Consider the following 57,671-nt stretch of genomic DNA (forward strand, 5'->3'; position numbering starts at 1 on the left):
CATCCGTAGCTCAGCTGGATAGAGTACTCGGCTACGAACCGAGCGGTCGGAGGTTCGAATCCTCCCGGATGCACCATATTCTCCGTACTTTCAGCAATGCAGATAAGATAGTGGTAATCACCGCTGGCATCAGAAGGATAACGTTGCGTCAGCAACGGCCCATAAGGCGAATAATCCTCCCGGATACGTCACTGCCCTGCAATCGCTTTTCCCCTTATCCTGAACACACCTCTTCATCTCTATTAGCGACAAAATCAACCAATTGCGATAAAGTACTGTCTGGTTATTTGGTTTGCGAGAACACGATGTACGCACGTTATGCTGGTTTGATTTTTGATATGGACGGTACTCTCCTGGATACCGAACCCACGCATCGCAAAGCGTGGCGTGAGGTTTTGGGGCGCTATGGTCTTCGTTTTGATGAACAGGCAATGGTCGCGCTTAACGGTTCGCCAACCTGGCTTATCGCCCAGTCAATCATTGAGCTTAACCATGCCGATCTTGATCCCCTGTCACTGGCGCGTGAGAAAACCGACGCGGTAAAAAGCATCCTGCTGGACTGCGTAGAACCGCTGCCGCTGGTTGAGGTGGTCAAAGCGTGGCATGGGCGGCGTCCCATGTCGGTCGGTACCGGTAGCGAAAGCGCTATCGCGGAAGCCTTGTTAGCGCATCTGGGGCTGCGTCGTTATTTTGATGCGGTTGTGGCGGCAGATCACGTACAGCATCACAAACCTGCGCCTGACACCTTCCTACTGTGCGCCCAGCGGATGGGCGTCATGCCGACGCAGTGCGTGGTATTTGAAGATGCCGATTTTGGTTTACAGGCGGCGCGGGCGGCGGGAATGGATGCCGTGGATGTCCGACTATTGTGAGTGACGGACTGTCGCTCCTGTCTCTGTTTGCCAGTAGTTTTCTCAGCGCGACGCTGTTACCCGGTAATTCTGAGGTGGTTTTGGTTGCTATGCTGGTCTCCGGCGTCAGCCATCCCTGGGTCTTAGTCTTAACAGCAACAATGGGTAATAGCCTTGGAGGGGTAACTAACGTTATTCTTGGGCGTTTCTTTCCGCTGCGCAAAACGTCGCGCTGGCAGGAAAAAGCGACTGGCTGGCTAAAGCGTTATGGCGCAGCCACACTATTATTAAGCTGGATGCCGGTCATCGGTGATTTGTTGTGCCTGTTAGCGGGATGGATGCGCATCCCGTGGGGGCGGACGATCTTTTTTTTGTGTCTTGGTAAGGCGCTGCGCTATGTTGCGCTCGCAGCGGCGACGGTTCAGGGCATGATGTGGTGGTAATAATTGTAGGTTTGGCATGTATGGCCGCCATTACAGTTATGCTTATTAAAACGATTTGGACAGGCGGGAGGTCAATTTGATCCCGGACGTATCACAGGCTCTGGCCTGGCTGGAAAAACATCCTCAGGCGTTAAAGGGGATACAGCGCGGGTTAGAGCGCGAAACGCTGCGTGTCAATGCTGATGGCACGTTGGCGACAACAGGTCATCCTGAAGCGTTAGGTTCAGCGCTGACCCATAAATGGATTACCACGGATTTTGCGGAAGCCCTACTGGAGTTTATTACGCCAGTCGATGGCGATATCCAGCATATGCTCACTTTTATGCGCGATCTCCATCGGTATACGGCCAGGAAACTGGGCGATGAGCGGATGTGGCCATTAAGTATGCCCTGCTATATTGCGGAAGGGCAGGACATAGAGCTGGCGCAGTACGGCACATCAAATACCGGGCGCTTTAAGACGCTCTATCGCGAAGGGCTGAAAAATCGTTATGGCGCCTTGATGCAAACCATCTCCGGCGTACATTACAATTTTTCATTACCGATGGCGTTCTGGCAGGAGAAATGCGGCGTTACGGAAGGCGAAGCGGCAAAAGAAAAAATTTCTGCCGGCTATTTTCGTCTGATTCGCAACTATTACCGTTTTGGCTGGGTCATCCCCTATCTGTTTGGCGCGTCTCCGGCCATTTGTTCCTCTTTCCTGCAAGGGAAGCCAACCACATTACCGTTTGAAAAAACGGACTGCGGCATGTACTACCTGCCATATGCGACGTCGCTGCGTTTGAGTGATTTGGGCTATACCAATAAGTCGCAAAGCAATCTCGGAATTACGTTTAACGATTTGCATGAATACGTTGCAGGTCTGAAGCGCGCGATTAAAACCCCTTCCGAGGAGTACGCGCGGATTGGTGTGGAAAAAGACGGTAAGCGGCTACAGATTAACAGCAACGTTCTGCAAATTGAAAATGAGCTGTACGCGCCCATTCGTCCCAAGCGCGTGACGCGCAGCGGCGAATCGCCTTCTGACGCGCTTCTGCGTGGTGGTATTGAGTATATTGAAGTTCGTTCTCTCGATATTAACCCGTTCTCACCGATCGGCGTAGACGAGCAACAGGTGCGCTTCCTCGATCTGTTTATGGTTTGGTGCGTATTGGCCGATGCGCCGGAAATGAGTAGCGATGAGCTGTTATGTACGCGTACAAACTGGAATCGCGTTATTCTGGAAGGGCGTAAGCCGGGCCTGACGTTAGGCATTGGCTGTGAAACCGCGCAGTTCCCGCTGCCTAAAGTAGGGAAAGATCTCTTCCGCGATCTGAAACGCGTGGCGCAAACGCTGGACAGTATCCACGGGGGAGAGGAGTATCAAAAGGTGTGTGACGAGTTGGTCGCCTGCTTTGATAATCCTGAACTGACATTCTCCGCCCGGATCCTACGGTCTATGATTGATGAAGGCATTGGCGGCACCGGGAAAGCGTTCGGTGAGGCTTACCGTAATCTGTTACGCGAAGAGCCGCTGGAGATTTTACAGGAAGAAGAGTTTATTGCTGAACGTGACGCTTCAGTACGTCGTCAGCAGGAGATTGAGGCGGCGGATACCGAGCCGTTTGCCGCGTGGCTTGCAAAACACGCCTGACCCAAAAGAAAAAGGCCACTCACTGAGTGGCCAAAATTTCATCGCTGAAAACAGGGATGATGATAACAAATGCGCGTCTTTCATATACTCAGACTCGCCCCGGAACAAAGAGTTCAGTTTATTTTTAAAAAATTATCGGAGGTGACTAAATGCCATTATTAGATAGCTTCGCAGTCGATCATACCCGGATGCAAGCGCCGGCGGTCCGGGTTGCAAAAACGATGAACACCCCGCATGGCGACGCAATCACCGTGTTTGATCTGCGTTTTTGCATTCCGAACAAAGAAGTGATGCCGGAAAAAGGGATTCATACGCTTGAGCATCTGTTTGCTGGCTTTATGCGCGACCACCTCAACGGTAACGGCGTTGAGATTATCGATATCTCGCCGATGGGCTGCCGTACCGGTTTCTACATGAGCCTGATTGGCACGCCGGACGAGCAGCGTGTTGCCGACGCGTGGAAAGCGGCGATGGCGGATGTGCTGAAAGTGCAGGATCAAAACCAGATCCCGGAGCTGAACGTTTACCAGTGCGGTACGTATCAGATGCACTCGCTCAGTGAAGCGCAGGACATTGCCCGTCATATTCTGGAGCGTGATGTGCGCGTGAACAGCAATAAAGAGCTGGCGCTGCCGAAAGAAAAACTGCAGGAACTGCATATTTAGTCTTATTGGTAAGCGTTTCCAGTATTTAAATTAACCCCGGTCTATGGCCGGGGTTGTTTATTGCTTAATATAATTTTCGTTTATTATATTTGCGGCGAGAATACATTTTAAATTAAGTAATGCCTGGCCTGTTAAATAATAAAATGTGATCTGGTAAACAGAAAAGGCGGATAACTCACGATGCCAGAGTGTATTGATCACATAAACTAAAAATCATAAATAATTAATAGAAAAACATAATGGAATGCGCCAGATATCCAGGTAATAACAAGACTCTACTAATAGCCGGTCGATGGGGTTTTTAGCAAATCTTATCTGGTATACATCAAACTTAAGGGATAAAAAATGAAGGCTAAATATTTGGCGCTGATGATCGGTGCTTGCTTTTCTCATAACCTTTGGGCAGCGAATAATATCACTATTGAGCAGCGTCTGGCTGAACTGGAGCAACGTGTTGTTAATGCTGAAAAACGGGCATCCGATGCCGAGGCGCAAATTCGCTCGTTGAAACAGCAGCAGGTCGCCGCTACGCCGACGGTGAATGTCCAGTCCGCCGAGCCCATTGCAGCAGATAAAACGCCGCCGAAGCTGACTTTATCCGGATTCAGCGATATTAAGTTCTATGGCGATGTCGAATTTAATATGGATGCGGCAAGCCGTTCCGGTAGTCTGACATCGACGAGAACGTCAGCGAATAAAGATTGGGCACCGGGAACCAATGAACGCTGGGATATTAACGGACGCCTGTTGCTGGGCTTTGATGGCTACCAGCGGCTGGACAACGGTAATTTTGCCGGATTCTCTGTACAGCCTCTGGCGGACCTGACCGGAAAAATGAACCTTGATGATGCCGTTTTCTTCTTTGGTCGTGAGAATGACTGGAAAATTAAGGTTGGTCGTTTTGAAGCCTACGATATGTTCCCGCTGAATCAGGATACGTTTATTGAATATTCGGGGAATACAGCGAACGATCTTTACAGTGACGGTTACGGCTATATCTATATGATGAAAGAAGGACGGGGACGTAGCGACAGTGGGGGTAACTTCCTGCTGAGCAAAACCATCGACAACTGGTATTTCGAAGTTAACACATTGCTGGAAAATGGCAGTACGTTATATACCGAGAAGCAGTACCACGGAATGGATTTAAGCAACGATAAAAACGTGGCTTACGTCCGTCCGGTTATCGCCTGGCAAAACGGGCGTTTTTCAACGGCGATAGCGATGGAAAGTAACGTCGTTAACAACGACTATGGCTATTATGAGAATGGGAAGTGGATCGATCAGTCAGATCGTACGGGCTATGGTTTTACCATGACCTGGAATGGTCAAAAAACTGATCCGGAAGATGGCGCAGTGATTAACCTGAATACCGCCTATATGGACGCGACCGATGAGACAGATTTTACCGCTGGAGTGAATGCGCTGTGGCATCGATTTGAACTGGGTTATATCTATGCGCATAACAAAATCGAAGCCTTCAATGCTACCAATATTGATGCCGTTTGTGAGGACGATTGTTGGATCACCGATCCCGGCAATTATGACATTCACACTATTCATGCCTCATATTTATTCCCCAACGTGATGGATATGAAAAACTTTAACATCTACCTCGGTGCCTATGCTTCATGGGTAGAGGCCAATCCGAATAATGGTGATAACAGTGAAGATGCGCGTTACGGCGGGCGTCTGAGATTCAAATATTTCTTCTGATTGTTGGTCTACTAAAAAAGGGATCCGCAGATCCCTTTTATCAGATAGTTAGTGCGCGCCGCCACCGCCGCCGCCCGCACCGAAGGGCGGTTTGGCGAACCACACCAGGCCGAGCAGCACCAGGAAGATCCCCGCCGACATCCAGAAGATTTCGTTGGCGGAAATAATCAGCCCCTGATTCGTGATTTGCTGGGCTATCCAGCCTGACGCCTGTTGGTGCGTCATCCCTAAGCCTTCCAGTTTATCGTACATAGCCTGAGCGTTTGGATTATACGCCGTAACCGACTCCGTGAGCTGAGCATGGTGTAGCGACTCACGATCGGTCCACATAGTGGTGGTAATCGAGGTGCCAATGGAGCCCGCCAGCGTTCGCGTGAAGTTCGACAGGCTTGATGCCGCCGCCAGCCGTTCGGGCGGTAACCCGGAGAGCGTAATGGTGGTCAGCGGCATAAAGAAGCAGGCGACGGCAAATCCCTGAATAAACTGCGGCCATGCGGAAGCGCCGAAATCCATACCCGGTTCGAACGTCCAGGCGCGCCAGTAAAAACAGACGGCGTACATAATGAAGCTGAATGTGACCAGCCTGCGCATATCCAGTTTATGCGCGAAGCGTCCGATAATCGGCGACAAAATTACCGGAATAATGCCGACTGGCGCCGACGCCAGACCTGCCCACGTTGCGGTATAGCCGTACACCTCTTGCAAAAGCTGCGGCAGTAGAACAATGGCGCCGAAATAGAGCATATAGGCAAGGCTGATGCACAAGCAGCCAATCGTGAAGTTACGCGATTTAAAAAGAGAAAGATCGACGATAGGGTGATCGTCGGTCAGTTCCCAGACGATCAGGAAACTGATGGCGATGACGGCGACCACGGTCAGGATGATAATTTCCTGTGAGGAGAACCAGTCCAGCTCTTTACCGCGATCGAGCATAATTTGCAGGCTGCCGATGCCAATCACCAGTAACGCCAGCCCGACGGCGTCAATACGTCGCCGTTCGGTATGCGTTTCACGTCCGCGCAGCGTGTGTAACGTCATCAGGACGACGGCGATGCCAATCGGCACGTTGATGAAGAAAATCCATCCCCAGTGGTAATTATCACTGATATAGCCCCCCAGAATCGGGCCGCAAATCGGCGCGACAATGACGGTCATTGACCAGAGCGCCAGCGCAATGGAGCGCTTTGCAGGCGGATAGTTATTCAGCAACAGGCTTTGCGAGAGCGGAATCAGCGGCCCGGCGACCACGCCCTGCACCACGCGGAAGAAGATCAGCATATTCAGACTGCTGGATACGCCACAGGCCCAGGAAGCCGCGGCAAAGGCGACCGTCGACCACATGAACAGTTTGACTTCGCCAAAACGTTTCGCCAGCCAGCCGGTTAAGGGAATCGAGATAGCGTTCGCCACCCCGAAAGAGGTGATAACCCATGTCCCCTGGCTTAGGGAAGAACCCAGGTTCCCGGCGATGGTCGGAATCGCCACGTTGGCAATGGTGGAGTCCAGCACCTGCATGAATGTCGCCAGCGACAGCGCGATCGTCATGATGACGAGCTGCGCGCCTTCCAGCGGTTTTTGCTGTTGCATCACACGCACCTCAGGATTAACCCGCGTTAGCCTGTACGATGTCGTCGATCAGTTTATTGACCGGCGCGAGATTAATTTCGCGTGCGTTACTTTCGGCAACCGGCGTCGTTCGTACCTGGCTGGCCAGTACCTGACCGTCGCGATTAGCGGTATCCACGGTGACCAGCGTCGATAAACCAATGCGCAGCGGATGTTGTTCTAACTGGCGGGCGTCCAGTTCGACGCGTACCGGCAGACGTTGAACCACTTTAATCCAGTTACCCGTCGCATTTTGCGCGGGCAGCAGGGAGAAGGCGCTGCCTGTTCCCATATCCAGACCGACGACTTTACCGGTGTATTTTACGTCGTCGCCATAAATGTCAGTAATAATCGTCACTGGCTGCCCAATGCGCATATTCGCTAATTGGGTCTCTTTAAAGTTAGCGTCCACCCACAGATCGGTTGCAGGCACCACGGCCATCAGCGGCGTGGTGGGGCTGATCTGCGCGCCAGGCTGGACGGCGCGGCGGGAGACATAACCGGTCATTGGACTGACGATGCGAGTACGCTCCAGCGCCAGCCAGGCGTTACGCACTTCGGTCGCCGCTTGTTGAACCGCAGGCTGATCTTCCAGATTACTGTTGAGTATCATTGCCTGGTTGGCATTGTACTGTTGAATGGCGACATCCAGCTGTGCCTGCGCGCTGGCGACGGCATCGCGGGCGTGTTGCAGCTCTTCCCGGCCAATAAGATTGGCATTACCCAGCGGCACACGACGGTTAAGGTCGCTTTGCGCTTGCGCCAGGGCGGTTTTTTGCACGTCGATATTCGCCTGCAACTGCTTACTGTTAATCATCAACTGGTGCGTTTGGCGCACGCTGGAGGCCAGCGCCGTTTTGGCTCTTTCAAACGCTTGTTTGGCGTCAGTCTGATCGAGCGTGACCAGAACATCGCCCTCTTTTACAAAGTCGGTGTTATCAGCCCAGACTTTCGTCACGCTGCCTGACACCTGCGCCATGATTTGAACCTGGTTCCCTGCCACGTAAGCATCATCTGTCTCTTCAATATGACGCAATACTAAAAACCAATAAATTCCATATGCCACGGCAATAATAACAAAGAGCAAGGTAAGAAGTAGCAGCGCTGTTTTGCGTTTGCCTTTCTTCTTAGCCGGTTGCTGCGGGGTTTGGATCTCCGCATTTGCGCTCATGTTGTTCTCCACGATCTTATTATTCACATCGGCTGAGCCGACCTGTTGTCAGAAAGGCCAGCAGTAACGCGTGCCGGCCTGTCCGCTTTCCTGTTATTAATCTGGATTTTTGAGCGGGTCGGCGCTTTAGCGCAGCGCCTCAAGAACAGTGCCTTCCTGCTCCATTTGATCAAGACGCGTCAGGAGTTTACGAGTGATGTGCTCAAGTTGATCTTTTTCGGCTGTGCTAAGTGATGACCAGAGTTGATGCAGACAATGATGCTGAGGCGGAAGCACTTCTTGCAAAAATGCCTGGCCTTTCTCCGTTAATTGCAGATGCAGGCAACGGCGGTCGTTATCGCTCTCACGACGCTCAATCCAGCCGCGTTTTTCCAGCTCATCTGCAATGCGTGTCGCATTGGTGCGAGATGAACCCAGCGCGCAGCTTAATTCAGACGGCTGAATACTGTGGTTTTCCTGAGACTCCAGCGTAATCAACGCCATAAACAACGTCTCGTTAATCCCTTGAGCCTTCAGCATTTTATTGCGGTTTTCCAGGAGCTTGCCTTGCATGTGCATACAAAGACGAGTCAAAAGAATTTCCTGGTAAGGAAAGTCTTCGTGACGGCTGGCGCGAAATTTTAGCATTTGTTCAATGGGCGTAAACGAACTATCCATTTGGGCATGACCTCATTAATTTCAGCCGATATAGTAACGACAGTGACAAATAAAGTAAATGTATTATTAATACAAAATCATTCTTTCAGGCTATAAAGCAACCAATGATACGCAGACTGAGACGTCAGCGGGAACATTGGGCCCGGTAAAGCGCCGCCTGCGGCAAATCCAGGAATGACGAGAAAAGCGTGAGTGCCTGCATGAAAAAATCAGGAGAGAACGATAAGCGGGAGGGGCGAAAGCCGGGTAAACGGCCTTACAACCCGATGCAAAAGCCACCGGAATATCACGGATAGCTATCGGTGAACGACCTTCGAATCCTTGAACGGGCGCTATTGGCCTGGGAGCAGATGGGGATGCAGGGCTTTCCATAGAATTATATTATTCTTCACCGGTATAAAAATAACCATGATAAATGAATAGCATAACCTTAACAGACTGGGGAGCTCCTTAACACCCTAAGGAGCTTAAACAAAGGTAAACGCTCACTATCCGCTTAATTTACGGCTTCCTGTCGGTGAAAACCTCGCCACCAGACCAGTAAATTAAGTAAGGCTACCGTGACACCCGCCAGACAAACGCCGGCCCAGCCGGCATGTTGCCAGGCGGAGGCGGAAATCAGCGACCCCGCGGCGCCACCGATAAAGTAGCTGGTCATATAGCCGGCGGTGAGCCGGTTACGCGCATCCGGATGCAAACGATAGATGACCGTCTGATTGGTGATATGTACCCCCTGAACGGTGAGGTCCAGTACCAGAATGCCAATAATCAGCGCCAGTACCGAGGTGTGCCCAAGCCAGATAGCCAGCCAGGAGAGTAACAGCAGCAGTAAGCCGAACGTGGTGGTGAGGTGAGATTTACCTTTATCGGCAAATCCGCCAGCCGGACGCGCGCCTAAAGCGCCGGCGGCCCCCGCCAGGCCAAACAGGCCAATCATCCCCTCGGAGTAGCTAAACGGCGGCGCGGCGAGCAAAAAGGCCATTGATGTCCAGAGGATGCTGAAATTAGCAAAGGTCAGACAGCCCAGCAGTGCGCGGGTACGCAGCAGCTTATCGTGAATAAACAGGCTGAATACAGAACCCAACAGTTGCGGGTAGTTAAGATGGGTGTCGGATTTGAGCTTTGGCAGTCCGCGCCATAACGCGACGGCCATCAGCGCCATCAGCGCCGACGCTACCCAAAATACGGTGCGCCAACCGCCGAGGTTTGCCAGCAGTCCGGCGACCGTTCGCGCCAGCAGGATCCCCAGCAACAGGCCGCTCATAATGGTGCCGACCACTTTACCGCGGGTGGCGGGCGTCGCAAGTGTGGCGGCCAGCGGAACCAGAATCTGCGCCACCACGGAGAACAGTCCGGTTAAGGCCGTTCCGAGTATCATCATGCTAAGCGACTGACTGCTGGCGGTGATCAGCATTCCGCCAGCCGCCAGCAACGTCATGGAGACAATCAGCGTTCGGCGTTCAAACATGTCGCCGAGCGGCACCAGAAACAACAGGCCAGCGGCATAGCCCAACTGCGCGGCGGTAACGATAAACCCTGCGGAGCTGGCGGAAAGCGAAAAGTGATGCGCGATGGTATCAAGCAGCGGCTGGGCATAGTAGTTGCTGGCGACCGCCAGACCCGTGGCCACAGACATTAAAACGATCAGCGCCGGGCTAAGCCCATGAGTGGGTTTCGTCATTATGGTAATCGTGATTTAGATAATTATTTCCTGGGAAAACAATCATAGCGGATGTTGATGAATAAAGGGGAACAGTGACGTGATGAATCGTGCGCTTTGAGGAGAGATTGAATAGGCCGGATAGCGGCGCATGAACTGCGCCTTATCCGGCATAAAAAACGATATTATTTCTGCGCGGCCAGCGCTTCTTTCACCCAGCCGTCAAACTGCTGCTGGTGGGCGTTGATCCAGCCGTCTACGTGGCCCTGAACATCGGCTTCAGACGATTTACCGGCATGCATCATGGCGTTCTGCGCGTTGATATCCGCCAGCGGCAGCTTCATGATGGCGAACAGTTTCGCCGCCGCCGGGTTTTTCTCCGCCCATGCCTTATTGGCGACAATATGCATGGTATTAACCGGGAACCCATAGTTCGCGCCGTTCGGCAGTTTAGTATCAATATTTTTCTGTTCGCCCGGCAGAGAGGAGAACGGCACCTGTAGCCAGACGACATCTTTACCCGGCTTCATTACGTCGCTCACCCAGTACGGGGTCCAGGTGTAATACAGCACCGGCTTGCCTTCTTTAAAACGGGTAATGGTATCAGCCATCATCGCCGCATAGTTACCGTGGCTGACCTCAACGGTTTTTTGCAGATCAAACGCTTTATTCTGGTGATTGATCACGGCTTCGCAGCCCCAGCCCGGCGAGCAGCCCATCATGTCCGCTTTTCCGTCGCCATTGGTATCGAAGATTTTGGCGATTTTCGGATCTTTTAGCTGAGCGATATTGGTGATGTTGTACTGCTCGGCAGTTTTTTTATCGATCAGATAGCCCTGCGCAGCGCCGGAGACGAAGACGCCCTCGCGGTAAAACTTGTTGTCTCCGCCTGCTGCGGCATACATATCATCATGCAGCGGCTGCCAGTTCACGGCGGTAAACGTCGCATCGCCAGAGGCGATGGAGGTATAGCCTACGTTGTAATCGACTTCACTCGGCTTATTTACGGTATAACCCAACTTTTCCAGCGCCCGGCTGACCAGTAACGTCTGGAAGGACTCTTCAGAAATCGTGCTTTGGATAGGTTGGACGGTAATGCCTTTGCCAGGCAGGTCGGCAGCGAAAGCGCTGGCGGTGACAAGGGTGGCAAACGCTGAGGCAAATATCACGGTATGTCGCATCGTTGTTCCTTTAATTATGGTAGGGAGTTGTAAGCCCGGTAAGCGCAATGTCACCGGGCGTCAGGAGAGTTACTTAACGAAAGGGCGGGTGATTAGCCCAACAGGACCGGTGGTATACCAGCGACGGTTACCGCGGCTACGCGAGTCGCGCCCGACGGCCTGCGTCAGACGGTCCAGAATGATGGCAAGAATCACAATGCCGACGCCGCCGACGGTTGCCAGCCCCATATCAAGACGACCAATGCCGCGTAGTACCATCTGGCCAAGCCCGCCGACCGCAATCATCGAGGCGATGACGACCATTGAGAGAGCCAGCATCAGCGTCTGATTAACGCCTGCCATAATGGTGGGCATCGCCAGCGGTAGTTGCACTTTGAACAACATTTGGCGCGGGCTGGCGCCGAACGAGCGCGACGCTTCAATTAAGTCGGCAGGCACCTGGTTAATGCCCAGGATCGTCAGGCGTATAATCGGCGGTAGAGCAAAAATAATCGTCACCACCACGCCCGGCACGTTACCGATGCCGAATAACATGACAATCGGCACCAGATAGACAAACGCGGGCGTGGTCTGCATCGCATCCAGCAGCGGACGAACTATTTTGGCCGCACGCGGGCTGCGCGCCAGCCAGATTCCCATCGGTAATCCGATCACGACGCAGAACAACAGGGCGGTCAGCACCAGCGCCAGGGTAATCATCGCCTGCGACCAGGCGCCGATCGCGCCGATGGCGATCAGCGATATCAGCGTTGCGATCCCCATGCCCACGCCGGAAACCTGCCAGGCAATCAGCGCAAAGAGAATAATCGCCACAGGGGCGGGCATTCCCAGCAGCAGTTGCTGAAAGCCGTTAAGGATGTAATCCACCGGCACACGAATCCCCTGAAAAAGGGGACGGAAATGGGTGACGACCCAGTCGATTCCCTCTGTGACCCAGCTATCCAGCGGGATCAGCGTCTTATGGAACGGGTCCAGAAGAGAAAAGTGTTCAGGGGCTGGCGCGGGCGCGCTGTTCAACCAGTCGGTACTGCCGCCGTCCGTGGCTACGCCTGCCGGTGTTCCCCAGGCATCAGCCGTTTGCGTCGTAGTATCGGCCACCTGTGCGGTATCCCACGGATTCGTTTGATCAGCCATTGTTACCCCCCTCGCGATCTAAAGCCTGTAGCAACATACGTTTTGAAATAATGCCAACATACTGGTGTTCTTCATCGACAACCGGCACCGCGCAGGGCGCCTGGCCGACGTGAGAGAGCAACTCGCTGAGTGGGGTTTGCGCATCAACGACTAAAGGGTCGTCGATAAGCGCCGCTTCAATCCCTTGCGCCTGGCTTAATGCCGCTTTTAATGAGTCGATGGACACGACGCCCACGAATTTATTGCCACGCTCAATGACGTAACCATATTCACGGTCTTCATCCTGTAATAATTTCAGTGCCGAACGGGGACCAAAACCTGGCGTTTTACGAATTAATCCGACCGGACTGCGACGGGCAATATCTTTGGCGCTAAAGACCTGACTAATATCCACGCCACGGAAGAACGTGCGGACATAATCATTTGCCGGATTATTCAGGATCTCATCCGGCGTACCAACCTGTACGACCTCGCCATTTTGCATAATGGCAATCCTGTCGCCAATACGCATAGCCTCATCAAGATCGTGGGAAATAAAGACAATGGTGCGCTGATGTTTCGCCTGTAATTTCACCAGCTCATCCTGCATTTCGGTACGAATTAATGGATCGAGGGCGGAAAACGCTTCATCCATTAATAAGATATCAGGGTTGATTGCCAGCGCGCGGGCAAGCCCAACACGCTGACGCATCCCACCGGAAAGTTCATCCGGGTAGGCGTGAGCGTAATTCTCAAGCCCCACCTGACGCAAGGCGTCCAGCGCTTTTTCGCGACGCTCTTGCGCCGCGATGCCCGCTAATTCCATACCGAATGCCGTATTATCCAGCACGGTCATATGCGGCATGAGCGCAAATGACTGGAAGACCATCGCAATCTTTTTCCTGCGCACCTCGCGAAGCTCAGCGTCTGATATTTTGGCAATATCAACGCCGTCAATCAGTACCTGTCCGCGGGTGGGTTCAATCAGGCGATTGAGAAGGCGTACCATTGTGGATTTACCCGAGCCGGATAATCCCATGATGACAAATATCTCGCCTTCTTCAATGGCCAGACTGGCGTCTTTAACGCCAAGCGATAGCCCCGTTTTTTCCAGTATTTGCTCTTTCGATAGTCCCTTTTCAATATATTTGAAGGCACGCTGCGGATGCTCTCCAAATATTTTATACAGATTCTTCACTTCTAATTTAATTGCCATGCAATAGAATGATTCCTGTTATTTACTTATGTCGATATGTTACCTGATAGAAATAGTTACCTTTTTCTACCCTAACATACTCAGAATCTGAGACAACCCTGAATTTGCTTCTGGCATGAATATTGCGAGGTGCTATCGGCTGTGATTTCCTATGATATAAGGGCTGAACGCGAATGGGGAGGAAGAGATATTTTTTGGAACAACCAGCAAAAATCCACCTGAATTGGGGGAATCCAGGTGAATAATGTCACTCGTATTGAGTGTAGGACATGTTGTAATATTTGCGCGATTTGACTCCCTATTGCTTGAAATAAAGGCATGGGAAATGTAACGTTATTTCCCATGCCCGTAAGGTTAAAAATTCCAGTCTTCGTCTTCGGTTTCGACTGTTTTCCCCATCACATAAGATGAACCTGAGCCGGAAAAGAAATCATGGTTTTCGTCGGCATTCGGCGAGAGCGCGGCAAGGATTGCGGGATTCACGTCTGCCATCTCCGGCGGAAATAACGCCTCATAACCCAGGTTCATTAAGGCTTTATTGGCGTTGTAGCACAAGAAGGCTTTGACGTCGTTAACCCAGCCGGTTTCCGCATATAACGCTTCTGTGTAGCAGATTTCGTTGTCGTACAGTTCCATCAACAAATCCAGCGCGAAAAGCTTTAACTCTTCACGCTCGATTGCCGATAGTTTTTGTAGCGCTATCTGATACTTATAGCCAATATAATAACCGTGAACCGCTTCATCGCGAATGATTAAACGAATCAGGTCGGCAGTGTTCGTGAGCTTACCGCGGCTGGAGAAATACATCGGCAGCCAGAAGCCGGAATAGAACAGAAAAGACTCTAAAAAGACGCTGGCAATCTTTTTCTTTAGCGGTTCATCGCTGACGTAATGAGCCAAAATAATCTGTGCCTTACGCTGAAGCGGCGGGTTTTCTTCGCTCCAGGCGTAGGCGGCATCAACCTCTTTCGTCTGGCACAGCGTGGAAAAAATAGAACTGTAAGAGCGGGCGTGTACCGCTTCCATAAAGCTGATGTTCGACAATACTGCCTCTTCATGCGGCGTGATGGCATCTGCCATTAACGACGGCGCGCCTGCGATGTTCTGGATAGTGTCGAGCAGCGTAAGTCCCGTAAACACGCGAATGGTGAGCTGCTGTTCGGCGGCGCTCAGCGTCTGCCAGGCCGGAATATCATTCGATAATGGCACTTTTTCCGGCAGCCAGAAGTTACTGGTCAGCCGGTTCCATACCTCCAGATCTTTGTCGTCCTGGATCTTGTTCCAGTTGATGGCGCTAATACGAGATAATTTCATATGGCTTTCCTTATAGCGCGCAGGATACGCAGCCTTCAATTTCAGTACCTTCCAGCGCCAACTGGCGAAGCCGGATGTAATACAGTGACTTAATACCTTTTCGCCAGGCATAGATCTGCGCTTTGTTGATATCGCGGGTCGTGGCGGTATCGGGGAAAAACAGGGTGAGCGACAGTCCTTGATCGACGTGGCGCGTGGCCTCGGCATAGGTATCAATAATTTTTTCCGGACCGATATCGTAAGCATCCTGATACATGTCCAGATTTTCATTGGTCATAAACGGCGCGGGGTAATACACACGCCCGGTTTTGCCCTCTTTGCGAATCTCAATTTTGGCCACAATCGGATGAATGCTGGAGGTCGCATGATTAAGGTAAGAAATCGAACCGGTCGGCGGCACCGCCTGCAAATTTTGGTTATAGATGCCATAGCGCATCACATCGTCGCGCAGCTTTAGCCACATTTCTCGTGTGGGCAGCGTAATGCCGCTGCGGGCAAATAGCGTTCTGACTTTCGCCGTTTTCGGTTGCCAGTCGTCCTGTAAATACTGCGTAAAATAGTCGCCGCTGGCATAGCGCGACTGCGCAAATCCGGCGAAGGTTTTGCCGCGTTCGCGGGCCAGCCGCATTGAAGTATGCACGGCATGCCAGGTAATGGTGTAAAAATAGAGATTGGTGAAATCCAACGCCTCCGGCGAACCGTAGGCAATGCCTTCTCTCGCCAGATAGCCATGCAGATTCATCTGGCCCAGACCGATGGCATGAGAGGCGGCATTACCGGCGGCTATTGAGGGCACGCTGCGTATATGGCTCATGTCCGACACCGCCGTCAGGCCGCGAATAGCGGTTTCTACGGTACGGCCAATGTCCGGTGAATCCATGACGTGAGCGATATTCAGCGAGCCGAGATTGCAGGAGATGTCATGCCCGATGTGGGTATAGTCAAGGTTATCGTCGTAACGGGAAGCGCTATTGACCTGTAAAATTTCTGAGCACAGGTTGCTCATATTAATGCGACCAGCAATGGGATTCGCGCGGTTTACCGTATCTTCAAACATGATGTAGGGATACCCGGATTCGAACTGAATCTCCGCCAGTGTTTGAAAAAAGTCACGGGCGTTAATATAGGTTTTACGCACGTGCGGATCGGCAATTAATTCATCGTACCGTTCGCTAATGGCGATATCGCCAAACGGTTTGCCGTAGCGTCGTTGTACGTCATAGGGCGAAAAGAGCGCCATTTGCGCGTTTTCTTTCGCCAGCCGGAAGGTGATGTCCGGGATCACCACGCCGAGAGAGAGCGTTTTGATCCGGATTTTTTCGTCAGCGTTTTCCCGTTTGGTATCCAGAAAACGCAGAATATCCGGATGGTGCGCATGGAGATAAACCGCGCCGGCCCCCTGGCGCGCGCCAAGCTGGTTGGCATACGAAAACGCGTCTTCCAGCATTTTCATCACCGGGATCACGCCGGAAGACTGATTCTCAATGCGTTTGATCGGCGCGCCCGCCTCGCGCAGATTGGAGAGTAAAAACGCGACGCCGCCGCCGCGTTTGGAGAGTTGCAGCGCCGAATTCACCGCTCGCCCGATCGACTCCATATTGTCTTCGATACGGAGCAGGAAGCAGGAGACCAGTTCCCCACGCTGCTGTTTACCGCAATTTAAAAAAGTCGGGGTAGCGGGCTGAAAGCGACCAGAAAGCATTTCATCGGTCAGTTGGGTGGCCAGCGTTTCGTCACCCTGCGCCAGCGTCAACGCCACCATTGTCACCCGATCTTCAAAGTGTTCCAGATAACGTTTGCCGTCGAAGGTTTTCAGCGTGTAACTGGTATAGAACTTCCAGGCGCCAAGAAACGTCTGGAAGCGAAAGCCGCTGGCGTGGGCGTGCTCGAACAGGCGGAGGACGAAGGCGCGGTCGTAACGCGCGAGGACGGTGTCATCGTAATACCCTTCCTGAACCAGCGTCTCCAGACGTTCATGCTGGCTGGCAAACGTCACGGAATGCGGGCGGACGTGGGCGGCAAAGAAGGCGTCGATCGCCTGCTGGTCCTTGTCGAACTGAATATGGCCTGCTTTATCGTAAAGATTCAGCATCGCGTTCAGGGCGTGGTAATCCATGGTTTCCTGCATTACGCGCTCCGGGATAGTTGTTGCCAAAATTCATTTACTCCTTTTCGGACGTTATCGATGTCGCGTTGTGTGCCCATGAGCTCAAAGCGGTACAGCCAGGGGACACCGCATTTTTGTGCTATCACATCGCCAGCGCATCCCCAGGCATCGCCGAAATTGCGGTTACCGGAGGCGATGACGCCGCGAATGCGCGCCCGGTTGTGTTCATCATTTAAAAAGCGGATCACCTGTCGCGGCACCGCACCGGCCATCCCGCCGCCGCCGTATGACGGCACAACCAGAATGTACGGTTCGTCTACCTGAATTCGCTCCCGTTCATTGAGCGGAATACGCGTGGCGGGCAGCCCCAGACGCTGCATAAAACGGTGCGTATTTTCAGAGCTGCTGGAGAAGTAGACGAGCGCGCTCATGCGTTTGCCGCGTGGGGTGTCGGGTGCAGACGGTTAATCATGTCCGGACGGAAGCCAGACCAGCTCAAATCGCCCGCCATCACCACCGGTAATTGACGAAACCCTTGCGCCCGGAGCGTATCCGCTGCATCCGGCACCAGATCGACGTTCACCATCTCAAATTCAAATCCACGGCTTTCCATCGCCCGCTTTGTGGCGTGGCACTGAACACAGTTATTGCGAGTGTAAATAGTAATGCTCATGATTCGTATTTCCATTTAAAATGAGAAAACGGCGCGATGAAACGCGTCGGATTGTCGTGTGTTGATACAGGGAATACTAGATGTAGTTGAATTAAGATTCAACCATACAAGATATGGGAATTTTCGATTGATTTTAACGCCGCTGATGAACGCAGCGGGGTAGGGGCGGCATGGCTAATTTTTGCCGGATGGCGGCGTGAACGCCCGATCCGGCCTACAGGTTGACGCATAACAGAGTTGGCTGACATCTGCGCCATCCGGCAACAATGCGTCACATTCGCATACCGATCGCCAGACGGTTAAAGCAGTTCATTAAACCGATGGCGAAGGTCAGATCGCTGATTTCACGCGCGCTGAAATGATCGAGCAGCGGCAGGTAAACATTATCTTCGGCGTGGGTTTCAGCAATGTGCGTCACCGATTCCGTCCAGGCTAACGCCGCGCACTCTTGCTCGCTGAAATGGTGGCTTACCCGCCATCCTGCCAGCGCATCTAATTTAGCTTGATTTACGCCAGCCTTACGCAGCGCTTTACTGTGCATCTCTAGGCAAAATGCACAGCCATTTATTTGCGAAACACGCAGGTAAATCAGCTCCATCAGAGTGAGGTCAAGCGTGCTCTTTTCCAGCGCGTTTTTCGCCTGCACCAGAGCGCTATAAACCTCCGGGCTCAGTTCATAATAGGGTTGGCGTAACGTCGTCATCATGTTTCTCCTCGTGTTGATGACGAGCACTGTAGCACTATAATGGTCTGTAAAAGAGAGCCATATTTTTACAGAAAAAGCAGACCATATGCCGCGCTATCAGCACATCGCTCGTCAGTTAAAAACGGCCATTGAGCAAGGAGAACTCGCGCCCGGAACGCGTTTGCCGTCCAGTCGGACGTGGGCGCAGGAACTGGGCGTTTCTCGCGCCACGGTGGAAAATGCCTATGGCGAGCTGGTGGCGCAGGGCTGGCTGGAGCGACGTGGCCAGGCAGGCACGTTTGTGAGCAACGCTCTACGGTTTGAGACGGCGCCGCCGATACCCGCTGTTTTTGCCGGAGAAAGTCCGGAACCGAAACCCTTTCAGATGGGGTTACCGGCGCTGGATCTCTTTCCACGCGAGAAGTGGGCGCGAGTAATGGGGCGTCGGTTGCGCACGCAGACACGCTTCGATCTGGCATTAGGCGACGTCTGCGGCGAGGCGATTTTGCGCCAGGCGATAGTCGATTACCTGCGGGTTTCGCGTAGCATTGAATGTCTGCCGGAACAGGTATTTATTACCTCCGGTTATGCGGATTCTATGCGGCTAATCCTGCGTACATTGTCTGTGCCGGGAGACAGCATGTGGGTGGAAGATCCCGGCTTTCCGTTAATTCGCCCGGTGATAACGCAGGAGGGGATTACGCTGGCGCCGATTCCGGTCGATGCCGATGGGCTGAATGTCGCGGCGGGGATGCGGGATTGCCCGCAGGGGCGCTTTGCATTGGTGACGCCCGCCCATCAAAGTCCGTTGGGGGTGGCGCTGTCGTTAACTCGCCGACGGCAACTTCTGGCATGGGCGGCGAATGTGCAGGCCTGGATTATTGAAGATGATTACGACAGCGAATTTCGTTATCACGGTAAACCGCTTCCGCCGCTCAAGAGTCTGGATGCCCCGCAGCGAGTGATTTACGCCGGAACGTTCAGTAAGTCGCTCTTTCCGGCATTACGTACCGCCTGGCTGGTGGTGCCGATAAAGCAGATTGAGCATTTCCGCCAGCAGGTGTCGCTGATGCCCTGTAGCGTACCGTTGTTATGGCAGCACACGCTGGCTGATTTTATCCGTGATGGCCATTTCTGGCGGCATCTGAAAAAGATGCGTCAACATTATGCTCAGCGACGGTTATGGATTGAAGAGGCGCTGGCAGAACAGGGATTTGTCGTGACATTACAGAAAGGCGGTATTCAGTTGGTTATTGAGGTTGAAGGTGATGAGAAAGCGCAGGTAGCAAAAGCGAATCAGGCCGGACTGGCGGTACAGGCGCTAAGCCGTTGGCGAGTGGTTTCGTCAGGAAAGGGGGGCATTTTACTGTCGTTTACCAATATTACTTCCGCTGGCATGGCGAAACAGGTCGCATGGCAGCTTCGACAGGCGATACAGTAACCGTTTCGCCGAATGGCGCGACCTGGGCCTGCGGCAATGATGCAGGCCCAATAAAGTATGTCGCCATCCGGCTGCGCACGTCGTTAGCGACGCAGGCTAAGCAGCGCCCCGATAAAAATTCCTACCGCTGCGGCGGCTCCTACGCTACACCAGGGTTTTTCACGCACAAACGTATCCGCGCACCCCATCGCATCACAGGCGGCTTGTTTTACGCGAGTACGACCCTGCATCCGCGCCCGGGTCTCTTTCAGCAACGCCTGTGCTTTGCGTCGTGCAGCCTCGGCTTCGTCTTTCGCATCGCTTCCCCAGGATTTAAGGACATCTTCCAGACTGTCGGCTAATCGATTGACATCATTCTGAATATCCTGAACACCATCATCGACGTCGTTTCGGTTCGGTTTGTTAAGCATATGATCCTCCATTGATTTCGATGTAGCTTTCAGTGTAGTTCATATTTTTACCTGCTGAGGCTTGTTACGGCGATATCATGCGTTTCTGGACTTTTCTGAAAGCGTTGATAACGCGCTATCGGGTAAGGTAAGCCCGCAGTAAAAGAGAATGAGGATAAAATATGTATTTACGACCTGACGAGGTGGCGCGGGTACTGGAAAAGGCAGGGTTTACCGTCGATGTGGTGACGAATAAGACGTATGGTTATCGACGCGGCGAGAATTATGTTTATGTTAACCGCGAGGCGCGTATGGGGCGTACCGCGCTGATCATTCACCCCAGATTAAAAGACCGTAGCTCATCACTGGCTGACCCGGCTTCGGATATTAAAACCTGCGATCACTACCAAAACTTTCCGCTCTATTTAGGTGGCGAGACCCACGAACATTACGGTATTCCCCACGGCTTTAGCTCCCGAATAGCGTTAGAACGTTATCTGAACGGGCTTTTTGGCGACGAAAAAAGCGACTAAAAGCGCGACTGGCAATGCCAGTCGCGACGTTAACTTACGCCTTAGCCTGATGATAGCTGCTCACTTTAAACAGGCGGCGACAATAATCCAGGAAGTAGCCATAAACCGCGCCCATTAACATTGAAACAACAATGTTTGAACTCACGGCGGCCACTATCTGATGCCAGCCGGCACCGACGGTCAGCAAGATGATAATATAAACGGGTGACTGAAAGGTGACATAAGCCAATACATCCGCCAGGTTTTTGGCCCATCCCGCCGGGCTTGCCTTACGCGCGACGCGCATAATCAGATCGCGGTAAACGCCGTATGGCCATGCAATCAAAATGTTGACAGGTATCGCCACCAGCCTGGAAGAAAGCGACTGCTCAAAGCTCATTCCGGAGAGGAATATCTCGATCAACATGTTCACAACAGAACAGTAAACAACCATCGCAAACGTGTCTGCTACGGCATGACGCAAGCGTGACTGTGGAGAGAACATGTTAATGCTCCTTGTAGCGTATCGATCAGAATGAGGCGATGGTTGGTAGTGAAATCATAAAGCACTTTTGTCTTTGCATAGAGTATATCCCTATATAATAACTATCAACTAGTGTAATATTTTTATTTATAGGCTTTTTGTCGATAAAATACTCTGGGATTGTGTGTTTTTTGCTCGCGGCGAGATTTTCGTTGTTGTTAGTCATTAATTAATTTTAAATCAATGCATTATAATGCATTGTTTTTCTGGCGATTTTCAGCCACATTCCAAATGTTGTCAGATGCGATGTATTCTCGGCTAACGGCACGCGCTCTACTTTTCTCAGCATAATTATAGCTATTGCAGGGTGATTTTTAGCATAAAGCTCTTATGATGATTTTTGAATAGTTAATCTCTTATTGTGATGAAATATTCACTTCTGTATAAGGTCAGCCACCGTGAGGGTCACCGTGGTTACTGAGATACGCAATACGCTATAAACAGCCGAACGGGAAACCTACAGATATACCGTAGGCAGAATAACCTGAAACACGCAGGGGGTAATGAATATAACCTTCTGGTTAACAGATTAATATAATTAATCGAGTTATGCTGTGTATATCTGTATGAACTTTAGGATCTGGAAATATAATCAACAATCGCATACAATACCGCCTGTAATAGTTTTTTGTTTTCTGCGTTAAAAGGTTTTTATTGATATGAATTTGATGTTACAGAACTTAAATAATATCCGCACGCTGCGCGCTATGGCTCGCGAATTCTCCATTGACGTTCTTGAAGAAATGCTCGAAAAATTCAGGGTTGTCACTAAAGAAAGACGCGAAGAAGAAGAATTGCAGCAACGCCAGCTTGCCGAGAAGCAGGAGAAAATTAATGCCTTTCTGGAGCTGATGAAAGCAGACGGTATTAACCCGGAAGAGTTATTTGCCATGGATTCAGCAATGCCGCGTTCTGCTAAAAAGCGCCAGCCGCGTCCGGCAAAATATCGTTTTACTGATTTCAATGGCGAAGAAAAAACCTGGACCGGACAAGGTCGTACGCCTAAACCGATTGCCCAGGCGCTGGCGGCGGGGAAATCTCTGGATGATTTCTTAATCTAATCACGGATAGCTTTTAACAGATGGCGCTTCGTTTCCTGTCTCTATTAATCGGGACTCCGGGAACGTTGCGCCATGCTCATTCTGATAAATCAGCACACGCCAAAATCGCCCTCTTCGCAATAGGGGGTGACATCTGCCGCTTTGAGGATCAATTTTTCGCCCGGCTCATTACCGACCTGTACCGCGACAATATGATCCTCGTTGACTTCAATCACTTTCAGTTTCGGCCCACCCATTCGGGGCTGTACGATATCGCCTGGTGTGAACATCACGCTCTCCTGTTGAACAATGGTATAAACCCGCCTTCAGTCTACTACACACCTACCGACGCGCGGTGAAGGTACCGCTTAATGAGTACGGGTATTCCAGGGCATTTTTTCCAGTAGTCGCGCCATTCCGCAGAAGCCGGTCATGCCTGCCAGCATTAACCCGGCCCCGACAAAACCGCTAATGAGGAAAAAGCCGCCGTGGACCGTATAGCCCAGAATCACCCCAAGCAACGTCAACCCGCCGGCGGCGATTTGCACCTGACGCATCAGTGGCAACGGTTGCGATTTGTCTTCTGTGACGGGCAATCCTGCCGCTTTCCATCCGTCGATACCGCCTTCCAGTAGACTGACCTGAGCTGGGGCGGCAATGGCCTGTAGTTTTGCTGCATTGCTGCTGGTTCGTTTACCTGACTGACAGTGAAAAATAATCTGTTCCGCTCGCAGATTGGCGGGCAAATCGCCCTGTTCAAGCCGGGAAAGCGGCGCCAGTTGCGCATGTGGAATATGCTCGCGCAGATATTCGTCGGCGTCGCGTACATCAATCAGTTTCGCGCCTTGCGCTATCAGCGCTTGCGCCTCACGGGGGGAAACTATCCCAATGGACATCGTGCCTCCTTATGGACAATAGAGATTCTTTAACGTGGCGATAAGCGTATTAACCGCCTCATTTTTAATGAAATAGTGAATGCGCTGGGCATCGCGTTGACTATCAATCAGCCCTTCTTCCCGCATCCGCGCCAGATGCTGCGACGTCGCGGAGGGGCTTAGCCCGGTAATGCGCGCCAGTTCGCCTGCGCTGGTTTTTGGCGAACCGCAAAGCATACATAAAATCAGTAATCTTTTTGGGTGGCTCATCGCTTTGAGCAGGGCCGCCGCCTGTTCTGCGCTGGCCTGAAGTTGTTCAAGCTCTGTCATAGTTATTTAAGTATTTTCTAAATTTAGTTAATTCTAAAATAAACATCAACCTGATGCCAGCGTAAAAAGCGTAAAGGAGGGTAAAAGCGCGGCGCGCGACTGGCAGGCTCAGGTAAACTGACTATGCTTAGAGATAAAATCTCTTTTTAAACAATGACTAATTTTGCTTGTATGGAGTGTATATGGGTTTCTGGAGAATTGTATTTACGATTATTTTGCCTCCGCTCGGCGTACTTTTAGGAAAAGGGTTCGGTTGGGCATTTATCCTTAATATCCTGCTGACATTACTCGGATATATTCCGGGGCTTATCCACGCATTTTGGGTTCAGATGCGTCATTAATTACCGGCCACCGGCGGCGCATAAGCGCCGCTTATCAGGATAACCTCATTCCCTCTGCTACACTTTTCTTTGTGTGTATTTTTGACAAGCGAGGTGAATATGGGACTTTTCAATTTTGTAAAAGATGCAGGTGAAAAACTCTGGGACGCGGTAACCGCTAATCATGATAAGGACGATCAGGCGAAAAAAGTCCAGGAACATTTAAATAAAACGGGAATACCCGACGCTGACAAAGTGAATGTGCAAATAGCTGATGGAAAAGCGACAGTGACGGGTGATGGGCTGAGTCAGGAGGCAAAAGAAAAAATTCTGGTTGCCGTGGGGAATATCGCCGGGATTAGCAGCGTTGACGATCAGGTTAAAACCACGACGCCGGCGGCTGAAAGTCAGTTTTATACCGTAAAATCAGGCGACACCCTGAGCGCTATTTCAAAGCAAGTGTATGGTAACGCCAATCTGTATAATAAAATTTTCGAGGCAAATAAACCGATGCTGAAAAGCCCGGAAAAAATATATCCGGGACAAGTGTTGCGTATTCCTGAAGAATAATGGCTATCAGGTCGCGCCAGGCTACATTTTCCCTGCCATCGCCTGGCGAATAATGGGAATCGGCGTCAGCAAATGCTGACGCATTAATTCGCTGGCGCGTGCCGCCTCGCGCGCCAGTATCGCTTCGGTTAGCGTGTGATGCTGGATATGTTTATCTTCCAGCATCTCGACGGACAGAACGGTTTCACGTAACCAAATAAAGCGGTAGCGGGCCGCCAGGTCAAATAAGCGTTCGCGCATCTGTAGCAGATAGTGGGAGCCGCACCCGGCGACAATGGCGGAATGGAACGCCTGGTGGCGCTGATCCCATTCATCGAGCATATGTTCACTGGCATCGCTGGCTTCCAGTTTGCTGAGCATATGCGCTCGCGCCAGGATCTCCGCCTCCCACGCATCATCGCCGCGTTCAATCGCCAGGCGTACCAGCATCGCTTCCATATTGGCGCGCGCGTCAAAAATATCGAGGAGTTCCGCCTCTGACATGGACGCCACGCGATAGCCTTTTTGATTCACCACGGTGACCAGCCGTTCCGCCACCAGTTGTGACAGCGCCTCGCGCAGCGGCCCTACGCCAAGCGCATAGCGGGCGGTTAATAAACTCATCCGCAGTTTCTCATCCGGCTGATAAGTGCCGCGAATAATGTCATTTTTAAGCCAGCGATAGCCATCTATGGCCGTCGGTTGGGAAAGGGCGGTCATCTTTTACTCCTGAGAAGCTTCCCGGCTGACGCCGGGAATAACTAACGTAGGTTTTGCAGGGGGGCTTTTTGCCACCTTATCAGTTTTTTCCAGCGAGACATAATGGGGACAGTACCTATTATGCCCAGCCCTAACAGCCCGGTCGAAATGACTTCTAGTTGCTGTGCCGGTCGAAACAGCATCACCACCAGGACAAAGCAGATAAAGCCGATAACCAGCCAGGTGAGCCACGGATAAAGCCACATTTTCAACTTAATTTCTCCGCCCTGTGCCAGCAGAATTTTACGCATCCGCAATTGCGAAATCGCAATCACCAGATAGACCAGCAGCGCGATGGCGCCGGAACTGTCGATAAGAAATTTAAACACTTTTGCCGGGGCGTAATAATTGACGATAACGGTTAAAAAGGCCGCGCCGGTAGAGAGGAGAACCGCCACCCAGGGCGTTTTGCTACGGTTAGTTTTTCCCATTATCGCAGGCGCATCGCCGCGGCGGCTAAGGGAATAGAGCATCCGGGAGGCGGTATATAATGCGGAGTTCAGACAACTGGTCACCGACAATAAAATCACGCAGTCCATAATGAATTTTGCGTGCGGAATATGAAGCAGCTCCAGTACCGAACGGTACGAACCTACGCTTTTCAGACCCGGCATATTCCACGGGATCAGCGCCACCACCACAAAAATGGAACACAGGTAAAAGATGGAAATTCGCCAGATAACAGAATTGGTGGCGCGTACGATATGTTTATCCGGCGTATCGGATTCCGCGGCAGCAATAGTGACGATTTCCGCGCCCATAAAAGAGAACATGGTGATCAACATGGCGCTTAACACCGCGCCGAAGCCGTTAGGCATAAAACCACCGTGATCCCATAGCCGGGAGATACCGCTTACCTCAGCATACGGATAAAAACCGCTAATCGCCGTCGCGCCCAGCGCGATAAACGCCAGAATGGCAATTACTTTACATAGCGCCAGCCAGAATTCGAACTCGCCGTAATTTTTGACGCTCAATAAATTGCTTCCGGTTAAGGCAAGCGTAATCACTAATGAAAATAGCCATACCGGAATACCCGGTATCCATGAATTCAGAATAATGGCGGCAATATTGGCCTCCAGCGGAATAACCAGCACCCAAAACCACCAGTATAACCAGCCGATGGTATACCCGGCCCAGGGGCCGATCGCTTTATCCGCATAGGTGGAAAAAGAACCGGTATCCGGTGTGGCGACGGCCATTTCAGCCAGCATTCGCATAATCATGACGACTAAAAGTCCTGCAAACAGATAGGCCAGCAGTACCGCAGGGCCGGCCTCCGCAATCGCCACGCTGGAACCGACAAACAGGCTGGCGCCGATGACGCCGGCGATCGATAACATGGTGACGTGGCGTGATTTCAGCCCGCCCCCTAATGCATGTGATTCTGACAATTGCCCCATCCTAAAACCTCTTTATTGTTATTGCGCTCGTTTACCGGATGGCGCCTGGCTTATTCGGCCTACAATCGAAACGGTTTTTGTAGGCCGGATAAGACAGTTACGTCGCCACCCGACGCTGCTTATTGGACATTACGCTTGTTTCGCCTCATCAAAGCACTGGGCGATAATCTCCAGGCCTTGCCGAATCTGCGAGGCCTCAATAGTGAGTGGAACGAGGATGCGCAAGATGTTGTAGTAAGGACCGCAGGAGAGCAGAATTAACCCTTTCTCGCGGGCGTGGGCCACAATGTCGGCGGTCAGAGTCGCGTTCGGTTTGCCGGGGTCGCCATTTTCGAACAACTCAATGGCGATCATGGCGCCCAGTCCGCGCACGTCGCCAATCTCACGGTGCGTTTCCGCTATCTCCATCAGGCCATCGCGCAGCGTGTTGCCAAGCGTATTTGCCTTTTGCAGTAGATTTTCCTGCTCGAAAATGTCCAGTACCGCCAGCGCGGCGGCGCAGGCAATCGGGTTTCCGGCATAGGTGCCGCCCAGACCGCCCGGCGCGATAGCGTCCATCACGTCTGCCCGGCCGGTAACGCCTGCCAGCGGAAAGCCGCCGGCGATCGATTTCGCAAACGTGGTTATATCTGCCGCAACGCCCATCTGTTCCATGGCGAACAGCGTACCGGTCCGGCCCGCGCCGCTTTGCACTTCGTCGGCAATTAACATAATGCCGTGTTGGTCGCATAGCGCGCGCAGTCGCTGCATGAACGCGGGAGAGGCGGCGTAAAATCCGCCTTCGCCCTGTACCGGCTCAATAATAATGGCGGCGATATCTTCCGGCGCGGCATCATTTTTAAAGATGCGTTCAATGCTGGCGATCGCGTCGTCGTCGCTGATGTTGTGTAGCGGGCAAGGATAAAGCGCGCGGTAGACATGGCCTGGCATCAAGCCCATACCAGCAGAGTACGGGTGTACTTTCCCGGTCAGAGAGAGCGTGTAGTGGGTACGACCGTGGTAAGCGCCGCTAAACGCGATAGCGCCGCTGCGTTTTGTCGCCGCGCGGGCGATTTTCACCGCGTTTTCAACCGCTTCTGAACCGGTCGTGACCAGCAACGTTTTTTTGGCGAAATCGCCCGGTACCTTCTGGTTCATGCGTTCGCACAACGCCAGGTACGGTTCATAGGCCAGCACCTGAAAACAGGTATGCGACAATTTCTTCAACTGCGCTTCGACCGCTGAAACAATGCCCGGATGTAAATGACCGGTGTTCAGGACGGCAATGCCGCCCGCGAAATCGAGATACTCACGGCCTTCGACATCCCACACCCGACAATTTTCCGCCCGCTCGGCGAAAATCGGGTGAATCTGCCCCACGCCGCGAGGAACAGCGTTATGACGGCGCTGCATTAAAGCGTTATTGGTATTCATTAGCGACTCTCCTGTTAAAGGCCGATGCACATATATTTGATTTCTAAATAATCTTCGATGCCGTATTTGGAACCTTCTCGGCCTAATCCGGAGGCCTTAATGCCGCCGAAAGGCGCGACTTCGTTGGAGATAATGCCGGTATTAATACCGACGATGCCGTATTCCAGCGCTTCGCCGACGCGGAAAACGCGGCTTAAATCGCGTGCATAAAAATAGGCTGCCAGGCCGAATTCAGTATCGTTAGCCTGCCTGATGACGTCCGCCTCGTCGCTGAAGCGGAACAGAGGCGCGAGCGGCCCGAATGTCTCTTCTTTGGCGACTTTCGCGTTATCAGGAACATCCGCCAGAATGGTCGGTTGAAAGAAGTTGCCGCCCAATTTGTGCGCTTCACCGCCCGTAATGACGCGGGCGCCTTTTTCCAGCGCGTCGGCGATATGTTCCTGGACTTTCGCCACGGCTTTTTCATCAATCAGCGGCCCGATAGCGACGTCGGCTTGCAGGCCGTCACCGACCGCGAGCTTATTTACCGCCTGGTTGAGTTTTTCCGCAAAACGATCGTAAACGCCGTCCTGAACATACAATCTATTGGCGCAGACACAGGTCTGCCCGGCGTTGCGAAACTTCGAAGCCAGCGTGCCCTCAACGGCTTTATCCAGATCGGCATCGTCAAAGACGATAAACGGCGCATTGCCGCCCAACTCCAGCGATACTTTTTTAATGTCTTTGGCGCATTGTTCCATTAGCTGGCGGCCAATCTCCGTCGAGCCGGTAAACGACAGTTTGCGTACCAGCGGGTTGCTGGTCAGCTCGCCGCCGATATCGCCAGCCGAACCGGTAACGACGTTAAATACGCCTGCGGGAATTCCGGCGCGCCGGGCCAGTTCCGCCAGCGCCAGCGCGGAAAACGGCGTCTGGCTGGCGGGTTTGAGTACCATTGTGCAGCCTGCGGCCAGCGCGGGGCCGGCTTTACGGGTGATCATTGCCGAGGGAAAGTTCCACGGGGTAATCGCGGCGGTGACGCCGATGGGCTGTTTAATCACCAGCAGCCGTTTATCGGCCTGATGACCTGGAATCGTGTCGCCATAGATACGCTTCCCCTCTTCGGCGAACCATTCAATAAACGAGGCGGCGTAGCTAATTTCGCCTTTCGCTTCCGCCAGCGGTTTACCCTGTTCCAGCGTCATCAGACGCGCCAAATCGTCCTGATGTTCCATCATCAGATTGAACCAGCGACGCAGGATATTGGCTCGCTCTTTGGCGGTGAGCGCGCGCCAGGCGGGCAGGGCGCGATTGGCGGCGTTGATGGCGTCGCGCGTCTCTTCCGCCCCCATTTTGGGCACATTGCCGAGCGGTTTCCCGTTGGCGGGGTTGCTCACGGGGATGACATCGCCGCCGCGCGCGTCGCGCCAGTCGCCATCGATAAAGGCCTGCTGGCGGAACAGGGTAGAGTCGTTAAGTTGCATAATTGCTTCCTGTCTGAAGGGTTAACGGGTAAATGCGGCGTGTAATGCGTCCACGCTGCGTGCCGCACGCAGCGCACGTCCGGGGTTGCTCTGGCTTTCGCGTAGCGCCTGAACTTTGCTGACGATATGCGCGCCGATAGGTATCGCGGATGTCGCCGCCGGGGAGGGGGCGTTACAGGTGTGAATGGAACGCGGCGTCGTGACAAACAGAAAATCATCAATCAGTTTGCCGTCCGGCGAAACCGCCTGCGCCCGCACGCCTGCCGGCCAGGGCTGGAGATCGTTGACGGTCAGGCTGGGGCAATACTTTTGTACTCGCCGCAAATAGCCGCTTTTGCACAGCGAGTTTTTCATCTCGCCCAGTCCGGAAAGCAGATGGTTTTGCAGTACGCGGCGAATGCCGGCGGAGCGGAAAATCTCCAGGGTGTCGGTGAAGGAAACGTCGCGCTTACGGTAGCCTTCGCGTTTAAGCGCCAGCACCGCATTCGGCCCGACCGTGACACTGCCGTCGATCATGCGGGTAAGATGGACGCCGAGAAACGGCATTGCCGGATCGGGGATCGGGTAGATCAAATGGTTAACGATCCGGTTGTGTCGCGGGGCCAGACGAAAGTACTCGCCGCGGAAAGGGCAGATAATAAAACCGGGCTCCACGCCCAGCATTTTGACCAGCCGATCCGCCATCAGTCCTGCACAGCCGATAAGCGTAGCGGTTTCTATTTCCCGACCTTGCGAGGTGCGAATAACAATGCCAGCGGCATGTTCTGTCAGCGCGCTGACCTCGGCATGGTAGATGATCTCGCCGCCTTTGGCCTGAAAGCGGTTCGCCATGGCCGTCGCGACATCGCGATAGCTGACAATCCCGCTGGAAGGGACAAAAATCCCGCCCAGGCCAATGATATTGGGTTCGCGTTCACGCAGCTCCGCCGCGCTTAACCACTCGCGCTCTAAGCCGTTGGCCGCCGTCCGCTCCCATAGCGCGCGCATCCGCGCCATTTCCAGCTCCGAGGTGGCGACCAACATTTTGCCGCAGGTGTCGTAGCGGATGTTGTTTTGATCGCAAAAGGTTTTGGTCGCCTGATTGCCTGCCAGACAAAACTGCGCTTTGAGGCTGCCGGGCGTGTAGTACACCCCGGCATGGATCACGCCGCTGTTATGCCCGGTCTGATGGCAGGCTGGCGCGGACTCTTTTTCCAGCAATGCGATGCGCGCATCCGGGTAGACATCAATAAGTTGCATGGCGGTCGACATGCCGATAATGCCGCCGCCGATAATCACAAAATCATACATCCGCGTAATTCCTTCGCCGTGGCGCTTATTGGTGAGTTTGATAATGGCTGGCGGCGTAGGCGAAGTAACCGCGCTGGCGCATCAGTTCGCGACGCAAGTCAGGATGCGGCGTAAAACGATCGCGTCCATGTAGCCAGAACAGATTGTTAATCAGCAGGAATTTGCCGACCGGTACCGGCACGGAGAGGATGTTTTGACTGGTTTCCAGCGCGTCTGAAAGTTCGCTGAGCCAGACGCCTTCTTCAAAGTCTTTTGGCTGGACGAACTGGTCGATATAACGCATGACCGGGCGGCCTTGTTGGTCGACATCAAACACCGGGTGCCAGACGTCATGGCTAACATTCTTGCTTGGCGGCGCCGCCCAGCGCATGACGCGACGCGCCAGCGGATGGGTAAAAAACGACTCCAGATGTTCCCAGTCATCAAGGTGCAGCAGCAGCGAATTACCGCCTTCCATATTTTGTTCGTCGATTTTCATCATCAGCACGTAGTCGGTCACCTCCTCAACATAGGTACCGTCATTGTGCAGTTCCATTACGCGGTGGGGCTGGCGCAGATAACTGTCGGAGTTGTCGACGTTTTTGACCACGAAACGCGCGTAGTACTGGCCGCTCATCGCATCGTAGTTGGAGCGACCAATAAGATGCGCCACCGCCGTCGCCAGTTTGACCATCTCTTCTGCCTGTGCGACATCATCGATCCCTTCGGCGCTGATCAACAGCGCGCCTTGTGCACGGTTGAGGAGCGTTTTGATCAACAGCGGTTGTAGCTGATTGCCGCACAGATCGTCGAGGATCTTGCCGATTTTGAAACGTAAGAAAGATTTGTATTCCAGCGCCTGCACCGGCCACTGCGCGACCTGATGGAGAAATTGTCTTGTGGTATCCGCCGTAAACGTTAACGCCAGCAGACGCGGCGACTGCGCCGAAGGGGCAAGGGTGAAACCAGTATGGCGTTGGGCTAAATCATCTGTGTTCGCTTTTACGGCAGTCAGTGCATTCATCAGAATCATTCCTCTCGGTAAGATGGTCAGGGAGACATGGCGATGCTCATTTCGTAGCCATAAATTAAAAATATCGACATTTTCCAGGAACGCGTATGAAATAACCGCTTTTGTTTAATTATTGTGATCAAAAACAACAAATATTTAACAATGCAAAGGGTGAGGTTAACGGCGCCACGAGCCTGACAACGGCAAGAAGGGGTGTAAAATGAGAGCGTTATGGGGAAAGTGATGCTGGCGGGGTTGCCCGGCCTGACACATGAGCGCGTAGGCCGGACAAGTACAACGTATTTCAGCAGTCAATTAACCGGCGTCAACCTGCGGTTTACGGCTGTGTTTACGGAGCAGACGTAACACTGGCGGTACGACAATGACCATGATCGCCATGATCAGCAGGGCTTTGGCAACGCCGCTTTGCCACAAAATCGCCATATTGCCGTTACTGATGGAGAGTGCGCGACGCAGGTTCTGCTCCAGCATTTCCCCCAGTACGAACCCCAGGATCAGCGGTGACATGGGGAAGTGCATTTTACGTAAAATGTACCCTAACACGCCGAGCGCGACCATCAGCACCAGATCGAAGGTGGTGCTGTGTACCGCATACACCCCTACCGCCGATACGGCAGCGATGGCGGGTACCAGGAACCACAGCGGAATGGTGAGCATACGGGTGAACAGACCGATCAACGGGATATTCATGATCAGCAGCATCACGTTCGCAATCAGCAGCGCAGCGATGAGTCCCCAGACGATATCCGGCTGTTCGGTGAACATCGCCGGGCCTGGCGTGATGTTGTACAGCGTCAGCGCCCCCATCATCACTGCCGTAGTACCGGAACCGGGAACGCCCAGCGTCAGCATCGGGATGAAGGAGCCGCAGGCAGAGGCGTTGTTTGCCGCCTCCGGCGCCGCGACGCCGCGAATATCCCCTTTGCCGAAGCTATCGCTGTTGCCGCTGAGTTTTTTCTCGGTCATATAGGTAATGGCGCTGGCAATGGTCGCCCCGGCGCCGGGCAATACGCCGACAAAAAAGCCGATTACCGAAGAACGCAGGGTGGTGCCGATACACTGCGCGCCTTCTTTCAGGTTGAACAACATTCGACCCGTTTTGCGGACCATTGTTTGCCCGCTGCTGGTATGTTCCAGCATTAAAAGTATTTCTGATACCGAGAACAGGCCGATCACCACGACGATAAACTGTACGCCGTCGGAAAGATGAACGCTGTCGAAGGTAAAGCGATAAACCCCGGTGTTGGCGTCCACGCCGACGGTCGCAAGGCCAAGACCGATCAGCGCTGCCAGAAATGATTTAAGCGGGTTTTGCGCCATCATGCTGCCAAGACAGGCGATGGCAAAAACCATTAAGGCGAAATATTCCGCCGGACCAAAGGCCAGCGACCATTGCGCCAGTAAAGGGGCGAACAGAATGATGCCGCCGATAGCGATTAATGAACCGAAAAACGAGCTGACTGCGGAAATCGACAGCGCTACGCCGCCTTTCCCTTGCTGCGCCATCGGGTAACCGTCCAGCGCCGTCATGATCGCCGCCGCATCGCCGGGGACGTTGAGCAATATGGAGGAGATCCTGCCGCCATACTCACAGCCAATGTACACCGTCGCCAGCAGAATTAGCGCCGACTCCGCAGGCAGATGCAACGCAAAGGCCAGCGGCAGTAAGATTGCCACGCCGTTGATCGGTCCCAGACCCGGCAGCAGACCGACGATCGTGCCCACGAAGCAGCCAATCAACGCGATAACCAGGTTTTCCGGCGTCATCGCCACCGCAAAGCCCTGAGAAAGATATATCCAGGTATCCATCGTTGCTCCGTTAACTCAGCCAGGCGCCGAGAGGTAAGGTGACATCAAGCAGCCGGTCAAAGGCATACCACAGCAGAATGCCTAATACCGCGCCGGAGATACCCGCCGCCGGAATCGTGGCGCCGAACAGCATCCCGATAACCATGGTGAGAAGCGCGGTGGCGATGGGAAAACCCAGCCATTCGAATCCCCAGGCATACATCAACAGGATGATGATCATGGTAATTAGCTTTTGCAGAACATGGCGGCGCGGCCAGCTAACCGTGTCGGGATGGCGTAATAACAGCGCTAGCGCGCAGAGCGCCATCAGGCCGATAATCCCCAGCGGAAAAGGGCGGGGGCCGACGGGTTCATAGCTGTATTCGCTTTGGATCTGCCAGGCGATGAATAGCCCGGCGATACAGAGCAACAGCCAGATACCCGCAAAGATACGATCGCTCATCATTGCCTCCGCGATTATTTCGCGAGTCCGAAGGCTTTCGCCTGTTCACGGTAATCAGTAACCTGTTTTTTCACGTAGTCATCGAGCTGCTGGCCGGTCATGTCGAACTCAAACAGGCCGCGCAGATCGCGCTGCTTTTTAAACTCGTCGGTTTGCTGGAGCTTCTTGAAGGTATCCACCCACCACTGGTAATCGGCATCGCTGACTTTGGGCCCGACATAGAAGCCGCGAATAATCGGCCACACCAGGTCGTAGCCCTGTTCTTTAGCGGTAGGGACATTGGCAAGCTGGCCCGGCAGACGATTTTCTGAAAAGACGGCAAGGACGCGGATTTTGTCGCCGCCCAGATAAGGCACCATTTCACTGAGATCGCCGGAGACAACCTGAACATGGTTGCCCATTAATGCCGTCACCGGCTCGCCGCCGCCCTCAAAGGCAACGTAGCGCATCTTGTGCGGGTCGACGTTCGCCTTTTGCGCCAGCAACGCCGACTTCATCCAGTCCTGGCTGCCAATAGAGGCGCCAGCGCCAATGACCACGCTGTTGGGATCTTTTTCCATCGCCGTCATCAGATCTTTCAGCGTCTTCCACGGGGAATCCGTACGCACGGCGATCATGCCGTAATCAGTGCCCACGCTTGCCAGCCAGCGCACATCATCCACGCCGTAGCGACCAAATTTCCCCTGCGACAGATTGAGCAGCGAACCGCCGGAAAAGGCGACCACTGTCCCGGGTTCGCCAGGGCGTTGGGCGACTATCGCGTTATAAGCCACAGCGCCGACGCCGCCGGGCATATACGTTACCCGCATGGGTTTCTCGATAGCGCCAGTCTCCAGCAAACTCACCTGAATCAGCTTACAGGTGAGGTCGAAACCGCCGCCAGGTTTGGCTGGCGCGATACATTCCGTTCGCGACGGCGCCTCCTGTGCCAGAACAGAGGTACTCATTAATAAAATGCTTGCAGTAAGGGTACGAAGTAATTGTTTTTTCATTTTTTATCCTCACGCCGGACGTCCGGATTTTTCAGGTTCGGAAGAAGATTTTTGTGATTATGTGAGCCGACATGTAGCAGTTCGGTTGCGTGATTGTTAAAACAATAACCTTTCAATTCCCTTTCAATGCGGCAGAAACTTTACAGGATGTGATATGCGTCTCTTATTGGCGGAAGATAACCGTGAGCTGGCTCACTGGCTGGAGAAAGCGCTGGTGCAAAACGGCTTTGCCGTGGACTGCGTATTTGACGGCCTGGCGGCTGACCATCTTCTGCACAGTGAAATGTACGCTCTGGCGGTGCTGGATATCAATATGCCGGGAATGGATGGGCTGGAGGTGGTGCAACGGCTGCGTAAACGCGGTCAGACCTTGCCCGTTTTGTTGCTCACGGCGCGAAGCGCGGTGGCGGATCGCGTAAAAGGTCTCAACGTCGGCGCGGATGACTATCTGCCGAAACCCTTTGAACTGGAAGAGCTGGATGCCCGTTTACGGGCCTTGCTCCGACGCAGCGCTGGGCAGGTTCATGAAGTTCAGCAACTGGGGGAATTGATCTTTCATGATGAAGGGTATTTTCTGTTACAGGGGCAGCCGTTAGCGCTGACGCCGCGTGAGCAGGCGCTCTTAACCGTATTGATGTACCGACGAACGCGACCAGTTTCGCGTCAGCAGCTTTTTGAACAGGTGTTCAGCCTGAACGATGAGGTAAGCCCTGAAAGCATCGAACTTTATATTCATCGACTGCGTAAAAAACTTCAGGGAAGCGATGTACGAATTACGACGCTGCGCGGCCTGGGTTATGTGCTGGAGCGCGGCGATGAAGTGGGTTAAGCCGCAATCGTTGTACCTGCAACTCTTGCTGTTCCTGGGGTTGCCGCTGATTCTGCTATGGGGGCTGTCGGCGTTTAACAGCTATGTCAATGCGCTACAGGCCGCCACTCAGGCTTATGATCGTACGTTGCTCTCCTCGGCGCGAACGGTATCGGAACGGCTGGTGGTGCGCAATAACCATCTGGAAGTTAACGTGCCCTGGGTGGTGCTGGATAGCTTCGAGCTTAATATGAATGATCGACTCTATTACAAAGTCGTCGACCCTTCCGGAAAGGTCATTTCCGGTTATGACGATCTGCCCGCCATGCCGCCCGCTACGCCCCGTACCCGGCTTTATCCGGCGCTGGCGTGGTTCTATCATACCGAGTATCGCGGCGAGGCGATCCGCGTGGCGCGTTTGCTACAGCCGATCAACGAAGGTGGCATTATCGGCATGGCGGAGATTTATGTCGCAGAGACGCTGCAGTCCCGTCGTTATCTGGCGGGCCAACTGCTGTTCTCTTCCTGGATCTCACAGGGTCTGCTGGTGTTGCTGACCCTGGTGCTGGTTGGTTGGTTATTACGCCGGATCCTGCGCCCTATGCGTCAACTTTCATCATTAATGGTACGCCGCGAACCGGGTCTGTTAACGCCGCTGCCGGAACTGCTGCCGTGGTCGGAAACACGCTTGTTAATCGTGGCGTTTAATCGCTACATTGACAGGCTCCGCGGCATCCTCTCCCGGCAGGAACGCTTTAGCGCCGATGCTTCTCACCAGTTAAAAACGCCGCTGGCGGTGTTAAAAACGCAGGCGGCAGTGGCGTTAGCCAGCCAGCACCCTTATCACTGGTACGAAAGTCTACAGGCGATGAGCGTAACGCTGGATAGCACCATTCAGCTCACGGAAAGATTGTTGCAACTTTCTGCGGTAAAGCATAAAGAGCAGGGCGAGCGGCGTTTTTCCCCGGTGAATCTGTACGATATCGTACAGAGCGGCTGTTTTACCCGTCTGGCGCAGGCGCGCAGTAAACATATCGACCTGGGCTACGAAGGCGAACAGGAAGCGATGTGGATCGAGGGGGATGAGGTACTGCTTAGCGAGCTATGCGGAAACTTGCTGGATAATGCGCTGAAATACACGCCTGAGCAAGGCATCGTCACCGCGCGGCTTGAACGGGATGGCGATGCCGTGACGCTGGTTGTCGAAGATAGCGGCCCCGGTATTGATGATGAACACATCCATCTGGCGCTACAGCCGTTCCACCGGCTCGATAACGTAGGAAATGTGGCCGGGGCGGGCATTGGTCTGGCTTTGGTCAATGATATCGCACGCCTGCACCGTACTCATCCCCATTTTTCCCGTAGCGAAGCGTTGGGAGGGTTATACGTTCGGATACGCTTTTTAAGCCTTGTCCCGCAGTAATGCGCACAAATGTGTCAGCGGTAAAGCACGTTTACAAAAAGTCGCATCTTGAGGTGTGACGTTTTAATCAAATGATCATACATTCCCCCTACAAACCGTAGCGTTAATTAAAACTATAGTGGGTGCAGGGGCATGAATAATCATACTAAACGACGGGGAATAGCATTAACCGTCTTTCTTGTCGGGGTTAACATCCTGGCCTGGATTTGGGCGTTCTGTGTTTTTCATCACCATGCAGTCATGCTAAGCGCAGCCATACTGGCGTATAGCTTTGGGCTGCGTCATGCGGTTGATGCCGATCATATCGCAGCCATCGATACCGTCACCCGTAAACTGATGCAGCAGGGTAAAACGCCTTTAGGCGTGGGGGCGTTTTTTTCATTGGGTCATTCGACCATTGTCGTTCTGGCATGTCTGGCGATTGTTGTGACGTCGATGGCATTTCGCGATCGTATTGATGTTTTGCATCAATATGGTTCGTTGATTGGTACGGCTGTTTCCGCTTTTTTTCTGCTGGCGATGGCCCTGCTTAACCTGTTTATTTTGTTCAACGTCTGGCGGCAATTTCGCTCGGTTACCCGCGGCGAGTCAGTGAGGGCGCATGACGAGGCGATACCTGGCGGGCTGATGACGCGTATATTTCAGCGTACGTTTCGTTTGGTCACTTCCAGTTGGCATATGTATTTTGTCGGTTTTCTGTTTGGTCTGGGATTTGATACCGCAACCGAGGTTGGGTTGCTGGGCATTTCCGCTTCAGCAGCCAACCAGGGGCTATCTCTCTGGTCGATGATGATTTTTCCTGTGCTGTTTACCGCCGGGATGGCGCTGGTGGATTCCCTGGATAACTTTGTCATGGTCGGCGCTTACGGTTGGGCTTTCTCGCATCCATTACGTAAGCTTTATTATAATATGACCATTACCGCCGCATCCGTCATTGTCGCGCTGGCGATTGGCGGGCTTGAGGCGCTGGGGTTGATTGATGATGCGTTACAGTTAAGCGGAACATTTTGGCAGACCGTCAGCACGCTTAACGATCATATGGGGAATGTGGGCTTCTGGGTAGTGGGTGCTTTTGTGCTATTCTGGCTGCTCTCGTTGTTGAATTATCGCTGGCGCGGCTATGATAAAATCACCCTCAATACCTGATTGATTTCTTTAAAAATAGCATTTCGGCAGTGGTGTCATATCATTGCCGAAGCATTTTATCTCCTGAGAGTATATTCTTCCCGGTAAGTGCGTTATTTTTCATGCTTGCCTTTCGTTATCAATTTAAGCAATCCGATATAACATACAATACCAAAAATAATAATAACAGTTGTATACCCAAGAATCAGCCAGTCTGCATGTGTCATAATATAATCCAGTTATCAGGTATCCCGTGTTAAGGCGATCTTTAAGCCTGTTGTCAGCAAGAACCACTGTACCCGTTCAGTGCTGTTGGCAATAACGTATTGTTTATGCACAAGAGCGTTGTTACAAATAACGTATACATTGAGCATAGACCCCACCCGCATTTTTGTAATGCCATAAAGCAAGGCTACACCTTTAATCTACTGACGGTATGCCAGGCCAGAAGAGATAAAAGGGTAGTTGTCATCATCATCTGTTCCTGACGCCAGGTTAATGACACACACATATGAAAATGTATAACCGCTGCACGCTTTTTAGCACGTTATCTGTAACATACCGTGTTAATCAATTCCGTAAAACCGAGCATAGTGTAAGTGAATTTCGAGTAATTGTCATTATGATTATATGGTGGTTAACTTATTTTTTAAATTCTGATTAAATTTTCGTTTTTTATCATTTTATCAGGGTTTATGAAAAACCTGGGCGTAAAAAACATATTTACGTCCAGGCTTTCTTTTTAGCAAATCGATTTCCCGGTAAAATAGGGGGTCGACCACATGCGCTTATATTCCCATTCAGGCTTTAGTATGCCGATGGAAAAAAGCAATTTTTTTTGTCTTTCCTGGCAGTAATGTCTGGCACGGCTAATATTTAGCCACATTAGTATGCTGCCGGGACTGAGTGGCCTGCACTCATTTTTAATTGCACCATTAGATACGTCAAAGTAGACGTTCATCTGGCTTTCAGATTTCAGTACAATATCAAATGCACAGGGTATCCCTTCAATATAAAGAATATGCCCAAACAGAAGGTGATGCAGTTGACTAAAAAAGTTGGCAAGGTTATCAGCGGGATAGCAGGATGAAGTATTGCCGAAACGAGACCGAAATAACTCGATAAAAATATGAGTCAGTTCATCAGAAGAACAATCAGCAACGCTTTTTACACTTCCGCCTTTTTTAAGAAATCGCTGATATTCATTACGGCGTGTTTTTTCAAACTTAGAAGAGAACGCTTCTTTGACCAGACAATTTTGTTTTTTTCTGGTGAGTTTCCATATGGCATTGCGTATTTGTGGCTGGTGTAACGCCGAAAGTCGGTTAGTACGATCGGGTAAGAAGCAGCGTAAATCTGGTGCCATTGGAATAAGTATCTCATCTGACGATAGCGGGAAGGTTCTGCGCGTCAGGATGCCAATATTCTGATCATTACAGATAAAGTAGGCGCCTTTAATCTTATCATCTTCTTTATAGTGGAAGAATTTAAAATGCCAGTTATGGCGCTTCATAAAATAATCAACAATATCTGGGTGCATATTGATACTACCGCCGTATTGCGTAAACACCTCCCGGTATAGGGTAAAGGAAGACGGCTGCCAGCGGGTTAATATACGCTTAACTTCTTGTATTTTCACCAAAACTCCTGACTTAGCTTACTGAAAATGCTATTTTGTATTATTTTTTTGCTTAACCAAATAAAAATGTGACAAATGTTTAGCTTGTATTTAATGGTTAACATGCTAATCGATGACGTTATGGTGAAGGGAATAAGATTAAGATGTTGATCATAACATGAGTGAAAGCGACGGTTTAATGCCGCGCTTTTCACTCGCAAGACATTCTGTATTTAACCATCCAGTAGCGATACAGATTTCAAAGAGATCCGCTGAACGGTAGCAGGATCTGCACATCCGCGTATGAAATAGCTCTACCGGGAGAGGCTGTTGACCTCTTGTATTATTGTATCCAGAATATGATAGCGTTTCCGATACTCTGCGCGTTTTTTGCTGGGGATACTTTCAGGCGCTTTACGCATCACCTGTGATGGCAGATGATATAAGGCACCTTTCTTAACGCCGTTTAGCGACTCCCAGAATTCACTATAGCTGGCCACAAAAGTTTTTTTCTTCTGGAATAAGTACCTGAGTTGACGATAAACATGGTTGTTTTCACTTACCGCATAAATCTCGTCGATATTACAGGCCTGCATCAATGTTGCAAAAGCTTCATACAGCATCCGTTTAGGAAAGAGACCGTAACAATCTTTGGTGGCGTTACGTATGACTTGTGGGCCGACATGTTTACTGGGCCCTTGTAACCCGGCAACCAGCGCTATTTGCTTCCCTTCATGGCGGATAAAGGAAAATGATAAACGTGCCAACGGCGTATCATTGAAACACAGCGTTAATGTCAGTTCACCTTCTCTGTCATAGCCACAGGGACCGCAGTAGATATCTACCAGAGCACCGTTTTTTCCTTCCAGGTGAGCGAGTAAGATTTGTTCCTCGGACAGGAGGATCTTTTTAATTTTACTTTCCGGAAAGGACTGAACGAACTGGTAGTGTTCCAGAATAGCCCTTGCCCGGCAACGTATGCTAAGTCCGGTATACAAATAGGGCCGCTGGATTTTTGCCGGCAACAGTGGACGATGAATGATCAGCGTTCTGGGCTGAGACAGATGGCATAATTCATTGAAGTATTTAATTGTCGTTACGGGGTTAATAAGGCAACGTAATACAAATTTATAGCGAAACTTACGCTCTCCCCAGCGTTTATGGCGATAAGGCGTCTGCGCCATGACTTCTTTTAACATTAATAATGGATTATATCTTTCCATATCACTTTGCTGCATCGTCATACTACGTCTCTACTACTCGATAGACTTATAACCGAGACGGTAGCCTGATTGAGTTAAACGTAAAGGCAACGAAGAAGGCCTGTACAGACGACGTTGTTAAACAGTTTATCAATGGCAGCAATAAAACGCCTGAACACGCTTTTTAATAGGTTTTCTGCTAATGAGTGGGATGAGTCCTGAACGTAGTATTAAAACGAATGCCGTGTTTATTATTTTAAATAATGTTATATACTCTAAATAATTTGAGTTGCAGGAAGGCGACAAGCGAGCGAATCCCCAGGAGCTTACTAAAGTAAGTGACTGGGGTGAGGGAACGCAGCCGCAGCACATGCAACTTGAAGTATGACGAGTATAAGCCAATATATTTATTTGGCTGCTATTGTGTAAGCCAGACAGCAACGCGTCGTGATACGTTATTATGTAACCAGACGTAAAGGGGGTATTCACCTTATTTCTAAATGCAAATCTATATGATAAATTTTATCATGTACTGTGTTGCTCTCTCTGGGAGAAAATATATGCAGCGTTCACTCGATAGTCTGGCTGGTATGGCTACATCTGCTTTTGGCGCGGGGACTTCTGCTGCTATGCGGCAAGCTACCTCGCCCAAAACCATTCTGGAATATATCATTAACTTTTTTACCTGTGGTGGGATACGTCGGAGAAATGAAACACAATATCAGGAATTGATAGAGACTATGGCTGAGACATTGAAAAGTACAATGCCTGACAGAGGTGCTCCGTTGCCAGAAAACATCATCCTGGATGATATGGATGGGTGTCGTGTCGAATTTAATCTTCCTGGTGAGAATAACGAAGCTGGACAAGTTATTGTACGAGTCAGTAAAGGCGACCATTCTGAGACAAGAGAAATTCCGCTTGTCTCTTTTGAAAAAATATGTCGAGCTTTACTATTCAGATGCGAATTTTCTCTCCCTCAGGATTCTGTAATATTAACTGCCCAGGGAGGCATGAATCTTAAAGGCGCTGTCCTTACCGGAGCAAATCTGACGTCAGAAAATTTATGTGACGCAGACTTAAGCGGCGCAAATTTAGAGGGGGCAGTGCTGTTTATGGCGGATTGTGAAGGTGCAAATTTTAAGGGCGCAAATCTATCGGGAACATCACTAGGCGACAGTAATTTCAAGAACGCCTGTCTGGAAGATAGCATTATGTGTGGCGCTACCCTCGATCACGCTAATCTTACTGGCGCCAATTTACAACACGCGAGTCTGTTAGGCTGTAGCATGATAGAATGTAATTGCTCCGGTGCAAATATGGATCACACTAATCTTTCAGGCGCAACCCTTATACGTGCTGATATGAGCGGTGCGACATTACAGGGTGCTACTATAATGGCTGCAATTATGGAAGGCGCTGTCTTAACCCGGGCAAACCTGCGAAAGGCTAGTTTCATTTCTACGAACCTGGACGGGGCTGATTTGGCTGAGGCTAATTTAAACAATACCTGTTTTAAAGATTGTACACTAACCGATTTGCGTACTGAAGACGCCACAATGTCTACGAGTACACAAACACTTTTTAACGTATTTTATAGTGAAAATATTTAGCCCTATTTGACGTAAATCTGAAATAAAAGCAATGTAAGAATAACAATCTGCTACTGAATAGTAGCTGGGAGTAAATTATTTACAGTATCTTTTATTATTACAGGAGTATGCGACGGTAAAAATATCTGAATAACTATTTCTATTTTCTCAAGTAGAACTTCCAACTAAAGTGAATTGTTTGAAAAGGAAAACGTTATGCCTGGATGTATAAGTGCCTGTTCGTGTGTTGCCAGCCCGACGCCTCCCGATCCTAAGGGCCCCCCCGCGCCTAAATGGATAGAGTTAAAAGGTTATTGTGTTACATGTACTAGTCAGGAGGATATTCGTCCACCTAAAGGGGGTGAATCAAAGCAAAAAATGACACCCAGCGAGTTAGTGCTGTTACGAGGTCTTTTAAAAGATCTGGGGGTAACACAACATCCCTGGCAAGACCCGACAGTAAAATCCACTAACTGTGGGTTGCCATTTTTCCCGGTAGATCCTGGGGAACGAGAAACCGATGTTTGATGGTTTTCAGTCTGCAAAGCGCCTGATAAATATTACCAGGCGCTTTGTATTTTGGCGCCAACATCACTTTCATCGTCATATATCGAATGACTACAATCGTATCCGATCCCACCATTACCCAGACGGAAAGTCGCTGGCAAACTGTAAGAACGGTTCGCCGTCGGCAGGGAAGCGGCGGTGAACCCTGAACCGTGCTATACCATCTTACCTGGGTGTTTCTTGTGATTAACGATCTGAAAAATAGTTTTATTTTATCTATTTCTGTTTTGTAAAACCTCCGTTCAGTAGGCGCATTCTGCCCCCCTTCCCGGATTTACTGGAAAAGCGGAGCCCGGACAGAGAGTCATATTGCAAAATCCCGTTTCCGTTTTTTTATTACCAGATTTTTGCGGTCGAAAGATTGCCTTTTCCTTAATTGAATGATAATTATTATCATTAGCATATGATAATAATTACTATATAGACGTAACCTGGCAAGGATGTGAGCTTGAGGGCAACAGCGCTACTTTAGACATTATTTAGGGAATGGGTATGAGAGTTAAGAAGTTCATCTGGTTAATAACCGTGGTTTCTACAGGGGTTAATAGTCCATTATCAGCAGCAGAATCTACAGACGACAACGGCGAAACGATGGTGGTTGAATCCACTGCCGAGCAAGTATTAAAGCAACAGCCGGGCGTTTCGATTATTACTCGTGACGATATTCAGAAGAATCCTCCCGTTAACGATCTTGCCGATATTATTCGTAAGATGCCTGGGGTTAATCTTACCGGCAATAGCGCCTCGGGGACGCGCGGAAATAACCGACAAATTGATATTCGTGGTATGGGGCCGGAAAATACCTTAGTGCTGATTGACGGCGTGCCGGTGACGTCACGAAATTCGGTTCGCTATAGCTGGCGCGGAGAACGCGACACCCGTGGCGATACGAACTGGGTACCGCCGGAGATGGTAGAACGTATTGAAGTGATCCGTGGGCCCGCCGCCGCGCGCTATGGCTCCGGTGCCGCTGGCGGGGTGGTGAATATCATCACCAAACGTCCGACTAACGACTGGCATGGTTCGCTGTCGCTCTATACCAACCAGCCGGAAAGCAGCAAAGAAGGTGACACCCGGCGGGGTAACTTTAGCCTTAGCGGCCCGTTGGCTGGAGATACGTTGACGATGCGCCTGTACGGTAATCTCAACAGAACCGATGCCGACAGCTGGGATATTAACTCCTCCGCCGGTACCAAAAATGCCGCCGGACGGGAGGGGGTCACCAATAAAGATATTAATAGCGTCTTCTCATGGAAAATGACCCCGCAGCAAATCCTTGATTTTGAAGCGGGATACAGTCGGCAGGGGAATATCTATGCCGGCGATACGCAAAACAGTACTTCGAACGCGGTTACTAAAAGTCTGGCGCAGTCCGGGCGGGAGACCAATCGCCTGTACCGGCAGAATTACGGTCTAACTCATAACGGCATCTGGGACTGGGGGCAAAGCCGCCTGGGGTTCTACTATGAAAAAACCGATAACACCCGCATGAATGAGGGGCTCTCCGGCGGCGGCGAGGGGCGTATTACCAACGACCAGACGTTCACCACTAACCGCCTGACCTCGTATCGCACCAGCGGCGAGGTGAATGTCCCGGTGATATGGCTATTTGAGCAAACGCTCACCGTCGGCGCGGAGTGGAACCTCGATGAGCTGAACGATCCTTCCTCTACCAGTCTGACGGTTAAGGATAGCAATATCGCCGGGATTCCCGGTTCGGCGGCTAACCGTAGCAGCAAAAATAAATCGGAAATCAGTGCGCTGTACGTTGAAGATAATATCGAACCCATGGCCGGTACCAATATTATTCCGGGTCTGCGTTTTGACTATTTGAGCGAATCCGGGAGTAATTTTAGTCCCAGTCTTAACCTTTCCCAGGAGTTAGGTGAATACGTCAAGGTGAAAGCCGGTATTGCCCGGGCCTTTAAGGCGCCGAACTTGTATCAAACCAGTGAGGGGTATTTACTCTATTCGAAAGGCAACGGTTGTCCAAAAGATATTACGTCGGGCGGCTGTTACCTGGTTGGTAATAAGAACCTCGATCCTGAAATTAGTATCAATAAAGAGATTGGGCTGGAATTTACCGTAGACGATTATCACGCAAGCGTAACGTATTTCCGTAACGATTATCAGAATAAGATTGTCGCAGGTGATCAGATTATTGGCAGAAGCGCATCTGGCGCTTATGTATTGCAGTGGCAGAACGGCGGTAAAGCGCTGATTGAAGGTATTGAAGCCAGCATGGCTGTTCCGCTGATGCCGGACCGTCTGAACTGGAATACCAATGCGACTTATATGATCGCTTCTGAGCAAAAAGATACCGGCAATCCCTTATCGATAATCCCGAAATATACGGTGAATACCTTCCTCGACTGGACTATCACCAGCGCGCTCTCCGCTAACGTCAACTGGACGTTATACGGCAAGCAAAAACCGCGAACACATGCGGAGTCGCGTAGTGAAGAGACCAAAGGATTGTCCGGGAAAGCGCTGGGGGCTTACTCACTGGTCGGCGCTAACGTTAACTACGATATCAATAAGAACCTGCGTCTTAATGTCGGTATCAGCAATATCTTCGATAAACAGATCTATCGCTCCGCCGAAGGGGCAAATACCTATAACGAACCGGGTCGGGCTTATTATGCCGGTGTGACGGCCTCGTTTTGATGGATTATGCCCGTCGCTGGCGGGCATATTCTGGCGGCGGGTTAATGACAGCGTGGTTTTTGGCTTGCCGGTTCGCGACTGATATCCAGCAATGCACTGCGAAAAGAGGCGTTAAACATGGGCCCGTGGCCCAGGCCCGGGTAATGCTGCAGGGCCGCGTTAACGCCGTTGTTCTCAAGCGTTCTCACGGTCTCCTGAACTTTTTGCAGGAGCTCGGCCATCTGGCGTTGCCTGCTATCCCCATTCGACGCTGAACCTTCCATTATGATGAGTTTTTTATGGCAGAACGGCGACGGCTTCACTGCCGTAAGGCGATTCAACAGGGCAAAGTTATCCCTGCTGAGTGACGGGCTGGCGCTGTAATAGATATGAAAGAAGGATGACGACAGCCAGGAGTCCAAAACGAACAGGCCGCCATAAGAATGTCCCCATACCCCGCGCCGTTCGGGGTTGATGGTTATTCCTTGTTCCACCTGCGGCGCGATATGTCTCTCCAGTAGCTGGCGGAACGCTGGCCCGCCGCCGGTCTTACGATGAAAACGCGGGCTATTTTCACTGTCATCGCGATCGATTCCCGGCACCGACGTATAGTCATAAGCTCTGCCGTTAAGATCAAACGGCAGGTTAGTCTGATAGCCAATCGCCACAATCACCGGCGGCGAGCGGTCTGCCAGTTGTTTGAGCAGCGCCTCCGGCAGCCTGTCCATCACTGCGTTGCCGTCCAGCATATATAAGACAGGATAACCCGACGGCGGGGCGGCTTTATTGGGGATAGCGGTCCATACCCGGTAATGTCTTGCGCCATCGGCAGATTGAAAGTCATTGACCCTGAAATGGTAATATCCCGAACCTTTATCAGCGATATTCGGCCCTAATGGCTGCATATCCGGCTGCGCATAACTCAGCGCGCTAAAACAAAAACTCACTAAAAATAGCGCCATGCGATAGCGCTTGTTGTGGTACTGGCGACCATACATCGGATGTGATTCCTTTTTGGTAGGTGAAGTTTTATCGGGGCAGTAGACGTAATCCGTCAATCAGCGCGCCGCGCCACCAGGCATAATCGTGACCGCCGGTGTACACGCTGCAATGGCTTTCGACGCCGGCGGCGCGCAATTTTTCATGCAACTGTTTGACCTGCGGGACCGTCGAACCTTCCAGCGATCCCACGCACAGATGCGTACGTACGGCTGGCGAGGGCGCAGATAACACATGTTCGCTGACCCATGAGCGCTCTTCTGCGCTGAAATGGGGCGGGCGATTGCGGTTGTCCGGCGTCCACCACATTGAGGGGGAGTGGCTCAGCACCAGGCCGAAGCTCTCTGGCGCGTGGCGGGCCGCCATCAGCGCGGTCACGCCGCCGAGGCTTTGCCCTGCCAGCACCGTTTGTGTACGGTCCGCCCACTGTCGTTCCGGGTATTTGGCGCGAAGGGTTGGCAGCAGGCGTTCGGCAATGTCGAGCACCAGCTCGCGGCGACCGCCGAGGATTACGACGCGTTCACGCGCATTGATATTATCAACGCCGAGTACGGCCACCGGCGCGATGCGTCCGCTGCGGATGGCGGCGTCAATGGCGGCGCTTACCCCAAGATGGTCGAACCAGATCTCGCCATCCGTGAGTACCAGCAAGCCCAGCGGTTGTTCGACAGGAACGTCAGGAAGATACAGCCGCACACGGCGACGTTGTCCGGCGAGCCGATGTTCTGAGGTGAAAAGCTGCCCGGCGTAAGCGCGACAGCCTGACCACTCCTCCTGTGCCGGGGCATGATCCAGCGCCAGAACGGATTCCTGCGCATTGCCCCGAACATTTATTCCCGGCGCGCTGTTCAGCGGATCCGCCTTCCCCGCAAGGGAGGCGAAACGGCTTCCAAGCTGCAACACCGTCTCGTCCGGGGTTTCCGGTGGTATTTCGACCATCGTATAGGAACCGCAGTAGGACGCCGGTAAGCGAAGCGTCAGATGCCAGATATCCGTTGTGGGCAGTTGCGTCATCATACCTTTCGCCACGTTATCTTTATCGGTGACACGGTTCAGGCGAACATAAACCCCCCGCAGAGGAGAGGCGGCACGCCACAGGAAGGTGACTTCCCGTTCATCGTCTGCGCCGTTAATGGCTGTCACCAGCGGCAGCGCGAGCGAGTTTACTGCTCGCCAGAAGTGAGAAGCGTCAACCTGGCTTCCGGCGGCGAGTTGACGGCGAAGGCGCGTAGCAGTCTGTATAGCGACAGGAGCGACGGGCAGGCTCAGTCTCATTCTTTGTATTCCATCTCGTTTATATTTCGGTCAGTATCAATAGCTAAAGCGGCTGTTACAGGAACAGCCGCTTGCGGGCTTTCTTTTGCGTAAATCGTGGCGATAAAAACTATCCCATGACCTCTTCTTGCGTATCGCGTGTCTGGCCGATGCTGTCCCGCCACAGACGAGCATACAGGCCATGAGTCGCTATCAACTGCTCATGGCTGCCATATTCAGCGATACATCCTTTATCGATTACGACAATAACATCGCAACGGCGAGCGGTGGTCAGCCGGTGCGCGACGATAAGCGCGATGCGTTTCTCGGTATGCGTCACCCTGGTAAGCGAGGTCATTAAGCGCTCCTCGGCGCTACGGTCGATACGCGCTGTCGCCTCGTCGAGCAGCAGAATATGCGCCTGCGCCAGGTGGGCGCGGGCGAGGGCAATCAACTGACGCTGGCCCGCGGACAGATCCGTGCCGCCGTTATTGACCGGAGTACGGAACCCCAGCGGCAGATGTTGCACAGTTTCAAAGAGTCCCGCCCGTCGCGCCGCGCTCTCCACCTCCGTGTCGCTGCTGTTTGGCCGCGGATAGCGGATATTTTCGGCAATATCGCCGCTAAATAATGCGACATCCTGAGTGACCAGCCCCGTCTGGCGACGATAATCACTAAGCGACGCGGCATCAATTAGGCGCTCACCGACACGGATTTGCCCGCTGCCGGGAGAGTAGAGCCCGGCCAGCAGCTTGATCAGCGTCGATTTGCCGGCGCCGCTACGTCCGACCACCGCGACTACCGTTCCTGGCGGAATGGTGAGCGAGAGATTATCAAGCACAGGTTGCGTTTTTTCGGGATAGCGGAATGTCAATGCCTCCAGGCGTAGTGCGCCAGTGCCAGGCGTTATGGAGGACGGTTCAATATTCTCCGTGTCCTCAGTCGCCAATAGCGCATTGATATGTTTGCCGCTGGCGGTCGCCTGCTGCCAGGAATCGACAATGCCTGACAACTGCTGTACCGGGCCATAAAATTGTCCCAATAGCAGGAAGAACGCCGCCAGTATCCCGGGCGTCATTTCGCCTTCGGCGACCCGGGTCGCTCCGATTAAAAGCACGGCGGCATAGGCAGCCTCGGTGCAGAAGGTCAGGAACGGAAAATAGACAGCAAGGTATTTTTGCGCCCGCACGCGGGTGGCGCGGAAGTTGTCTGATAACGCCCGTAGCCTGGCGGCTTCCTGCTTCTGTTGACCGTGTGACTGCACTACCCGCATACCGGAGACCTTTTCCTGAAGCGTACTGTTCACCTTACCAATTTCCAGCCGTGCCTGGGCGTAAGCAGGTGAGCTCAAACGGCGGTAAATCCACGTCGCCAGTATCACTACAGGTACGGCGCTTAATGCCGTTAACGCAAGAATGGGGTCAAGCCAGAACATTGCCGCGGCGATAGCGACCATCGTCACGATGCTGGTGGCCGCGCTGGCAAGACCGTTTTGCAGAAATCGGGCGAGTGAATCAACGTCGACGGTCATGCGAGTAAGACGCGAGTCGATGTGCTTCTCGTGCCAGGGAAGACTCAGGCGTAGCAGGTGGCTGAAGCTGCGTAAGCGTACCGTATGCTGTACCGACTCTGCCGCGCGGGCGGCGAAGATCGTTTGCAGCGCATAGCAGCACCAACCGATCGCCACCAGGCACAGCGCGAGCAGGGCGCATATGCCAATAGTCGACATATCCCCTGCGGCAACGCCTGAGTCAATACCGCGCTGCAAAAGCACCAGCACGCCAACGCCTGCGGCGGAATCAAGCGCGATAAGCAGGGCGGCGATGACGAACATCCAGGCTACTGGCGTCAGCAGCGATGAGACTTGACGCCCGTGGCCTGCCAGCGCCATCTGTACGGCGCGTTCTGGAACGCGCGTCATCTGGTCGACAAAACCTTTTCCGGCGGGTGTCTGGCGCTCATGCGCGTCGTCGGATTTTACCGCCTGCGTTGTTGGCCATAGCGTACGTTGTTCTGCCGGGGCAAGGGCGAGAAAATCCCCCTCGCCGCTCATCAGCGAGCGAAACGTCGGACACCTTGCATCCAGCTCCGCCTGGGTACCGATATCCACGACGCGGCCTTTATCCAGCACGACGATCCGATCGGCTAACTGCAGTGTTGAACGGCGGCGTGCAATCACCAGCAGCATATGCTCATTATCGGCATAACGACCAAGAGCCGTGTTAATTTCCGCTTCAGTACCGGCATCGACCGCCGAGGTGGTGTCATCGAGAATCAGCAGTTCCGGCGCGGTAATCAGTGCCCGGGCTAGCGCAATACGCTGGCGTTGGCCGCCGGAGAGGTTGCTTCCGCGTTCGGTCAGTCGGGTGTTGAACCCCTGCGGTAGCGCATTGATGAACCCGCTGGCGCCTGCGGCATCGGCGGCGCGTCGAATGTCGTCCTGAGTCGCTTGCGGGTGCCCATAGGCGATGTTTTCCGCCACCGTACCGGCAAACAGAAACGCGTCTTCAAAAACTACGCCAACGCGACGACGAAGCGCCGTCAGTTTCAGGTCGCGAATATTCTGTTGACCCGTAGTGGTGTTGAGCCATACTCCGCCGGAGGTGGGATCGTAAAAGCGCGCCAGCAACATCAGCAATGTTGATTTTCCGGAGCCGGATGCGCCAACCACTGCCACGGTTTCACCGGCGTGAATGGAAAACGAGATCTCATTGAGGATACGGTTACCGTTGTCGTAGTGGAAACTCATCTTCTCCACGTCCAGCCCGATAATCTGACCTTCAACCGACTCAGTACCGTCTTCCATGCGAGAACGCGTGTCGATAAGCGCGAAGACGCGCTCCACCGACGCCTGTGTGCGCTGTGCGATAACCAAAAACGATGCCAGTACGCGGGTAGGGCCGGTCAGCATAGCGAGAAAACTCGCGAACGCAACGAAGGCTCCCAGATCGATGCGCCCATTCATTACCGACCAGCCGCCATAGCACAGCAGGACGATTTGCCCTATCACCGGTAGCGCCAGCATGGTTGCGCCCGGCATCGCCTGCGAGATAGCGGCGCCGATGCGTACCCGCACCATCTGCCGCGACTGACCATCGAGCCAACGCGTTTCGCGCAACTCCGCCACGCAGGACTTCACCACTGAGATCTGTTCCAATACTTCGCGCATATGTTCCGTCATGTGCGCCAGCCGGTCTGAGGCAAGCCCCGTTTGCGCGAAAACACGGCGACGGGCGCGCATGGCGGTAATGGCAAGGGCGGCCAGTACGCAAATCACGATAAGCGTCATGGATGGCGACATCCATAGCATCACCGCGATACCGGCCACATAGTAAGTGAGTACCGCCATCGGCACCGGGCACATTTGTAGCAAGGTGTGTACCTGTTGAAGATCGCTGTTGGTACGCGAAATGACCTGCCCGGTACGTAAGGCGTCCTGGCCTGCGCCGTCCAGTTTTTGAATACTGTCGAACGCACGGCTACGTAACGTATGCTGAACCCACAACGAGAGTTCCCCGGCATAGCCGCGGCGCACGTAATTCCCGATAAAATCAAAAAGGGCAATTAACAGCAGGCCGCAGGCAAGTAACGGCAGGTGGGTCGTATCGCCTGCTATCGCGTCATTGACGGCCTGACGCGTTATTAGCGGTGTCAGCGCAGCCAGTAAAATGGTCGATACTGATGCTACGATGACAATGATGCTCAGTGTTTTACGTTCCCAACACACGCGGGCAAGGCGAACTATCCAGGCACGAGCGGGCATGGGGGAATGAGTCGCGGGCATTAAGCCTCCTTATCGGTGAAAGATGAGATATGGCGACGCAATCTGGGTTCAGCCGCCACATTGTCATTGCGCTGCCGCGGTTAGCCGTGTTGCAGCATGGCGATCAGTTTTTTTGCCACCTCGGTCGGGCAAGGCTGGGCCGCCATTTCCGCCGCGACCTCCTGCGACGCCTCGCGAAGCGCGTGATTACCGAGGAAGGTATTGATCATGCTGCTCGTAAGTCCGCTCTTACCGGGAATAATTCCGCATCCGCGCTCGACCACGGCGCGGGCATTGACGGGTCTGTCGGCACCCTGACCAAAGACTATCTGCGGAATGCCGGCATGCAGCGCCGTCAGAGTGTTGCCTGCGCCGCCATGGTGGATAAAACCGTCGGCGCCGTTAAGGAAAACGCCCATCGGAAGCCAGTCGACCAGACGGACATTCGGCGGCAGAGAACGTAAATCCGAGCGGGCGTTTGCCGGAAGATGCAGAATGATTTCGGCATCTACTTCGCCGGCAGAATCCATTACCCAGGAAATCAGATCCAGGCCATCCACCATCGGTTTGACGGTGCCGAGGCTAACCAGAAGACGCTTGCGATCAGGTGTACGTTCCCACCATTCTTCCCAGACGGCGCCGCCGTTATACGGGACGTATTGCATGGAGATAACCGGCTCTCCGTCATTTTGCAGTATGCTCATGCTGGGCGGTGTGACGTCTATCCACGCCAGATCTGCTGGTGGCGCGCTGACCCCATGGCGGCGGTAGGCGTTAGAAAGTGATTTCGTCACGCCTTTGATGTGCCAGGGCGTATGACCGAAGCCGACGGTTTGCATCACTACCGGAATGTCATACTTAGCGGCAATCAGTGGTCCAACGACCCCAAGGGGAGGATAGACGATGAGATCTGGCCGCCACTGTCCGGCGAACGCGACCAGCGGGTCGGTCATCTCTTCGCTGAAAAATGAGAAGTTCCCCATTTTTGTTCCAATGTTATTTTCTTTTCGCAATGCCTCCTGACGGCGATAACCCGCTTCCGAATCGAAACCAGGCGCAGCGTCAAATACCACCAACCCAGCTTCTGCTGCTTTCTGTGCAAATTTTCCACCGCTTGCAATCAGCACTTCATGGCCATTAACACGAAACGCTTGCGCCAGGGACAGCACAGGGTATAGCAGTCCATACAGTGGTGGACCGACAAACAGAATACGCATGAGAAATCCTCTCTCTCCACGTCATAAATCGAACAAGTTGTTAATGAGAATGATAATAATTACCAATATCATTTGAAAAATGCAATAACAAATACGACCCTTGATCATGTGATGATTTTTTGCGTAAAAATCGGGAAAGAGGAGAGCGTTAAGCGGTGAAGTTTGGTTTCAGAGTTATTTACGCGCGTATGGTCGCGAAGGCAAAGCGCCAGGATTGGGGAACTGGATTCGCATACCAGACACCCGTGGATTATTAATGATAACTTCGTAAATAACCTTTCAGACAATGAGGTAAACGTACCGACAGCAAGGTAACGGGAAACGTAGGGAGTAGTATTGATAACACGTTGCGGGGCAATTTAACGGTGTCCGGCGGCGGATCGTGTTCTGTGTGGACTTTCCGGCGTTAAATCCCGTATCACCTGCGAGCCTGGACTATCTCTGTGGTATCAACTCTGTAGTAATTTTGTCCCCTTCGTCTTCATTAACCAATGAAACCAGCTTTAACGTCACCGTTCGAATGTTGCGAACGAACAGCTCCTTATGCGGATATCGTCACCGCTCTGCGATTTTTATAGCGCATCAGCCACACGATTTATTGGTTCTTGAAAACCAAGGTTTTTGATAACCAATGTTATGCCAGGCTTACCTGTGTCATCCAGGTTATCGACACTTGAGGCATAAACTTTACTATTTTTTCTGTCCGTAATTGCTTACATCTAACATTTTGATTAAAAAGCCTTTCCAGGTGAATACTGTGTCTGGTAGTGTTTTGAGCGATGTCGTCTATAGCTGGATGTAACATAGGCCTTATCGTGAGCGCGTTACACTATATATGTTAATACGTTGAATTTTTTCTCTTTTTAATTAGATGCTGTCTTTTTTGTATACCCTTTCGGTTTATTTATGCCATACGCCTGTATTACAAAAATGTTATATCCATCCTGTTGTGATTTTTATTTTAATTCATTCGTTTTTTTATACTGCTTGCCGGAAAGTATCTGTATAAGGTGGATACGCCAATACCAAAAATAATAGCTAATTGCTGCCGAGGATGGCCTTTCTCTAATAGCCGACTAATCTGTTCCTGTTCATGTTTGTTGATCGCCCGAGGGCGCCCTCCCAGTCGTCCTTGCGCTCTGGCGGCAGCCAGTCCGGCAAGGGTTCGCTCGACGATTAATTCTCGCTCCATCTCGGCCAGTGCTGACATTACATGAAAAAAGAATCGCCCCATCGCGCTACTGGTATCAATACTATCGGTTAAAGAATGGAAGTGAGCTCCACGTTCATGTAATTCTGATATTAACGCCACCAGATTTTTCACGCTACGGCCCAGTCTGTCTAATTTCCAGACGACAAGAGTATCGCCTTTATTTACATACTTTAACGCCCGTTTCAGGCCGGGGCGGTTTGCAATCTTGCCACTGATACGGTCTTCAAAAATGCGGTCACAATTTGCACTAGTAAGCGCATTACGCTGTAAATCGATATTTTGGTCAATTGTTGACACCCGAATATACCCAATAGTAGCCATGATTTTCTCCTTTACATCAGATAAGGAAGAATTTTAGTCGCTTTTCTCATGGAGGATTGCTTTATCAAAAACCTTCCAAAAGGAAAATTTTATGGCACAAGTAATCAACACTAACAGTCTGTCGCTGCTGACCCAGAATAACCTGAACAAATCCCAGTCCGCACTGGGCACCGCTATCGAGCGTCTGTCTTCTGGTCTGCGTATCAACAGCGCGAAAGACGATGCGGCAGGTCAGGCGATTGCTAACCGTTTTACCGCGAACATCAAAGGTCTGACTCAGGCTTCCCGTAACGCTAACGACGGTATCTCCATTGCGCAGACCACTGAAGGCGCGCTGAACGAAATCAACAACAACCTGCAGCGTGTGCGTGAACTGGCGGTTCAGTCTGCTAACAGCACTAACTCCCAGTCTGACCTCGACTCTATCCAGGCTGAAATTACCCAGCGTCTGAACGAAATCGACCGTGTATCCGGCCAGACTCAGTTCAACGGCGTGAAAGTCCTGGCGCAGGACAACACCCTGACCATCCAGGTTGGTGCCAACGACGGTGAAACTATCGATATCGATCTGAAGCAGATCAACTCTCAGACCCTGGGTCTGGACTCACTGAACGTGCAGAAAGCGTATGATGTGAAAGATACAGCAGTAACAACGAAAGCTTATGCCAATAATGGTACTACACTGGATGTATCGGGTCTTGATGATGCAGCTATTAAAGCGGCTACGGGTGGTACGAATGGTACGGCTTCTGTAACCGGTGGTGCGGTTAAATTTGACGCAGATAATAACAAGTACTTTGTTACTATTGGTGGCTTTACTGGTGCTGATGCCGCCAAAAATGGCGATTATGAAGTTAACGTTGCTACTGACGGTACAGTAACCCTTGCGGCTGGCGCAACTAAAACCACAATGCCTGCTGGTGCGACAACTAAAACAGAAGTACAGGAGTTAAAAGATACACCGGCAGTTGTTTCAGCAGATGCTAAAAATGCCTTAATTGCTGGCGGCGTTGACGCTACCGATGCTAATGGCGCTGAGTTGGTCAAAATGTCTTATACCGATAAAAATGGTAAGACAATTGAAGGCGGTTATGCGCTTAAAGCTGGCGATAAGTATTACGCCGCAGATTACGATGAAGCGACAGGAGCAATTAAAGCTAAAACCACAAGTTATACTGCTGCTGACGGCACTACCAAAACAGCGGCTAACCAACTGGGTGGCGTAGACGGTAAAACCGAAGTCGTTACTATCGACGGTAAAACCTACAATGCCAGCAAAGCCGCTGGTCATGATTTCAAAGCACAACCAGAGCTGGCGGAAGCAGCCGCTAAAACCACCGAAAACCCGCTGCAGAAAATTGATGCCGCGCTGGCGCAGGTGGATGCGCTGCGCTCTGATCTGGGTGCGGTACAAAACCGTTTCAACTCTGCTATCACCAACCTGGGCAATACCGTAAACAACCTGTCTGAAGCGCGTAGCCGTATCGAAGATTCCGACTACGCGACCGAAGTTTCCAACATGTCTCGCGCGCAGATTCTGCAGCAGGCCGGTACTTCCGTTCTGGCGCAGGCTAACCAGGTCCCGCAGAACGTGCTGTCTCTGTTACGTTAATTTATTTCGTTTTATTCAGCCCCGTGAATTCGGGGCTTTTTCATTTAGCATAGATGAATATATATTTATGGAATGTATGGCTGTAAATGATATTTCCTACGGGCGAGAGGCTGAAATATGGCCGCGGGATTATTCTATGCTTGCTCGTCGAGTTCAATTTCTACGTTTTAATGATATCCCTGTTCGATTGGTGAGTAATAATGCCCGGATAATCATAGGCTACATTGCGAAGTTTAATCCGAGGGAAAATTTGATTCTGGCTTCGGATAAACCTAAAGGAAATAAGCGCATTGAAGTTAAATTAGAGTCTCTGGCAATTCTTGAAGAATTATCAGGTAATGACGCTTTTAATCTTTCGCTGATGCCGACTGACGAATTTAATCTTCAGCAATATACTCCATCGAGAAGAGATTATTTCTCGATTTGCAATAAGTGCTATAAACAGGGAGTCGGTATCAAAATCTATATGAAGTATGGACAGGTTTTGACTGGCAAAACGACAGGCGTAAATGCGTGTCAGGTTGGTGTGAGGACATCCAATGGCAATCATATGCAAGTTATGTTTGACTGGGTGAGCAGGATCACGTCTTCGGACTACGCTGAATAACGCCTACGGTAATAAAAAATTCCGTGAGAAAATATTGCTCCTGGAGGAACAGAGACCATTCGACAGCGCATAGATAGTTTCGCCGCTGCTCGTGCCACTACGGCCAGGACGCTTAAAGCAGCTGACAGAAAAGAATTGATCATTAAAGCTTCGCAAAGAAGGTCTGCTGAATCTTCGCAAATCTATGGATACCGTAGCCCAACATCCTGGCGTCTCACGGGCAACTGCTTATCTTTATGCTCGACAGTCTGACTGCGAGCTTTGCCCCAGCCAGGCAGGACTCTCAGTGAGTGTTCTATTTTCTTTGACTCTCGTATTCCAATTCTTTCAGGAGTTATTGGTGAGACTTTTGGCGTTTTGCCCTGTCACCCATCGCGCAGCCGCTTTACCCACCGCGTCATTTGACTCCAGTGTCCGTAAGGTTCTCTGCA

At 51.9% G+C, this 57,671-nt stretch carries 51 protein-coding genes and 1 pseudogene; 19 read left to right on the forward strand and 33 right to left on the reverse strand.

Annotated features, from left to right (window positions below):
• Positions 1 to 305 precede the first annotated feature (305 nt).
• The 5 genes from yqaB (at position 306) to ACLJNW_RS10455 (ending at position 5,308) form a co-directional block, all read left to right on the forward strand.
• The gene (yqaB, locus tag ACLJNW_RS10435; protein WP_000271296.1) at positions 306 to 872 is read left to right on the forward strand and encodes a fructose-1-phosphate/6-phosphogluconate phosphatase; all 567 of its coding nucleotides are present in this window, start codon (positions 306 to 308) and stop codon (positions 870 to 872) included.
• A complete protein-coding gene (locus tag ACLJNW_RS10440; RefSeq protein ID WP_001279499.1) occupies positions 869 to 1,294 on the forward strand; it encodes a YqaA family protein in 426 nt (141 codons plus the stop codon). The genes yqaB and ACLJNW_RS10440 overlap by 4 nt, the downstream gene beginning before the upstream one ends.
• A 76-nt stretch (positions 1,295 to 1,370) precedes the next feature.
• Positions 1,371 to 2,927: a glutamate--cysteine ligase gene (gene gshA / locus ACLJNW_RS10445; RefSeq protein WP_024154727.1), complete on the forward strand. Its 1,557-nt coding sequence runs from the start codon at positions 1,371 to 1,373 to the stop codon at positions 2,925 to 2,927.
• A gap of 149 nt (positions 2,928 to 3,076) precedes the next feature.
• Complete coding sequence (gene luxS, locus ACLJNW_RS10450; RefSeq protein WP_001130194.1) at positions 3,077 to 3,592, forward strand: S-ribosylhomocysteine lyase; 516 nt, start codon at positions 3,077 to 3,079, stop codon at positions 3,590 to 3,592.
• Between the two features lie 345 nt (positions 3,593 to 3,937).
• Positions 3,938 to 5,308, forward strand: a complete 1,371-nt coding sequence (locus ACLJNW_RS10455) for a carbohydrate porin (RefSeq protein ID WP_024154728.1) — start codon at positions 3,938 to 3,940, stop codon at positions 5,306 to 5,308.
• A 48-nt stretch (positions 5,309 to 5,356) separates the two neighbouring features.
• On the opposite strand, the gene emrB is transcribed toward ACLJNW_RS10455, so the two are convergent.
• The 12 genes from emrB to ACLJNW_RS10515 all read right to left on the reverse strand — a co-directional run bounded on the left by emrB (position 5,357) and on the right by ACLJNW_RS10515 (position 18,708).
• Positions 5,357 to 6,895: a multidrug efflux MFS transporter permease subunit EmrB gene (gene emrB, locus ACLJNW_RS10460; RefSeq protein WP_001187298.1), complete on the reverse strand. Its 1,539-nt coding sequence runs from the start codon at positions 6,893 to 6,895 to the stop codon at positions 5,357 to 5,359.
• Positions 6,896 to 6,911: 16 nt separating this feature from the next.
• Positions 6,912 to 8,084 carry a multidrug efflux MFS transporter periplasmic adaptor subunit EmrA gene (gene emrA / locus ACLJNW_RS10465; protein ID WP_001275605.1) on the reverse strand — a complete coding sequence of 391 codons (1,173 nt, stop codon included), beginning with the start codon at positions 8,082 to 8,084 and terminating at the stop codon, positions 6,912 to 6,914.
• 126 nt (positions 8,085 to 8,210) lie between these two features.
• Complete coding sequence (gene mprA / locus ACLJNW_RS10470) at positions 8,211 to 8,741, reverse strand: transcriptional repressor MprA (RefSeq protein WP_000378431.1); 531 nt, start codon at positions 8,739 to 8,741, stop codon at positions 8,211 to 8,213.
• 496 nt (positions 8,742 to 9,237) lie between these two features.
• Positions 9,238 to 10,422, reverse strand: coding sequence for an MFS transporter (locus tag ACLJNW_RS10475; RefSeq protein WP_000165769.1), 1,185 nt, complete (start codon positions 10,420 to 10,422; stop codon positions 9,238 to 9,240).
• A 164-nt stretch (positions 10,423 to 10,586) separates the two neighbouring features.
• Positions 10,587 to 11,582 carry a glycine betaine/L-proline ABC transporter substrate-binding protein ProX gene (gene proX, locus ACLJNW_RS10480; RefSeq protein WP_001216618.1) on the reverse strand — a complete coding sequence of 332 codons (996 nt, stop codon included), beginning with the start codon at positions 11,580 to 11,582 and terminating at the stop codon, positions 10,587 to 10,589.
• 69 nt (positions 11,583 to 11,651) lie between these two features.
• Positions 11,652 to 12,716 carry a glycine betaine/L-proline ABC transporter permease ProW gene (gene proW, locus ACLJNW_RS10485; RefSeq protein WP_000775021.1) on the reverse strand — a complete coding sequence of 355 codons (1,065 nt, stop codon included), beginning with the start codon at positions 12,714 to 12,716 and terminating at the stop codon, positions 11,652 to 11,654.
• On the reverse strand, positions 12,709 to 13,911 hold the full coding sequence (gene proV, locus ACLJNW_RS10490; protein WP_000985529.1) for a glycine betaine/L-proline ABC transporter ATP-binding protein ProV: 1,203 nt from the start codon (positions 13,909 to 13,911) through the stop codon (positions 12,709 to 12,711). Before proV ends, proW begins: the two co-directional genes overlap by 8 nt.
• Before the next feature lie 354 nt (positions 13,912 to 14,265).
• Positions 14,266 to 15,225: a class 1b ribonucleoside-diphosphate reductase subunit beta gene (gene nrdF / locus ACLJNW_RS10495; protein ID WP_000777901.1), complete on the reverse strand. Its 960-nt coding sequence runs from the start codon at positions 15,223 to 15,225 to the stop codon at positions 14,266 to 14,268.
• A gap of 10 nt (positions 15,226 to 15,235) precedes the next feature.
• Positions 15,236 to 17,353, reverse strand: coding sequence for a class 1b ribonucleoside-diphosphate reductase subunit alpha (nrdE, locus tag ACLJNW_RS10500; RefSeq protein ID WP_371063501.1), 2,118 nt, complete (start codon positions 17,351 to 17,353; stop codon positions 15,236 to 15,238).
• On the reverse strand, positions 17,353 to 17,763 hold the full coding sequence (gene nrdI / locus ACLJNW_RS10505) for a class Ib ribonucleoside-diphosphate reductase assembly flavoprotein NrdI (protein WP_001275402.1): 411 nt from the start codon (positions 17,761 to 17,763) through the stop codon (positions 17,353 to 17,355). Before nrdI ends, nrdE begins: the two co-directional genes overlap by 1 nt.
• On the reverse strand, positions 17,760 to 18,005 hold the full coding sequence (gene nrdH / locus ACLJNW_RS10510) for a glutaredoxin-like protein NrdH (RefSeq protein ID WP_000028870.1): 246 nt from the start codon (positions 18,003 to 18,005) through the stop codon (positions 17,760 to 17,762). Before nrdH ends, nrdI begins: the two co-directional genes overlap by 4 nt.
• Before the next feature lie 271 nt (positions 18,006 to 18,276).
• On the reverse strand, positions 18,277 to 18,708 hold the full coding sequence (locus tag ACLJNW_RS10515) for a carboxymuconolactone decarboxylase family protein (protein WP_023204257.1): 432 nt from the start codon (positions 18,706 to 18,708) through the stop codon (positions 18,277 to 18,279).
• Between the two features lie 88 nt (positions 18,709 to 18,796).
• Between ACLJNW_RS10515 and ACLJNW_RS10520 the strand changes: the two genes are divergently transcribed.
• Positions 18,797 to 20,131, forward strand: coding sequence for a PLP-dependent aminotransferase family protein (locus tag ACLJNW_RS10520; RefSeq protein ID WP_023204258.1), 1,335 nt, complete (start codon positions 18,797 to 18,799; stop codon positions 20,129 to 20,131).
• A gap of 83 nt (positions 20,132 to 20,214) precedes the next feature.
• Here the strand turns inward: ACLJNW_RS10520 and ACLJNW_RS10525 are convergent, their stop codons facing one another.
• Positions 20,215 to 20,541, reverse strand: coding sequence for a DUF883 domain-containing protein (locus ACLJNW_RS10525; protein ID WP_023204259.1), 327 nt, complete (start codon positions 20,539 to 20,541; stop codon positions 20,215 to 20,217).
• Between the two features lie 161 nt (positions 20,542 to 20,702).
• On the opposite strand from ACLJNW_RS10525, the gene ACLJNW_RS10530 reads away from it, so the two are divergent.
• Positions 20,703 to 21,053 carry a DUF2002 family protein gene (locus tag ACLJNW_RS10530; protein ID WP_000281304.1) on the forward strand — a complete coding sequence of 117 codons (351 nt, stop codon included), beginning with the start codon at positions 20,703 to 20,705 and terminating at the stop codon, positions 21,051 to 21,053.
• A gap of 34 nt (positions 21,054 to 21,087) precedes the next feature.
• On the opposite strand, the gene alaE is transcribed toward ACLJNW_RS10530, so the two are convergent.
• Positions 21,088 to 21,537, reverse strand: a complete 450-nt coding sequence (gene alaE / locus ACLJNW_RS10535) for an L-alanine exporter AlaE (protein ID WP_000492669.1) — start codon at positions 21,535 to 21,537, stop codon at positions 21,088 to 21,090.
• A 698-nt stretch (positions 21,538 to 22,235) separates the two neighbouring features.
• Between alaE and stpA the strand changes: the two genes are divergently transcribed.
• The gene (stpA, locus tag ACLJNW_RS10540) at positions 22,236 to 22,637 is read left to right on the forward strand and encodes a DNA-binding protein StpA (protein ID WP_001051100.1); all 402 of its coding nucleotides are present in this window, start codon (positions 22,236 to 22,238) and stop codon (positions 22,635 to 22,637) included.
• A gap of 89 nt (positions 22,638 to 22,726) precedes the next feature.
• Here the strand turns inward: stpA and ACLJNW_RS10545 are convergent, their stop codons facing one another.
• The 3 genes from ACLJNW_RS10545 to ACLJNW_RS10555 all read right to left on the reverse strand — a co-directional run bounded on the left by ACLJNW_RS10545 (position 22,727) and on the right by ACLJNW_RS10555 (position 23,821).
• Positions 22,727 to 22,906 (reverse strand): hypothetical protein, encoded by a 180-nt coding sequence (locus tag ACLJNW_RS10545; RefSeq protein WP_000494942.1) that lies wholly within the window; start codon positions 22,904 to 22,906, stop codon positions 22,727 to 22,729.
• A 78-nt stretch (positions 22,907 to 22,984) separates the two neighbouring features.
• On the reverse strand, positions 22,985 to 23,512 hold the full coding sequence (locus ACLJNW_RS10550; RefSeq protein ID WP_000022011.1) for a rhodanese family protein: 528 nt from the start codon (positions 23,510 to 23,512) through the stop codon (positions 22,985 to 22,987).
• Between the two features lie 9 nt (positions 23,513 to 23,521).
• Complete coding sequence (locus ACLJNW_RS10555) at positions 23,522 to 23,821, reverse strand: ArsR/SmtB family transcription factor (RefSeq protein WP_000137433.1); 300 nt, start codon at positions 23,819 to 23,821, stop codon at positions 23,522 to 23,524.
• A 182-nt stretch (positions 23,822 to 24,003) separates the two neighbouring features.
• Here ACLJNW_RS10555 and ACLJNW_RS10560 point away from each other — a divergent pair, with 182 nt between their 5' ends.
• Positions 24,004 to 24,162 (forward strand): YqaE/Pmp3 family membrane protein, encoded by a 159-nt coding sequence (locus tag ACLJNW_RS10560; protein WP_000508175.1) that lies wholly within the window; start codon positions 24,004 to 24,006, stop codon positions 24,160 to 24,162.
• A gap of 99 nt (positions 24,163 to 24,261) precedes the next feature.
• A complete protein-coding gene (gene lysM, locus ACLJNW_RS10565; protein ID WP_000522406.1) occupies positions 24,262 to 24,711 on the forward strand; it encodes a peptidoglycan-binding protein LysM in 450 nt (149 codons plus the stop codon).
• Between the two features lie 21 nt (positions 24,712 to 24,732).
• On the opposite strand, the gene csiR is transcribed toward lysM, so the two are convergent.
• From csiR to ACLJNW_RS10610, 9 genes are all read right to left on the reverse strand, one after another.
• On the reverse strand, positions 24,733 to 25,410 hold the full coding sequence (gene csiR / locus ACLJNW_RS10570) for a DNA-binding transcriptional regulator CsiR (protein ID WP_000126152.1): 678 nt from the start codon (positions 25,408 to 25,410) through the stop codon (positions 24,733 to 24,735).
• Positions 25,411 to 25,451: 41 nt separating this feature from the next.
• Positions 25,452 to 26,852, reverse strand: coding sequence for a GABA permease (gene gabP / locus ACLJNW_RS10575; protein ID WP_000531282.1), 1,401 nt, complete (start codon positions 26,850 to 26,852; stop codon positions 25,452 to 25,454).
• Between the two features lie 129 nt (positions 26,853 to 26,981).
• Complete coding sequence (gabT, locus tag ACLJNW_RS10580) at positions 26,982 to 28,265, reverse strand: 4-aminobutyrate--2-oxoglutarate transaminase (RefSeq protein WP_023204260.1); 1,284 nt, start codon at positions 28,263 to 28,265, stop codon at positions 26,982 to 26,984.
• A 14-nt stretch (positions 28,266 to 28,279) separates the two neighbouring features.
• Entirely contained in the window at positions 28,280 to 29,728 is a 1,449-nt protein-coding gene (gene gabD, locus ACLJNW_RS10585) for an NADP-dependent succinate-semialdehyde dehydrogenase (RefSeq protein WP_023204261.1), read from the reverse strand.
• Positions 29,729 to 29,749: 21 nt separating this feature from the next.
• Positions 29,750 to 31,018, reverse strand: a complete 1,269-nt coding sequence (gene lhgO, locus ACLJNW_RS10590; RefSeq protein ID WP_023202601.1) for an L-2-hydroxyglutarate oxidase — start codon at positions 31,016 to 31,018, stop codon at positions 29,750 to 29,752.
• A 25-nt stretch (positions 31,019 to 31,043) separates the two neighbouring features.
• On the reverse strand, positions 31,044 to 32,021 hold the full coding sequence (glaH, locus tag ACLJNW_RS10595) for a glutarate dioxygenase GlaH (RefSeq protein WP_000993100.1): 978 nt from the start codon (positions 32,019 to 32,021) through the stop codon (positions 31,044 to 31,046).
• 303 nt (positions 32,022 to 32,324) lie between these two features.
• A complete protein-coding gene (locus ACLJNW_RS10600; protein ID WP_000382035.1) occupies positions 32,325 to 33,839 on the reverse strand; it encodes a tripartite tricarboxylate transporter permease in 1,515 nt (504 codons plus the stop codon).
• Positions 33,840 to 33,849: 10 nt separating this feature from the next.
• Positions 33,850 to 34,284, reverse strand: a complete 435-nt coding sequence (locus tag ACLJNW_RS10605) for a tripartite tricarboxylate transporter TctB family protein (RefSeq protein ID WP_001574835.1) — start codon at positions 34,282 to 34,284, stop codon at positions 33,850 to 33,852.
• A gap of 11 nt (positions 34,285 to 34,295) precedes the next feature.
• Complete coding sequence (locus ACLJNW_RS10610) at positions 34,296 to 35,273, reverse strand: Bug family tripartite tricarboxylate transporter substrate binding protein (protein ID WP_001524520.1); 978 nt, start codon at positions 35,271 to 35,273, stop codon at positions 34,296 to 34,298.
• A 154-nt stretch (positions 35,274 to 35,427) separates the two neighbouring features.
• Between ACLJNW_RS10610 and tctD the strand changes: the two genes are divergently transcribed.
• The 3 genes from tctD to ACLJNW_RS10625 all read left to right on the forward strand — a co-directional run bounded on the left by tctD (position 35,428) and on the right by ACLJNW_RS10625 (position 38,650).
• Positions 35,428 to 36,102 (forward strand): transcriptional regulator TctD, encoded by a 675-nt coding sequence (gene tctD, locus ACLJNW_RS10615; protein WP_001237934.1) that lies wholly within the window; start codon positions 35,428 to 35,430, stop codon positions 36,100 to 36,102.
• A complete protein-coding gene (locus ACLJNW_RS10620; RefSeq protein ID WP_001524506.1) occupies positions 36,089 to 37,504 on the forward strand; it encodes a sensor histidine kinase in 1,416 nt (471 codons plus the stop codon). The genes tctD and ACLJNW_RS10620 overlap by 14 nt, the downstream gene beginning before the upstream one ends.
• A 132-nt stretch (positions 37,505 to 37,636) precedes the next feature.
• A complete protein-coding gene (locus tag ACLJNW_RS10625; protein WP_001059351.1) occupies positions 37,637 to 38,650 on the forward strand; it encodes a HoxN/HupN/NixA family nickel/cobalt transporter in 1,014 nt (337 codons plus the stop codon).
• A 721-nt stretch (positions 38,651 to 39,371) separates the two neighbouring features.
• Here ACLJNW_RS10625 and ACLJNW_RS10630 read toward each other — a convergent pair.
• On the reverse strand, positions 39,372 to 40,268 hold the full coding sequence (locus tag ACLJNW_RS10630; RefSeq protein ID WP_000701514.1) for an antimicrobial resistance protein Mig-14: 897 nt from the start codon (positions 40,266 to 40,268) through the stop codon (positions 39,372 to 39,374).
• 293 nt (positions 40,269 to 40,561) lie between these two features.
• On the reverse strand, positions 40,562 to 41,491 hold the full coding sequence (locus tag ACLJNW_RS10635; protein WP_023204262.1) for a VirK family antimicrobial peptide resistance protein: 930 nt from the start codon (positions 41,489 to 41,491) through the stop codon (positions 40,562 to 40,564).
• Between the two features lie 518 nt (positions 41,492 to 42,009).
• Between ACLJNW_RS10635 and pipB2 the strand changes: the two genes are divergently transcribed.
• The 3 genes from pipB2 to ACLJNW_RS10650 all read left to right on the forward strand — a co-directional run bounded on the left by pipB2 (position 42,010) and on the right by ACLJNW_RS10650 (position 46,275).
• Positions 42,010 to 43,062 (forward strand): SPI-2 type III secretion system effector PipB2, encoded by a 1,053-nt coding sequence (gene pipB2 / locus ACLJNW_RS10640; RefSeq protein ID WP_023204263.1) that lies wholly within the window; start codon positions 42,010 to 42,012, stop codon positions 43,060 to 43,062.
• A 174-nt stretch (positions 43,063 to 43,236) separates the two neighbouring features.
• Positions 43,237 to 43,569, forward strand: coding sequence for a hypothetical protein (locus ACLJNW_RS10645; protein WP_077463764.1), 333 nt, complete (start codon positions 43,237 to 43,239; stop codon positions 43,567 to 43,569).
• Between the two features lie 531 nt (positions 43,570 to 44,100).
• Positions 44,101 to 46,275 (forward strand): TonB-dependent siderophore receptor, encoded by a 2,175-nt coding sequence (locus ACLJNW_RS10650; RefSeq protein WP_023204264.1) that lies wholly within the window; start codon positions 44,101 to 44,103, stop codon positions 46,273 to 46,275.
• 41 nt (positions 46,276 to 46,316) lie between these two features.
• Here ACLJNW_RS10650 and ACLJNW_RS10655 read toward each other — a convergent pair whose 3' ends face one another.
• The 5 genes from ACLJNW_RS10655 to hin all read right to left on the reverse strand — a co-directional run bounded on the left by ACLJNW_RS10655 (position 46,317) and on the right by hin (position 55,021).
• On the reverse strand, positions 46,317 to 47,252 hold the full coding sequence (locus tag ACLJNW_RS10655; RefSeq protein ID WP_023204265.1) for an alpha/beta hydrolase: 936 nt from the start codon (positions 47,250 to 47,252) through the stop codon (positions 46,317 to 46,319).
• 31 nt (positions 47,253 to 47,283) lie between these two features.
• Positions 47,284 to 48,528 (reverse strand): esterase family protein, encoded by a 1,245-nt coding sequence (locus ACLJNW_RS10660; protein ID WP_024154730.1) that lies wholly within the window; start codon positions 48,526 to 48,528, stop codon positions 47,284 to 47,286.
• Between the two features lie 109 nt (positions 48,529 to 48,637).
• The gene (gene iroC, locus ACLJNW_RS10665; RefSeq protein ID WP_024154731.1) at positions 48,638 to 52,291 is read right to left on the reverse strand and encodes a salmochelin/enterobactin export ABC transporter IroC; all 3,654 of its coding nucleotides are present in this window, start codon (positions 52,289 to 52,291) and stop codon (positions 48,638 to 48,640) included.
• Between the two features lie 80 nt (positions 52,292 to 52,371).
• The gene (gene iroB, locus ACLJNW_RS10670; protein ID WP_024154732.1) at positions 52,372 to 53,487 is read right to left on the reverse strand and encodes a salmochelin biosynthesis C-glycosyltransferase IroB; all 1,116 of its coding nucleotides are present in this window, start codon (positions 53,485 to 53,487) and stop codon (positions 52,372 to 52,374) included.
• Between the two features lie 961 nt (positions 53,488 to 54,448).
• Complete coding sequence (gene hin, locus ACLJNW_RS10675) at positions 54,449 to 55,021, reverse strand: flagellar phase variation DNA invertase Hin (protein WP_000190914.1); 573 nt, start codon at positions 55,019 to 55,021, stop codon at positions 54,449 to 54,451.
• 91 nt (positions 55,022 to 55,112) lie between these two features.
• On the opposite strand from hin, the gene ACLJNW_RS10680 reads away from it, so the two are divergent.
• The 3 genes and pseudogenes from ACLJNW_RS10680 to ACLJNW_RS10690 form a co-directional block, all read left to right on the forward strand.
• Positions 55,113 to 56,633, forward strand: coding sequence for a FliC/FljB family flagellin (locus tag ACLJNW_RS10680; RefSeq protein WP_000079794.1), 1,521 nt, complete (start codon positions 55,113 to 55,115; stop codon positions 56,631 to 56,633).
• Between the two features lie 67 nt (positions 56,634 to 56,700).
• Entirely contained in the window at positions 56,701 to 57,240 is a 540-nt protein-coding gene (fljA, locus tag ACLJNW_RS10685; RefSeq protein ID WP_000388995.1) for a phase 1 flagellin gene repressor FljA, read from the forward strand.
• Positions 57,241 to 57,267: 27 nt separating this feature from the next.
• Positions 57,268 to 57,490: pseudogene (locus ACLJNW_RS10690) on the forward strand (helix-turn-helix domain-containing protein); the annotation flags it as partial.
• Positions 57,491 to 57,671: the final 181 nt, after the last annotated feature.

This window comes from Salmonella sp. SAL4457 (genome assembly GCF_046548235.1).
In the GTDB taxonomy this organism is placed as follows: domain Bacteria; phylum Pseudomonadota; class Gammaproteobacteria; order Enterobacterales; family Enterobacteriaceae; genus Salmonella; species Salmonella enterica.

Coding starts and splice junctions, on each gene's coding strand:
- alaE (WP_000492669.1), bottom strand. CDS start 21,537: ATGTTCTCTCCACAGTCACGCTTGCGTCATGCCGTAGCAGACACGTTT.
- glaH (WP_000993100.1), bottom strand. CDS start 32,021: ATGAATGCACTGACTGCCGTAAAAGCGAACACAGATGATTTAGCCCAA.
- emrB (WP_001187298.1), bottom strand. CDS start 6,895: ATGCAACAGCAAAAACCGCTGGAAGGCGCGCAGCTCGTCATCATGACG.
- luxS (WP_001130194.1), top strand. CDS start 3,077: ATGCCATTATTAGATAGCTTCGCAGTCGATCATACCCGGATGCAAGCG.
- hin (WP_000190914.1), bottom strand. CDS start 55,021: ATGGCTACTATTGGGTATATTCGGGTGTCAACAATTGACCAAAATATC.
- pipB2 (WP_023204263.1), top strand. CDS start 42,010: ATGCAGCGTTCACTCGATAGTCTGGCTGGTATGGCTACATCTGCTTTT.
- ACLJNW_RS10655 (WP_023204265.1), bottom strand. CDS start 47,252: ATGTATGGTCGCCAGTACCACAACAAGCGCTATCGCATGGCGCTATTT.
- proW (WP_000775021.1), bottom strand. CDS start 12,716: ATGGCTGATCAAACGAATCCGTGGGATACCGCACAGGTGGCCGATACT.
- nrdE (WP_371063501.1), bottom strand. CDS start 17,353: ATGCAGGAAACCATGGATTACCACGCCCTGAACGCGATGCTGAATCTT.
- emrA (WP_001275605.1), bottom strand. CDS start 8,084: ATGAGCGCAAATGCGGAGATCCAAACCCCGCAGCAACCGGCTAAGAAG.
- fljA (WP_000388995.1), top strand. CDS start 56,701: ATGGAATGTATGGCTGTAAATGATATTTCCTACGGGCGAGAGGCTGAA.
- ACLJNW_RS10680 (WP_000079794.1), top strand. CDS start 55,113: ATGGCACAAGTAATCAACACTAACAGTCTGTCGCTGCTGACCCAGAAT.
- proX (WP_001216618.1), bottom strand. CDS start 11,582: ATGCGACATACCGTGATATTTGCCTCAGCGTTTGCCACCCTTGTCACC.
- ACLJNW_RS10610 (WP_001524520.1), bottom strand. CDS start 35,273: ATGAAAAAACAATTACTTCGTACCCTTACTGCAAGCATTTTATTAATG.
- iroC (WP_024154731.1), bottom strand. CDS start 52,291: ATGCCCGCGACTCATTCCCCCATGCCCGCTCGTGCCTGGATAGTTCGC.
- ACLJNW_RS10660 (WP_024154730.1), bottom strand. CDS start 48,528: ATGAGACTGAGCCTGCCCGTCGCTCCTGTCGCTATACAGACTGCTACG.
- lysM (WP_000522406.1), top strand. CDS start 24,262: ATGGGACTTTTCAATTTTGTAAAAGATGCAGGTGAAAAACTCTGGGAC.
- nrdF (WP_000777901.1), bottom strand. CDS start 15,225: ATGAAATTATCTCGTATTAGCGCCATCAACTGGAACAAGATCCAGGAC.
- ACLJNW_RS10475 (WP_000165769.1), bottom strand. CDS start 10,422: ATGACGAAACCCACTCATGGGCTTAGCCCGGCGCTGATCGTTTTAATG.
- yqaB (WP_000271296.1), top strand. CDS start 306: ATGTACGCACGTTATGCTGGTTTGATTTTTGATATGGACGGTACTCTC.
- stpA (WP_001051100.1), top strand. CDS start 22,236: ATGAATTTGATGTTACAGAACTTAAATAATATCCGCACGCTGCGCGCT.
- ACLJNW_RS10525 (WP_023204259.1), bottom strand. CDS start 20,541: ATGCTTAACAAACCGAACCGAAACGACGTCGATGATGGTGTTCAGGAT.
- ACLJNW_RS10520 (WP_023204258.1), top strand. CDS start 18,797: ATGCCGCGCTATCAGCACATCGCTCGTCAGTTAAAAACGGCCATTGAG.
- iroB (WP_024154732.1), bottom strand. CDS start 53,487: ATGCGTATTCTGTTTGTCGGTCCACCACTGTATGGACTGCTATACCCT.
- ACLJNW_RS10650 (WP_023204264.1), top strand. CDS start 44,101: ATGAGAGTTAAGAAGTTCATCTGGTTAATAACCGTGGTTTCTACAGGG.
- nrdH (WP_000028870.1), bottom strand. CDS start 18,005: ATGAGCATTACTATTTACACTCGCAATAACTGTGTTCAGTGCCACGCC.
- gabP (WP_000531282.1), bottom strand. CDS start 26,852: ATGGGGCAATTGTCAGAATCACATGCATTAGGGGGCGGGCTGAAATCA.
- ACLJNW_RS10545 (WP_000494942.1), bottom strand. CDS start 22,906: ATGTTCACACCAGGCGATATCGTACAGCCCCGAATGGGTGGGCCGAAA.
- ACLJNW_RS10560 (WP_000508175.1), top strand. CDS start 24,004: ATGGGTTTCTGGAGAATTGTATTTACGATTATTTTGCCTCCGCTCGGC.
- ACLJNW_RS10600 (WP_000382035.1), bottom strand. CDS start 33,839: ATGGATACCTGGATATATCTTTCTCAGGGCTTTGCGGTGGCGATGACG.
- lhgO (WP_023202601.1), bottom strand. CDS start 31,018: ATGTATGATTTTGTGATTATCGGCGGCGGCATTATCGGCATGTCGACC.
- nrdI (WP_001275402.1), bottom strand. CDS start 17,763: ATGAGCGCGCTCGTCTACTTCTCCAGCAGCTCTGAAAATACGCACCGT.
- ACLJNW_RS10605 (WP_001574835.1), bottom strand. CDS start 34,284: ATGATGAGCGATCGTATCTTTGCGGGTATCTGGCTGTTGCTCTGTATC.
- ACLJNW_RS10625 (WP_001059351.1), top strand. CDS start 37,637: ATGAATAATCATACTAAACGACGGGGAATAGCATTAACCGTCTTTCTT.
- proV (WP_000985529.1), bottom strand. CDS start 13,911: ATGGCAATTAAATTAGAAGTGAAGAATCTGTATAAAATATTTGGAGAG.
- ACLJNW_RS10555 (WP_000137433.1), bottom strand. CDS start 23,821: ATGACAGAGCTTGAACAACTTCAGGCCAGCGCAGAACAGGCGGCGGCC.
- csiR (WP_000126152.1), bottom strand. CDS start 25,410: ATGACCGCCCTTTCCCAACCGACGGCCATAGATGGCTATCGCTGGCTT.
- ACLJNW_RS10620 (WP_001524506.1), top strand. CDS start 36,089: ATGAAGTGGGTTAAGCCGCAATCGTTGTACCTGCAACTCTTGCTGTTC.
- ACLJNW_RS10635 (WP_023204262.1), bottom strand. CDS start 41,491: ATGACGATGCAGCAAAGTGATATGGAAAGATATAATCCATTATTAATG.
- gabD (WP_023204261.1), bottom strand. CDS start 29,728: ATGCAACTTAACGACTCTACCCTGTTCCGCCAGCAGGCCTTTATCGAT.
- ACLJNW_RS10550 (WP_000022011.1), bottom strand. CDS start 23,512: ATGTCCATTGGGATAGTTTCCCCCCGTGAGGCGCAAGCGCTGATAGCG.
- mprA (WP_000378431.1), bottom strand. CDS start 8,741: ATGGATAGTTCGTTTACGCCCATTGAACAAATGCTAAAATTTCGCGCC.
- gabT (WP_023204260.1), bottom strand. CDS start 28,265: ATGAATACCAATAACGCTTTAATGCAGCGCCGTCATAACGCTGTTCCT.
- tctD (WP_001237934.1), top strand. CDS start 35,428: ATGCGTCTCTTATTGGCGGAAGATAACCGTGAGCTGGCTCACTGGCTG.
- ACLJNW_RS10455 (WP_024154728.1), top strand. CDS start 3,938: ATGAAGGCTAAATATTTGGCGCTGATGATCGGTGCTTGCTTTTCTCAT.
- ACLJNW_RS10530 (WP_000281304.1), top strand. CDS start 20,703: ATGTATTTACGACCTGACGAGGTGGCGCGGGTACTGGAAAAGGCAGGG.
- ACLJNW_RS10515 (WP_023204257.1), bottom strand. CDS start 18,708: ATGACGACGTTACGCCAACCCTATTATGAACTGAGCCCGGAGGTTTAT.